The organism is Pantoea sp. EA-12, from assembly GCF_030053355.1.
Lineage (GTDB): Bacteria > Pseudomonadota > Gammaproteobacteria > Enterobacterales > Enterobacteriaceae > Pantoea > Pantoea vagans_C.
In genome coordinates this window covers 1-57,671 of record NZ_JASGBY010000020.1, presented here as the reverse complement: position 1 = coordinate 57,671, position 57,671 = coordinate 1, and the positions used below count along the sequence as shown (strand labels likewise).

The window sequence follows — 57,671 nt, the reverse complement described above, 5'->3', positions numbered from 1 at the left end:
TCATCGAACGCCAGCGACTTCTTCTGCATCTTGCGCCAGATGCTGTAGATGTGTTTCGGGCGGCCATAGACTTCGGCACGCACGCCCTCTTTCTGCATCTCTTTACGCAGATTATCGACGAAGTCATCGATGTAACTTTCGCGATCAATACGACGCTCGTGCAGCAGTTTGGCAATGCGCTTGTATTCATCAGGATGCAGGTAGCGGAAGCAGTAATCTTCCAGCTCCCATTTGAGCTGACCGATGCCCAGACGATTGGCCAGCGGCGCATAGATGTTGGTGCTCTCTTTCGCCGCGAGCACGCGCTCATCTTCTGGCGCATCTTTCATTTCGCGCAGATGGGCAATACGTTCGGCCAGTTTAATGACCACGCAGCGGAAGTCTTCCACCATGGCCAGCAGCATACGGCGGACGTTATCCACCTGCTCTGAGGCCATGGAATCATTATGGATCGCTTTCAGCTGGCGAATGGCATCCATGTCGCGCACGCCATGAACCAACGACACAATGCCTTTACCGAAGGACTTTTCCAGTTCTTCTTCGCTCACCACATCGGCATTTGCCAGCGGGAACAGCAGCGCGGCGCGTAAGCTGTCGTTGTCCATACTGAGCATGGTGAGGATTTCCACCATCTCAATACCGCGCCACAGCAGCAGAGCCTGATCTGGATGGTCGTGCGTTTCGGCTTCACAGTAGCGCCACGCATCCGCCAGTTTCTGGCAGGATTGCGGATTATTAATATTTAAACTGGCGATCCACTGGTCAAGGGCAAACTCCCCTTCCGTATTTAAATGCGCACTTCTAACCGCAACCATATCCTCTCCTGCCATAACGACGAAAACGCCGCTTATGTTTTGCTAAACAGCACCATGGATTCGAGATGGCTGGTATGTGGGAACATATCCAGCATCGCGACCCTTTCCAAATGGTAGCCCGCCGACAGTAATGCCTGACTGTCGCGCGCAAGTGTTGTGGGGTTACAGGAAACATAGACCACACGTTGCGGCGCAAGTTTAACCACATGCGACATCACACCGGCGGCGCCAGCGCGTGCTGGATCCAGTAACACCTTGTTGAAACCCTGCGCTGCCCAAGGCTGGTGGGCAACATCTTCCTCCAGGTTGTGCTGGAAAAAGCGGACATTTTTAAGATTATTCAGTTCAGCATTATACGCTGCCTGGCGGACTAATGCTGCAACACCCTCCACACCCACGGCATTTTGTACGAACTTTCCTACCGGCAATGTGAAGTTACCCATACCGCAAAACAGATCCAGCACCCGATCTTCTGGCTGCAGATCCAGCCATGCAATGGCTTTCGCCACCATCTGCTGATTCACGCCGTCATTAACCTGAATAAAATCTTGCGGGCTAAAAGTCAGTTTTAAATCATAAGATTGGTAGAAAGGTGCGTATTCGCCCAGCGGCTGCAAGCTGTCACTGCCGTCGGCCAGATAACACATCAACTTGTGCTCATGCGAAAAGCGTTCCAGTTTTGCACGATCGCCAGCGGACAATGTATCAAGATGACGCAGCACCATCAGCGGCCCATTATCGGCCAGTACCAGCTCCAGGTGGCCCAAACGCCTGACCGCATTTAAGCTGCTGAGGCAGTGGTGCAAGGGTTGCAGTAATGCCTCTAGCTCGGGCACCAAAACGGAGCACTGCGTCAATTCCACCAGATCGTTACTCGCCGCCTGGCGGAATCCCATCTGTAAACGTTGCTGTTTCGGCTGCCACTGCAACCCCAAACGCGCACGGCGGCGATAGCCCCAAGGGGCACCGCTGATGATTTCATCCACACGCACCGGCAACGGCGTATCCCGGCTGAGCATGCGGCTGAGCGCGCGCGCTTTACTTTCCTCTTGCAGTTCAACCGCCGCATGTTGCTGCTGGCAGCCGCCGCACACGCCGAAATGCACACAGCGCGGCTTCTCACGCTGCGCACTTGGGTTGGTGATCTTATTGGCTTTGGCTCGCGCGTACTGACGTTTGTCCTCCAGCACCGTGACCTCAGCCTGCTCACCCGGCAGCGCACCGCTGACAAACATCGCCTTACCTTTATGGCGCGCAACACCTTGTCCGAAGGGATCAAGGTCTTCAATGGTGACGGTAATACGCTGCTTAGTCGTCACGCGCTGTTTTGCGGAGTAAAATTGCGCCATAGTGTTGTGAATTCTCTATATTAATTGGGTGTGCCGCCGCTACCGGAACGAGCACAGGGATAAAAATGCCAGGAGTCGCCAGGCCACAATTATGACCAAATACAGCCTGCGGGCGCGAATGATGATTTTGATACTGGCGCCAACGCTGATGATTGGCCTGCTGCTCAGTACCTTCTTCGTGGTTCACCGCTATAACGAATTACAGCATCAGGTACGCGACGCGGGCTCGAACATCATCGAGCCGCTGGCGGTATCGAGCGAATATGGCATGACCTGGCACAATCGCGATGCAATCCGCGAGTTGGTCAGCCTGTTGCATCGTCGTCATTCCGATATTGTCCGTGCCATTACCATTTTCGACAACAACAATCACATCTACGTCACCTCAAACAACAATCAAAATCTCGCGCTGCTGCAAAAAGAGGATATCTCAACGTTAGAGGATGGCGTCTCCGTTGAGCGTCACGGCAGTGTGATGGTGCTGCGCACGCCAATTATCTCTGAACGCTACTCCGTTGATGAGCTGCCGGGCGAAGATGCCAAACCGGCGGGCAATCCACTCGGCTATGTCGCAATTGAACTGGATCTGCAATCCGTACGGCTGGAACAGTATAAAGAGGTGTTCGTCGCCACTCTGCTGCTGCTGTTCTGCTTGTGTATCGCCATGCTGTTTGCCTATCGCCTGATGCGCGATGTCACCGGGCCGATCCGCAATATGGTCTCCACGGTTGACCGTATCCGCCGTGGCCAGCTCGACAGCCGCGTGGATGGATATATGCTGGGCGAGCTGAGCATTCTGAAAAACGGCATCAACGCGATGGCGATGTCGCTGACCGCCTATCATGAAGAGATGCAGCAGAATATCGATCAGGCGACCTACGATTTACGTGAAACGCTGGAACAGCTGGAGATTCAAAACGTCGAGCTGGATCTGGCGAAAAAGCGCGCCCAGGAAGCGGCGCGTATCAAATCAGAATTCCTTGCCAACATGTCCCACGAGTTGCGTACGCCGCTAAATGGTGTGATTGGCTTTACGCGTCAGATGCTGAAAACTGGTCTCAGCACCAACCAGCGCGATTACATGAGCACCATCGAACGTTCAGCCAACAACCTGCTGAGCATTATTAATGACGTACTCGACTTCTCGAAGCTGGAAGCGGGCAAGCTGGTGCTGGAGTCGATCCCGTTCCCGCTGCGCGCCACGCTGGATGAAACCCTGGTGCTGTTGGCACCTTCGGCCCATGAAAAAGGTCTGGAGATCACCGTTTGTCTGGAGAAACAGGTACCAGACAATGTCATTGGAGATCCGTTACGTTTGCAGCAAATCCTGATCAATCTGCTGGGTAACGCAATCAAGTTCACCGAACGTGGCCACATCGATTTACGCGTTGAACTGCGCAGTATCAGCACCACACGCGTAGAGCTGGAGCTGCAGGTTCATGACACAGGCATTGGTATCTCTGAGCAGCAGCAGTCGCAGCTATTCCAGGCATTCCGTCAGGCGGACGCCAGTATCTCGCGTCGCCATGGCGGCACGGGATTAGGTCTGGTGATTACCCAGAAACTGGTCAGTGAGATGGGCGGCGAGATCGCCTTCCACAGCCGGCATAATCAGGGCTCGACTTTCTGGGTGCATATCCATCTCGATCTCAATCCTAATGCGCCACCGATTCCTCGTATGCTGGATGATTTGCGCCCCGTGCCGCTTGCTTACATTGAACCCCATGCCGCGGTCGCCAAGGCGGTGCAGGAGATGCTCAGCATTACGCCGTTGCAGGTGCAGCATTTCGCCACGCTGGAAGAGATGCCCGACGCAGACTTCCCGCTGCTGCTAATGGGATTACCGGTTAATGCACCCCATCCCACTACCCTTCCCGATGCATTGATTGAGCGCCTGCGATCACGCGCCGATTCGGTGCTGCTGGCGCTGCCGAGCGAAATGATGCTGTTTGCGGACGATCTTCGTGCGCGCGGCATTGCGGGATGCATTGCTAAACCCCTCTCTCTGACGCGCCTGCTGCCGATGCTGCTGGATTTGCACAGTCGAGACAGCAATGTGCCGGCGCGCAGCGCTCGCCAACCGCTGACGGTGATGGCGGTGGACGACAACCCTGCCAACCTGAAACTGATAGGGGCGCTGCTGGAGGAGCAGGTGCAGCACATCATATTGTGCGACAACGCGGAACAGGCGATCCGCCAGGCGAGATTGCACAAGCTGGATGTGATCCTGATGGATATTCAGATGCCCGATATCGATGGGATCCGTGCCAGTGAAATCATCCGTAGCCTGCCGCTGCACGCCAATACACCAATTGTGGCCGTCACCGCACATGCATTGGATGGTGAGCGCGAACAGCTGATTGGCGCAGGCATGAACGACTATCTGGCGAAGCCCATCGATGAAAACAAGCTGAACCAACTGCTGCAACGTTATGCACCGAATAGCGTCCCGGCTCAGCCAACACAGCCGAACGTCGCACCGTCTCTCGACTGGACGCTGGCCTTGCGCCAGGCAGCCAACAAGCCGGATTTGGCGCGCGACTTACTGCAAATGCTGCTGGATTTTCTGCCCGAAGTGGAAGCGCGCGTGGAGCAGGATATGGCGAGCAATGATGTGGCGGGGTTGCGCGAAATTATCCATAAGCTGCACGGCAGCGCCAGCTACAGCGGCGTGCCTCGCTTGAAGCAGCTGTGTCAGCAGTTAGAGAAGAGTTTGCATCAGGAGAGTGATATCGCGGCGCTGGAGCCTGAACTGCTGGAACTGAGTGACGAGATGGCGAACGTGGCAAGGGAAGCGCGGAAAGTGCTAGGGGCGAGATGATGTTTGGCTGTTGTTGCCCTCAGTGCCTCTCACCCTAACCCTCTCCCGCAAGGGGGAGAAGGGACAGTTAAGTGCGGTTATTTAGAATTTACACTGACATTCAATATCGCTGGATCTGCTCCCTCTCCCGCTGTGTGGGAGAGGGCTGGGGTGAGGGTCAACATTCATTACAATCCTTGCCCTGCCTTAATGGTCGCGGCGACATTGCGCGCCGTGAGCCGCACATTCTGTGCCGCATTGGCCAGCGCATCTTCCAGTGAGCCAATACTGAACAGCACGCTAAACACCGCATCCAGCCCGTGCTGATGCACCACACCGACGTCCGCCGTCAAGCTGCCCGCAATGCCAATCACCGGCTTATTGAATTGTTTGGCGACCTTTGCCACGCCAATCGGCACTTTGCCGTTAATCGTCTGGCTATCAATCCGTCCTTCGCCGGTGATCACCAAATCGGCATCTTTCACCTGCTCGGCTAACCCCAACGCTTCGGTGACAATTTCAATGCCTCGGCGCAACTCAGCCTGGCAAAATGCATGCAGCGCCGCACCCATGCCACCGGCGGCACCACCACCAGCAATGTGCAGCACATCAATATCCAGATCGCGATGAATAATGCCCGCGTAATGTTCCAGCGCCTGATCCAACTGCTTCACCAGTTCCGGCGTGGCGCCCTTTTGCGGGCCGAAAATCGCCGAAGCGCCATCTTCACCGGTTAAGGGGTTGGTCACATCGCAGGCGACTTCAATGCGACACTGCTGCAGGCGGGCATCCAGCTGATCAATCTCAATCCGCGCCAGCTGCGGTAATGCCCCACCGCCGAAAGCAATCTCATTGCCCTGCTTATCCAGCAAGCGCGCGCCGAGCGCCTGCATCATGCCGGATCCGCCATCGTTGGTGGCGCTGCCACCAATGCCGATGATGATATGGTCCACGCCACGGTCGAGTGCGTTTTTAATCAACTCGCCGGTACCGAAAGAGTTGGTCATCAGCGGATCGCGCTGTGCGGGCGGCACCAACTCCAATCCACTCGCGGCAGCCATTTCGATAAATGCCGTGCGCGCATCGCCGGATAAGCCATAAAAGGCCTCCACTGGCGCGCCCAACGGTCCAGTCACATTCAACCTGACAAGGCTACCTTGTGTGGCGGCCACCATCGCTTCTACCGTGCCTTCCCCCCCGTCGGCGACCGGTATTTTTACGTATTCGGCTTCGGGAAAGATTTCGCTAAATCCCGCTTCTATTGCCGAAGCCACTTCCAGGGCAGACAAACTCTCTTTATATGAATCCGGTGCGATGACAATTTTCATAGGCAATCCGAGCGCGGTGAATGACGGTTTTCCGTCCGGCTAATGCGGTAAGCGGTCCGGCATCCTCAGACACCGGACATGCAAACTACCGGGTGATCTCTACCTGAGCTAATTTTTCATAATAGCAAGCCAGCGCGCTATGGTCGGAAGTGCCTTTGCCATCCACCTTCAGCGCCTGCATCATCTCCATGACCGCAGCGGTCAATGGCAGATGAGCGCCAATGCCGTGAGAAGTATCCAGTGCATTGGCTAAGTCTTTGATATGCAGGTCGATGCGGAAACCTGGCTTGAAGTTACGATCCAGCACCATTGGCGCTTTGGCATCCAGCACCGTGCTGCCCGCCAGTCCACCGCGAATGGCCTGATAAACCAATTCAGGATTCACGCCCGCTTTGGTCGCCAGCGACAGGGCTTCTGACATGGCCGCGATATTCAGCGCCACAATCACCTGGTTTGCCAGCTTAGTAACGTTGCCTGCACCGATATCTCCGGTATGCACCACCGAACCCGCCATCGCTTTCATGATGTCGTAGCACTGGTCAAACACCGCTTTATCGCCACCGACCATCACTGACAAGGTGCCTTCAATCGCCTTTGGCTCGCCACCGCTCACCGGCGCATCAAGCATCTTGATGCCTTTTTCTGCCAACGCATCGTGCACTTCGCGGCTGGCTAATGGCGCGATGGAACTCATGTCGATGACAATCAGCCCCGGTTTGGCCCCTTCGATAATGCCATTGGTGCCTAAACAGACTTCTTTGACCTGAGGTGAATTGGGTACCATAGTGATCACCACATCCACCTGTTCAGCCACCTCTTTTGGCGTTTTCGCCACGGTTGCACCCAGCTCCACCAGTTCGGCTTCATTGCTGACATTGTGGTCACGTACTACCAGTGAATAACCGGCTTTCACCAGGTTTTTACTCATCGGTTTGCCCATAATACCGAGGCCGATAAATCCAATTTTCATTGCCTTTCCCCTATGTCAGTTATTTCTTAAATTTGTCGCACAACGCCTGCGTGGCGTTACGGAACACACCCAAATCGCTGCCCACCGCAACAAAAGTGGCACCCCACTCCAGATAACGGCGCGCGTCCGCTTCCACCGGGGCAAGAATGCCGCTCGGTTTGCTCGCGGCTTTGGCACGCTCAAAGATATGCTTAATCACTTTCAATACTTCAGGATGCGCAGGCTGGCCGAGATAGCCGAGCGCGGCAGACAAGTCGCCCGGACCGACAAAAATGCCATCCACGCCTTCAACTGCGGCAATCGCATCAATGTTATCCACTGCCTGCTGCGTTTCGATCTGCACCAGCACCGTGATGTTGTCATTGATGGTAGCGTTGTATTCCGGCAGCGTGCCGTACATATTGCTGCGATGCGAAACAGATACGCCGCGGATCCCCACCGGCGGATAGCGCGTGGATGCCACCGCGCGAATCGCCTCTTCCTCGGTTTCGACAAACGGCACCAGGAAGTTGTAGAAACCGATATCCAGCAAACGCTTAATAATGATCGGTTCATTGCATGGCGGACGCACCACCGGCGCACTGTGGCTGCCTTTCAACGCCATCAACTGCGGAATGAAAGTGGTAATGTCGTTTGGCGCATGTTCGCCATCCAGTACCAGCCAGTCAAAGCCCGCCAGTCCCAATACTTCAGTTGAAATCGGGCTGGCAAGTGCACACCAGCTACCAATCAGAGTTTCCCCTGCCAGTAAACGGCGACGAAAATGGTTCGGCCAGGCATTGCTCATTGTCGTTACTCCTGTCGGTTACAGCAGGCACCCGCACGGGGTGCCGGAATCGTTAGCGCACCAGGCACGGACGTTTGTTATCAAAGGTCCAGTTCGGTACGAGGAACTGCATAGCCTGCGCATCATCGCGCGCACCTAAACCGTGTTTCTGATACAGCGCGTTGGCTTGCATCACCTGATCCATATCCAGCTCCACGCCCAGCCCCGGTTTTTGTGGGACCTGCACCATGCCGCCTTTGATTTGGAACGGCTCTTTGGTCAGACGCTGATTGCCTTCCTGCCAGATCCAGTGGGTATCGATGGCGGTAATGGCGCCCGGTGCGGCAGCGGCAACATGGGTGAACATCGCCAGTGAAATGTCGAAGTGGTTGTTAGAGTGTGAACCCCAGGTCAGGCCAAAGTCGTGACACATCTGCGCCACACGCACCGAACCTTGCATGGTCCAGAAGTGAGGATCGGCCAGCGGGATGTCCACGGATTGCAGTGACAGCGTGTGGCCCATTTGACGCCAGTCGGTGGCGATCATGTTTGTCGCTGTCGGCAGGCCGGTAGCACGACGGAATTCCGCCATCACTTCACGACCGGAATAGCCCTGCTCTGCACCACAAGGATCTTCCGCATACGCCAGCACACCTTTCAGTTGCTTACCGAGCAGAATTGCCTCATTTAAAGACCATGCGCCGTTGGGATCGAGTGTCACTCGCGCCTGTGGGAAACGCTTCGCCAGCGCCGTGACCGCTTCCGCTTCTTCGCCACCACGCAGCACACCGCCTTTGAGTTTGAAGTCGTTGAAACCGTATTTCTCATACGCCGCTTCCGCCAGACGTACCACGGTTTCCGGCGTCAGTGCTTCTTCATGGCGCAGGCGATACCAGTCGCATTTATCATTTTCCTGGCTCTGATACGCCAGCGAGGTTTTCTTCCGATCGCCAACGTAGAACAGGTAACCGAGCATTTCGACGCGGTCACGCTGCTGACCATCTCCCAGCAGCGAGGCCACATTGACACCAAGATGCTGGCCGAGCAGATCCAGCAACGCCGCTTCGATGCCAGTGACCACATGAATGGTGGTGCGCAGGTCAAAGGTCTGGTTGCCGCGTCCGGCAGAGTCACGATCGGCAAAGGTACTGCGCACCAGATTGAGGATATTTTTATATTCGCCGACGGTTTTCTGCACCACCAGCGCCGCCGCGTCTTCCAGCGTCTGACGAATCTTCTCGCCGCCGGGAATTTCACCCACGCCAGTGTGGCCGGCGTTATCTTTGATGATGACGATGTTGCGAGTGAAGAATGGCGAATGGGCGCCACTCAGGTTGAGCAACATACTGTCGTGGCCGGCCACTGGAATGACCTGCAACGAGGTAATTTTCGGGGTCTGACTCATTTCCTGCTCCTTATGCATGACTGCGACCGAAGGCCGGGCGCTTGCGGTCGAATGACCAACCGGGAACCAGATACTGCATTGCCGTGGCGTCATTACGTGCGCCCGCCGGCAGTGATTTGTAGAGGGCATTGGCTTGGTGGATGCGGTCCCAATCCAGCTCGACGCCCAGGCCTGGCTTGTCCGGCACGGCGATTTTACCGTTGCGGATTTGCAGTGGATCTTTGGTCAGGCGCTGATCGCCCTCCTGCCAAATCCAGTGGGTATCAATCGCCGTGGGTTTACCCGGTGCAGCAGCGCCAACGTGGGTAAACATCGCCAGAGAAATGTCGAAGTGGTTGTTAGAGTGGCAACCCCAGGTCAGGCCCCAGTCGTCACACAGCTGCGCGACTCGTACCGCGCCACTTAGCGTCCAGAAATGAGGATCCGCCAGTGGGATATCCACTGAGTTGAGCATCACCGCATGATTCATCTCGCGCCAGTTGGTGGCGATCATATTGGTGGCGACCGGCAACCCGGTGGCGCGACGGAATTCGGCCATCACTTCACGCCCGGAATAGCCTTGTTCAGCGCCGCACGGATCTTCCGCGTAAGTCAGCACATCACCCATGCCTTTGCACAAGCGAATCGCTTCATCGAGTGTCCAGGCTCCGTTGGGATCGACTGTGATACGAGCATCCGGGAAGCGCTTCTTCAGCGCGGCCGCCGATTCAATTTCCTGCTCGCCCGGCAATACTCCACCCTTGAGTTTGAAATCTTTGAAGCCGTATTTGTCCTGTGCCGCTTCTGCCAGACGCACCACCGCCTCCGGCGTCAACGCTTCCTGATGGCGCAGGTGATACCAGTCGTGACTGGCGCCTTCGCCGGTCAGATACGGCAAATCGGTTTTGCGACGATCGCCAAGGTAAAACAGATAGCCCAGCACCGTGACTTCATCACGCTGTTGACCGGGGCCAAGCAATTCTGCCACCGGCACGCCCAGACACTGCCCCAACAGGTCGAGCAGCGCCGCTTCCAGCGCAGCCACGGCATTGACGCGCAGTTCAAACGTCCAGGCACCTTTGCCAAAGGTGTCGAAATCCGCCGACTGGTTGCCTTTGTGCACTTGCTGCACCAGGCGATTCATGCGAGCCACCTGCTGGCCTTTAACCTGTGGAATCGCTTCGACCAGCGTTTGATAGATGGTCTCACCACCTGGCGCTTCACCCACGCCGGTATGGCCAGCGCTATCGGTTAACACCACGATATTGCGGGTAAAACAGGCGCTGTGTGCGCCGCCAATGTTCAGCAGCATGCTGTCGTAACCGGCAACCGGGATCACCTGCATATCGGTGATCACCGGGGTACTTTGCGTGTTCATACTCAGTCCTTATGCCCGATGTTTGAGTTCGATGCGTTTGATATCGCCCGTAATAAACAGGAAGCTAAACGCAGCAACAAAGGCGTGAATGCCGACGTAAATCAGCGCACCCTCGAAAGAACCGGATGCCGCGATGATGTAGCCAATGGCAATTGGCGTGACGATGCCGGAGAAGTTGCCAAACATGTTGAACAAACCGCCGCTTAACCCGCTGATCTCTTTCGGTGCAGTATCCGCCATCACCGCCCAGCCCAGCGCACCAATGCCTTTACCGAAGAACGCCAGCGCCATAAACAGCACCACGACCCACTCTGTTTCGGTGTAGTTACACATCACCATGCTGATAGAGAGCAGCATGCCGACCACAATCGGGGTTTTACGCGCAATATTTAGTGAACCGGTTTTACGCATCAGGTAGTCGGAAATCACACCGCCCAACACCCCGCCCAGGAAGCCACAGATAGCCGGAATCGAGGCGATCATGCCTGCTTTCAGGATTGACATGCCGCGTGCCTGCACCAGATACACCGGGAACCAGGTGATAAAGAAGTAGGTCAGTGCGTTAACGCAATACTGGCCGAGATAGATGCCCCACATCATGCGAGTCGAGAGCAGCTGTTTGATTTGATACCATTTTTCATCCCAGCTCACTTTGCGCTCTGATTTTTTGGCATCCATATTGATCAGTGCGCCGCCTTGCTCCATGTACTCCAACTCGGCTTTGTTCACGCCAGGGTGGTTATTCGGATCATGCATAAACTTCAGCCAGACGAAGCTGAGGATGATGCCCAGTCCGCCCATGAACCAGAACACATGCGCCCAGCCCACTTCCGCCACCAGCCAGCCCATGATTGGGGCGAAAATCACCGTGGCGAAATACTGTGCCGAGTTGAAAATCGCTACGGCAGTGCCGCGCTCTTGTGCCGGGAACCAGGCTGCCACAATGCGGCTGTTGCCGGGGAACGAAGGTGCTTCCGCCAGACCAACCAGGAAGCGCAACAGGAACAGTGAAATGACGATGCCAAAGCCACTGAACAGGTCAACGAAACCTTGCAGCAAGGTAAACAGCGACCACAGGAAAATGCTCCAGAAGTAGACGCGTTTTGAACCAAAGCGGTCGAGCAGCCAGCCGCCAGGAATTTGCCCAATCACGTAAGCCCATGAGAAGGCGGAGAAGATATATCCGAGACCGACCGAGTCGAGGCCGATATCTTTAGACATGGCAGAACCGGCAATCGAAATGGTTGCGCGGTCACCGTAGTTAAACGACGTGACGATAAATAACATCACCACAATCCAGTAACGGGCATTGGTGCGTTTTTGCACGGCTTCCGCTGTCTGGCTGAAACTATTCATGCTGCACTCCTGAAATATAGCGAACGCTACATTCACTCTGACTGCATACACATCGCGTTGGGTATCAGAATGATGTCGGGTTAAACACGGCGATTGTTGTTGTGGCAAAACGATGATGCGTCGTGACAAATAACCAAACGTTTGAAGAACGAGAATCAGTATAGGAACAGCATGGAGGCGAAACACTGGAAGGACGCCCGACAATGCAGGTCAATTAGGAAAGATTTTATGGCATCTGCACATAACGCTGCGGCATGGCTCACGGAACCACATCACGCATGGTCAAATTGATTAAAAAGCAGACTATGGGTGCGCACTTTGTGAGTCTCTTCACTTGCGTTTGGCAAAACGTCCCAAACTCAGCCAATAAAAGTGCGTAATGCCAGTCAGTTGCACAATGCGCCGCCCAATACCCCTGCATATACTGAGGCTGGCAAAAAATGATGTCGTGATGGAAGCATTTACACCGCGCTGCCATGTACAGTGCGACAAACTGGAAGGTGAGCAATGAACCGACCGCTTACAGAAAAACCGCTTTATATAAAAGTACATGACGCCGATAACGTGGCGATCGTGGTTAATAATCAGGGTCTACCTACTGGCACACGCTTTGAGGATGGCCTGCAGCTCACAGAACATGTCCCACAAGGGCATAAAGTGGCGCTGATTGATATCCCTGAAAACGGTGCGATTCTGCGCTATGGCGAAGTGATTGGCACCGCCCTGCGCCCCATCGCTCAAGGCAGCTGGATTGAAGAATCTTTGGTGGCGTTACCCGAAGCGCCACCACTTAACAGTCTGCCATTGGCCAACAATGTGCCTCCGGCACTGCCCCCGCTGGAAGGCTACACTTTTGAAGGCTATCGCAACGCTGATGGCAGTGTCGGCACCCGCAATCTGTTAGGCATCACCACCAGCGTGCACTGCGTCGCTGGGGTTGTGGATTACGTTGTGCAGATGATTGAACGCGATTTACTGCCGCGCTATCCCAACGTTGATGGCGTTGTCGCCTTAAATCATCTCTATGGTTGTGGTGTGGCGATCAACGCCCCTGCGGCTGTGGTGCCGATCCGCACCATTCATAACCTTGCGCTCAATCCTAATTTCGGTGGCGAAGTGATGATCGTCAGCCTCGGTTGCGAGAAGCTGCAACCCGAGCGATTGCTCACCGGCACACCCGACGTGCAGGCGATTTCGCTGGATGACCGTGACATTGTGCGTTTGCAAGACGAACGGCACGTCGGCTTCGGCGCGATGGTGGATGAAATTCTGCAGGTGGCCGAGCGCCATTTGAAAAAGCTGAACCAGCGCCAGCGTGAAACCTGCCCGGCGTCAGCGTTAGTGATCGGCACGCAGTGCGGTGGCAGTGACGCCTTCTCGGGTGTGACTGCCAATCCCGCTGTGGGTTTCGCCTCGGATTTGCTGGTGCGCTGCGGGGCAACAGTGATGTTTTCCGAGGTTACCGAAGTGCGTGATGCCATTCATCTGCTGACACCCCGAGTAGTGGATGAAAGCGTGGGCAAACGCCTGCTGGAAGAGATGGCATGGTATGACGACTACCTCAGCCAGGGGCAGACCGATCGCAGCGCTAACCCTTCGCCGGGCAATAAAAAAGGTGGTCTGGCTAACGTGGTGGAAAAAGCGCTGGGTTCGATTGCCAAGTCAGGTCGCAGCCCGATTGTGGAAGTGCTGTCACCCGGTCAGCGTCCGACCCAACGTGGCTTGATCTATGCCGCCACGCCAGCCAGTGACTTTGTCTGCGGCACCCAACAGATGGCGTCCGGCATTACCTTGCAGGTGTTTACCACCGGTCGCGGCACACCCTATGGTTTAGCCGCTATTCCGGTGATCAAGATGGCCACGCGAAATGCGCTGGCTGAGCGTTGGCATGATTTGATGGATATTAATGCAGGCACCATAGCGACCGGTGAAGAGAGTATTGAGCAGGTCGGCTGGCGGTTGTTTGAGTTGATTCTGGAGATCGCCAGCGGCCGTAAGCAGACATGGTCCGATCGTTGGGGGATTCGTAATCAGCTGGCGGTGTTTAATCCGGCGCCGGTGACGTAACTTTTCCCCTCACCCTAACCCTCTCCCGCAAGCGGGAGAGGGAACCGATCGAGCATTCTGAAGCAAAATAGTCCCACCTTTACTGCCAGAGCCGCACAGAGTGCTCCCTCTCCCGCTTGCGGGAGAGGGAGCCGATCGAGCATTCTGAAGCAAAATAGTCCCACCTTTACTGTCAGAGCCGCACAGAGTGCTCCCTCTCCCGCTTGCGGGAGAGGGCTGGGGTGAGGGCAACATCTACTTTCACAATTACAACAACTTACCCCAGCTCTCCACCCACGGCGTGGTCACCGATTCTGGCTCTGGGTCCTCTGTTGCATCCACCAGCAGCACTTCGCCAATACGTTGCGCGCTCTGCTCTTGCAAGGTGGCATCGAAGGTTTTACCCGCGCCGCAGAAATTGTCATAGCTGCTGTCACCCAGCGCAATCACGCCATAGCGCAACTCTGGCTGATAGCCCAACTCATCGCGAACTTTCACATATAAACGCGCGATATTGTCGGGGAAATCCCCCTGACCGGTGGTTGAGGTCACGATGAGAATCACGTCTTTGCTGTAAGCCTGCCAGTCGGCCAGCGTTGCATCTTCAAACACCTTCACTTCATGGCCTTGCTCTTCCAGCACCGGCTGAGACTCCTCAGCCACCAGCAGCGCGTTGCCGTAAACCGTACCTGTAAAAATGCCAATCTTTGCCATCTTGCCGCTCCTTTATTCTGTTGGCTTATCCTGGACTGCCTCGTCGGCAAACTCAACCCTGGGAACTTCAGGGATCTGATCCTGCCAGCCAAAGTGTTGTAGCATCTGCTGCCAGACGCGATCCAGGCCGGCACGGATCACCAGTGGTTCACCGGTAACCGGATGATTAAGGCTGAGGCTGCTGGCGTGCAGCATCAAACGATTCATCCCAAAATGCTCTGCAGCACCGCGATTTTGACGCAGATCGCCGTGGGCACTGTCGCCAATAATAGGATGGCGCAGATGCACCATATGGCGACGCAGCTGATGTTTACGACCGGTATGCGGAGACATCTCTACCAGAGTGTAGCGGGCGCTGTTGTAGCGGCTAATGGCGACGGGCATCTCCACCTGCGCCAGTGAGCGATAATCCGTCACGGCATCCTGTGCAGTGCGCTCTTGGGTAGCAAACTTATCGGCTATCTTATCCAGCTCTTCCATCAGCGGATAATCGAGTGTCGCGCTGCCGTCGAGCCAGCCGCGCAGCACCGCGTGATAGGTTTTCTGCATTTGATGCTGCTCGAACTGCTGTGACAACAGATGGGCCACTTCGCTGGACAAGGCCATCAACAACACACCTGAGGTCGGGCGATCGAGACGATGAACGGTGAAAACGTGCTGACCAATTTGATCGCGTACCGTTTGCATCACCACCACTTTTTCGTCGCGATCCAGCCAACTGCGATGCACCAGCCAACCGGACGGTTTATTGACGGCAACCAGCCATTCATCTTGGTAGAGGATTTCCAGCATCAGGCAGTCGGGTCCTGAAACAGCGCGTCAAACTGGCCCAGTGCCAGTAGCAGCGCAGCGTGACCTGGCGTGCTGTCTGCCAGTGAAACTTCATAATAAGGCGTGACGGCGAAATTTTGTGGCAGCGGTGCACCCGCTTCAATCAAGGCGTGAAAACGAGGGATAAGCGCCCACTGCAGCCATTCCAGCGGCTCAAGTGTATCGAGACAAAAAGGCTCGCTGCTGGCGAAGGCTTCCGCTTCAGGGGGCTGGGTTTGCCAGTGGTCATGTTCGCGCATCACCGCTTCGACCTGCTGCAGCCGTTGAATAATCATTTGCGACGACATACGCCACCTCCAGAGAAAATTGGGCGGCAAGCATATCACTAGTCAGTCAATGCGCAAAAAAGCCATAAAAAAAGGGAGCACTGTGATTACAGTGCTCCCGGTTTCGTTTGCAGCATTCCCGCCACCGCTGTGCTCCCTGCTCATCCATGACAACTGTTCCTGCGCTTTCCATTGCCTGTCATCATGACATTTGTCCTTAGCATCCTGGCCCACCACATCCAACGTGGCTCTCATTCTCCATCCTGGAGGTGTCCTTAACTCAATCCTGAGTGTCCTGCTTCATCCTGAAGCCTTCCGTGTGTCGTAAGCTCCGTTACGTTCCTGCCGCCTGGCTGACATTCTCCTGAACGTCTCTTAATCCCCTAGCTTCCTGCCAGTGGTGACTATTCTGTCAGAAACCATCGCAATAACAAGCTAGTAAGAAGCGTTAATAGATTGAGTCAGATTATCTCTTTAGGAGAAACGCTATAAGCTCATGATTCACAATATTTTTACATCGAAGCCTTCCAGAAGGCTGCAAAATGATCTAGCGATCTCTCACACACGATGTGAGAGATCTCTTACAAAACAGATATCTTAACTCTGCCAATCAGGCAGTAAGCGGTTGTAAAGCATTAAGAAATATCTGAACATCTGCCGCCAGAACCTGACGATTTTTACTACCAGGCTGTTCCAGAATAACTTCGCCGGTTAAGTTGCAGACGGCAATCACATCCTGCTCTGATTCAGTTGTGGCAATAAACAATGTTGGACTCTGTTTCAGGCGGCGCTTCATCACCAAATGCCCAATCAGGTTTTCCTGCAAGCGGGTAAAGTCTGATTCACTCCACACCTGTAATAGCGTGATTGGCTGCTGCTCAAAGCTTGCCGTCATATCACCGGCAAATTGTGACGTGTAGAAGGCAGTGATCTCTGGACGCAGCTGAATGTCCAGCGCGCGCTCAACCGCTTCCAGCGTCGCGGGCAGCGTAAAGGGTTGTGGCTGCCATAACACGCGATCTTCCAGCGTGCTCACAATGCAGGGTGAAGGCACACCTAACAGATCGGCACTGGCAGGCAGATGCCCAGATTGTTGTTGCCAGAGCTGAACATAACGGGCGGTAAATTCACGCAGGGCGTCGGCGGTTTGCTGCATCATTCATCTTCTCGCTTATGATCGGTTACACTTAGCCACTTTGATGGAATCTAGTGGTAACCGATATGTCTTCTGAAAACCGCGATCAGGCATTAAGCGGCCTGACCTTAGGTAAGCCTACGGCTTATGTTGATCGCTACGATAACACGCTGTTGCAATCCGTGCCGCGCAGCCTGAATCGTGAACCGCTTGGGCTCTACCCGGATAATTTGCCGTTCCAGGGTGCCGATATCTGGACACTGTACGAACTCTCCTGGCTGAACAGCAAAGGCGTGCCGCAGGTAGCTGTAGGCGAAGTCGTACTCCGCGCCGATAGCGAAAACCTGATCGAGTCCAAGAGCTTCAAGCTTTATCTTAACAGTTTTAACCAGACGGTTTTCGCCGACTGGGGTGAAGTGCGCCAAACGCTGGAACGCGACTTACGCGCCTGCGCCAACGGTGAAGTCAGCGTCGCGCTTTTCCGTCTGAGTGAAGTCGAAGGCCAGCCGATTGGACATTTTAACGGCGAAGTGATTGACGAGCAGGATATCGAAATCCATGACTATGCGTTCAATGCCGACTATTTAGCGCGGGCAGTGGGAAGCGAAGTGGTTGAAGAAACGCTGGTGAGCCATTTGCTGAAATCGAACTGCCTGATTACACATCAGCCCGATTGGGGTTCAGTGATGATTCGCTACAAAGGCCCACGCATTGATCGTGAAGCTCTGCTGCGCTATTTGATCTCTTTCCGTCAACACAATGAATTCCATGAGCAGTGCGTTGAGCGCATTTTCAACGACATTCAACGCTTTTGCCAGCCAGAATGCCTCACTGTTTACGCACGTTACACGCGTCGTGGTGGGTTGGATATCAATCCCTGGCGTAGCAATGTGCCCTTCTCTCCCACTTTCTCCCGCTTGGTTCGCCAGTAACAGATTGCGAGGCACCTCGCAGGCCGCTGCACGGATGCGCGGATCCACTTGAGCATTCACCGCGGACAACGTTACTCTGTCAAAGGCGCGAGGAGTAAAGCCTGCGTTCCAAAGGATTTTCGTCACTGCGTTCAGTCAGTTAAGCGCAGCGTCATCAGTCACGCCTTTGCGTGTAAAGGAGTTCTCTTGATTACACATATTAGCCCTCTTGGCTCAATGGATCTGCTCTCCCAGTTGGAAGTCGACATGCTGAAGCAAACCGCCAGCAGCGACCTTTACCAACTGTTTCGTAACTGCTCGCTGGCGGTGCTGAATTCCGGCAGCCAGACCGACAGTAGTCAGGAACTGCTTTCCCGCTTTGAAAACTTTGATATCAATGTGTTACGCCGTGAGCGCGGGGTAAAACTTGAGCTGATTAATCCGCCGGAAGAGGCGTTTGTTGATGGGCGAATTATCCGCTCGCTGCAAGCCAACCTGTTTGCCGTACTGCGCGACATTCTGTTTGTGAATGGTCAACTCGAGCGCAGCGATCAACAAAATGCCGATGATTCCGCGCATATCACCAATCAGGTGTTCTCCATTCTGCGTAATGCCCGCGCGCTGCACATCGGCGAGTATCCCAATACCGTGGTGTGTTGGGGCGGCCACTCCATTAATGCGGTGGAGTATCAGTATTGCCGTAACGTAGGCACACAAATGGGTCTGCGTGAACTGAACATTTGCACCGGTTGCGGACCTGGCGTGATGGAAGCGCCAATGAAAGGCGCCGCCGTCGGCCATGCACAGCAGCGCTACCACGACAGCCGTTTTATCGGCCTGACAGAGCCATCCATCATTGCGGCAGAGCCACCGAACCCGCTGGTCAATGAACTGATCATCATGCCGGATATTGAAAAGCGCCTCGAAGCCTTTGTGCGCATTGCACATGGCATTGTGATTTTCCCAGGCGGGGTCGGTACTGCGGAAGAACTACTGTATCTGCTGGGCATTTTGATGAACCCGCATAACAGCGATCAAGTGCTGCCGTTAATCCTGACCGGGCCAAAAGAGAGCGCAGATTACTTCCGTGTGCTGGATGATTTCATCGTTAACACCCTGGGTGAAACCGCACGCAAACACTACAAAATCATCATTGATGACGCAGCAGAAGTGGCGCGTCTGATGAAAAAAGCCATGCCGCAGGTGAAAGAGTACCGTCGTGAAACCGGTGATGCCTACAGCTTCAACTGGTCGATTCGTATCGCCCCCGAGCTGCAGGTTCCCTTCGTGCCAACCCATGAAAACATGGCCAACCTTAAGCTGTTCCCGAACCAACCGGCAGAGAAACTGGCCGCAGATTTGCGTCGTGCTTTCTCTGGCATTGTCGCCGGAAACGTTAAAGAAGTGGGCATCTGTGAAATTCGCGAGAAAGGTCCGTACAAACTGCACGGGGATGCCGATTTGATGCATCGTATGGACGAACTGTTGCAGGGCTTCGTGGCCCAACAGCGTATGAAGTTGCCAGGCAGCGCCTACATCCCGTGCTACGAAATCATTAAATAACCCATCAGGAAGGCAGCCTGCGGGCTGCCGCTATCATTATGCCGTTTCATCTTCTTATTATTGATGCGCTCAACCTGATCCGCCGTTTGCATGCCGTGCAAGGCACACCCTGCCGCGATGCCTGCGTTGCGGCACTGCATCAGCTATTGGGCCACACACAGCCGACACATGTGGTGGCAGTATTTGATAGTCAGGATCGCCATCCCGGCTGGCGGCATCAGCTGTTGCCCGATTACAAAGCCGGTCGCCCACCGATGCCAGATGATTTGCAGCTGGAGATGCCCGCCATTCAGCAAGCGTTTGAGGCCGTGGGCGTCAGCTGTTGGGTGGCCGATCTGGATGAAGCAGACGATCTCGCCGCCACCCTGGCAGTGAAAATGGCCGATGCCGGACATCAGGCCACCATCGTGTCTACCGACAAAGGTTATTGTCAGTTGCTGGCGCCGAATATCCGTATCCGCGATTATTTCCAAAAACGCTGGTTAGATGTGCCTTTCATTGAGCAAGAATTTGGTGTTTCCCCCCTTCAATTGCCTGATTACTGGGGATTATGCGGCATCAGTAGCAGTAAAATTCCCGGCGTGACAGGCATCGGCCCCAAAAGCGCCCGTGAATTGCTGGTGCAATTCGGCACGCTGGAAGCCCTCTACCAGCAGCTCGATCAGGTGCCCGTGAAGTGGCAGAAGAAGCTGCGGGATCATCAAGACATGGCCGACATTTGCCGCCAGGTGTCAACGTTGAAACGCGATTTGGTGTTGCAGGGTAATTTGAATACGTTGCGGTATAAGGCGTAAGTACATAATTGTATGGGCGTTTATGGCCCACCACATTAAAAATTAGAACCGAATTTCCCTAAATAATTCGTGCTGAAGGAAGGCGGCAAGCCTGCTCGCCCCGGGAGCATACACTAGTATGTGACCGGGGCGAGCAAGCGCAGCCAACGCACCTGCAGCGCGAAGTATGAGGGGACATTTCCCTAAATAATTCGTGTTGCAGCAAGGCGGCAAGCCTGAGAGTCCCCGGGAGCATACACTAGTATGTGACCGGGGCGAGCAGGCGCAGCCAACGCACCTGCAGCGCGAAGTATGACGGGACATTTCCCTAAATAATTCGTGTTGCAGCAAGGCGGCAAGCCTGAGAGTCCCCGGGAGCATACACTAGTATGTGACCGGGGCGAGCAGGCGCAGCCAACGCACCTGCAGCGCGAAGTATGACGGGAAATTATCCTGCAAATAATTTGTGCTACAGCAAGGCGGCAAGCTTGGGAGTCCCCGGGAGCATACTCAAGTATGTGACCGGGGCGAGCAGGCGCAGCCAACGCCGCTGTAGTGCAAAGTATGCAGCAGGATTAGCGTTCGTCGCGACGGCCACCGACGGCAGCCCACAAGCGCCGTACATGAACGGTAATCTCTTCGCGGTCATGATAAAGCTGGCGCGCCTGAATTTGCGCATTCACGCCCTTCTCTTTCAGCGCGGCATCGATCATTGCCAGATTCTGCGTCACTTCCTCATAACGCTTTTTCATCGGCAGCTTGAGGTTGAAGATCGCCTCGCGGCACCAGCCGTTGACCAACCACTCGGTCATCAAACTCGCGACACGCACCGGTTTCTCTACCATGTCGCACACCAGCCAGCTGATGTTGTTGCGCGCTGGACGATATTTGAAGCCATCTTCACGGCAATGCGTAACCTGTCCGGTATCCATCAGGCTTGGCGCCATCGGACCGTTATCAACGGAGTAAACCCACATGCTGCGCTTCACTAACTGATAGGTCCAGCCACCTGGGCAGGCACCAAGATCCACCGCATACATACCGCTCGCTAGGCGTTCATCCCACTCATCAGCCGGGATAAACACATGAAACGCCTCTTCCAACTTCAGGGTTGATCGGCTTGGCGCATCAGATGGGAACTTGAGGCGCGGAATGCCCATATAGAACGGCGAGTTGTTGTCAGATAGCGAATAACCGACATAGCAGGTGCCCGGCGCAATAAAGAACACGTGCACTACCGGGCGTTTCGGCGATTCGTAATTAAGCAGAATTTTGCTCTCACGCAGGCTGGCGCGCAATGGCACGGTCAACTTGCGGCAGAACTTAGTGAGTTCTTTGGCTTCGTTGGTGTCCGGTACTTCAACACGCAGCTCGCCGCCCTTCTCCACCACACCGGTCAGCATGCCGACAATCGGCGTAATGCGATCTTCCGGTGGTAAGTCACGCAGCAGCTCACCGACCACTAGCATTTGACGCGCAAAAATCAGCTCGGCAAACGGCAAGTTTTTAATCAGCTTTTCCGCATCTTCTTGCTGGTAACATTCAAACAGCACATAGCCGGAGTCATCCTTTACGCGTGGGAAACCGTAGATTTCACGCTCTGCGGCTTTGGCACTGATTTCCGCCGCACACTCTTTTTCAAATCCTGGACGGCAATAGAGTAAAACTTTATTCATGGCGATCTGCCTTTCGTTTCAGACGCAGCGCGCCAATCAACATCAAGAACCATCCAATCAGGAAGCACAAGCCTCCGACTGGCGTGACAAAAACCCAAAACTTCATATGCGACAGCGCTAAACAGTAGAGACTGCCGCTGAATAACACGGTGCCGAGCGCCAGTAACGCGCTGCTCCAGTAGAACCAGATATTGGCGCGACGCAGCATCGCCGCCCCTAAACCAATCACCGCCAGCGTATGGTACGCCTGATATTCAAGACCGGTATGGATCCACGCCATTTCGGCTGGGCCAAGCGACTTGCTCAGCACATGTGCCCCAAAAGCACCAAATGCCACCAACAGAAACCCGCTGATGGCCGCAAACACAAACATGGCACGACTGGACATTCAGTAATCCTCAAAGGTGAAACCGCACATCACTGTGCAGCTATACCGTCATACTTCAAACCGCAGCTGCGTTGGCTGCGCGTGCTCACCCCAGTCACTTACTGATGTAAGCTCCTGGGGATTCACCCACTTGCCGCCTTACTGCAGCTCGAATTATTAAGGGTATATCAACGTATTAGTGATCGTAGCGAAAGCGGAATTTTTCTTGTTCATGGGCCGCTTTTTCCAGAATCCACTGACGAAAGGCGGCTATTTTACCCAGTTCTGCCTGACTGTCATGACAAACCAGATAAAAAGCGTTTTTACTCACTAACACGTCATTAAATGGGCAGACCAAACGCCCAGCCTCAATCTCACTCTGCGCCATCACGTTGTTGGCCAGCGCCACGCCCTGACCGTGGATCGCCGCCTGCAACACCATGGCGCTGTGGCTGAAAATCGGGCCCTGCTGCACATTGATGTGCTGCAAGCCTAGCTGGCGAATGTAGGATTGCCAGTCACGGCGTGAGGCATCATGCAGCAGCGTAAAATGCGCCAAATCTGCGGGAGTTTTAAGCGGATGTTCCCCCGTCAGCAGCATTGGGGAACAGACCGGCAACAAATATTCGGCATACAGTTTTTCTACCCGCAGTCCCGGCCAGTTGCCACGACCATAGAAAATAGCGACGTCGACATCGTCGGCCAGTTTCTCTTCATCCCGGTCCACAGCCTGAATACGTACATCAATGCCCGGATAAGCCATATTAAAGCTTGAAAGACGTGGAACCAGCCACTGAATTGCAAAACTGGGCAGCAGGCTGACGGTCAACGCCCCCTTCGCACTGCGCGCCTGAAGCTTGCGCGTGGCATCATTGATGGCAGAGAAAATCTCTTTGATATCCAGATAGTAGCTTTGCCCATCTTCAGTCAGTAAAAGCGAACGATTCCTCCGCCGAAATAGCTTTAGACCGAGGAAATCTTCCAGAGATTTAATCTGATGACTGACAGCTGCCTGGGTAACAAACAGCTCTTCAGCCGCTTTAGTGAAGCTCAGATGGCGGGCCGCTGCGTCGAAAACACGTAGGGCATTGAGCGGGGGAAGGCGTTTTGACATGGTTTTCCGTCTACGGATTTACAAGGTAATAGTCCAACTTATACAAAGTCGCTACGTATTAGTTTTTTTAATCCGAGACATTATAATTTGTCCGTTGAGGAAGCTCCAGCAAATACCTATAGTTCCCGCACTTCCTGAGCCGGAACGAAAAGATTTCTGGAAACGTGCGAGAGATCGCAGACTTTTGGAGAGCTTTTGGCTTGTGGTCGTGATGTTGTGTTTGCATTTTGATCTGACGATTGCAGATCAAGCTTTTAATTCCTGTAGATTTACCCTGTCTGTCCAAGTGATTTTAAGTAGCACCGCAAATTGCGGTGCTTTTTTTTATCTGAAGCTTACTGACCCATCTCAACCATTTCTTTCACATCCGTACGATTGATCTGCTGCTCATTGCCATTGGCATCTTTATAGCTAATCATACCGGTTTCATCGTCAACTTTCGGTTTCCCGTCCGCTACAATGGTGCGACCATCGTTGGTATGCATGACATAATTGCTGGAACAGGCAGCCAGGGTAAAGGCCAAAGTACACACGGCCAGCACTGCGGTAAGTTTTTTCATCTTCTATCTCCTTGCAGATTGATTGCATTAAACCACCCGCGCGCTGACCACAGGCGCCAAAGTGAAATCGACTGGTTAAGGTCAATTCTTTATGCGGGTTTCGGTTCAAACCTTGCAATAATTAGCATAACGCGCTTTTCCAGCTTTGCCAGGTAACAGGCCGGCTTTCAGCCTGGTCCTAACATTCAATACAGTGGGCTGAGTATGACCATTTTTTCTCCATCCGCCTTTCGCCAGCAGTTTCCCGCGCTGAGTGATGCCGGTGTCTATCTCGACAGCGCCGCGACCGCCCTGAAGCCACAAGCGGTGATTGACGCCACCTCGCAGTTCTATTCGCTCAGTGCAGGCACCGTACATCGTAGCCAGTTTAAAGCGGCTCGCCTGCTGACAGAACAGTATGAACACGCACGTGGCCTGGTGGCCCGCTGGATCCATGCCGCCGACGATCGCCAGATTGTCTGGACGCGTGGCACCACAGAAGCCATTAATCTGGTGGCCAACAGCTGGCTGGCTCCCCGCCTGCAACCGGGTGATGAAATAGTCGTGAGTGAAGCTGAGCATCACGCGAACCTGGTACCGTGGTTAATGCTGGCGCAAGCCAAAGGGGCAAGAGTGGTGAAGTGGCCGATTGGCGAAGATCGTCTCCCGGACATTACTCTGCTGCCCGAGCTACTTAACCCACGCACCAAACTCCTGGCCATTGGGCAGATGTCGAACGTGACCGGCGGCTGCCCAGATTTGTTGAAGGCCATTTCTTTGGCGCATGCCGTTGGCGCAAAAGTGATGGTGGATGGTGCACAGGGCGTGGTGCACACCCCGCCAGATGTACAAGCACTGGATATCGACTTCTACGCCTTTTCCGCACACAAGCTTTACGGCCCGATGGGTATTGGCGTGCTGTACGGCAAAGCTGAGCTGTTGGAAGAGATGGATGCCTGGCAAGGTGGCGGCAAGATGTTAACTCAGGTCGACTTCAATGGCTTCACCCCACAACCTGTCCCCTGGCGCTTTGAGGCAGGTACACCCAATGTTGCCGGCGTTGTCGGACTGAGTGCAGCGTTAGAGTGGCTTTCTCAGCATCACGCGGAGAAGGCCGAGATGTGGAGCCAGCAGCTTGCCAGTCTGGCTGAAGAGCAGTTGAGCGAGATCCCCGGTTTCCGCAGTTTCCGTTGTGGTCATGCCAGCCTGCTGTCGTTTGATATTGAGGGCATCCATCACAGCGATATTGTGACGCTGTTGGCGGAACAGGGCATCGCGCTGCGTGCAGGACAGCATTGTGCGCAACCCTTAATGACCGCGCTGGGTGTCAGCGGCACATTACGCGTCTCCTTTGCCCCCTATAATAATTTGCAGGACGTGGATGCGCTGGTGCGCGCTATGCTTCATACCGTGGAATTGCTGAGTGAATAACGCTATGACAACCCTGACTGGCTCACATCCTTTTGGCGACGTGATTACCGCAACCAGCCTGACCGAAAAATTTTCTCATTTTCACCAGTGGGAAGACCGCTACCGTCAGTTGATTCAACTCAGCCGCCAGCTGCCCGCGCTGCCGGAAGAGGTGAAAACCGCCGAGATTGAACTCAGTGGATGTGAAAACCGCGTGTGGCTCAGCAGCCAGCTGCTGCCCAACGGCACGCTGCACTTTTATGGTGACAGTGAAGGCCGTATCGTGCGCGGTTTGTTAGCCGTTCTGCTGACCGCAGTGGAGGGCAAAACGCCAGCGGACCTGTTAGCACAGGATCCGCTGGCGTTGTTTGATACTTTAGGCCTGCGCGCGCAGCTCAGTGCCTCACGCAGCAGCGGTTTACAAGCGCTGGCGGACGCCGTTCTGCGTGCCGCACGCGCGCATCAGGTTGCCTGACGCGCCGCCCGGGCGAGGAATTTTTTCAGCGCATGTGAAACGGCAATAAAACCAAAGGTCGCGGTTACCATCGTCGCCGCACCAAATCCCGCCGTACAATCCATGCGTTTTGGACCTTCCGCCGTGCTTTTCGAGGTACAGACGCTGCCATCCAGCTGCGGATACACCAATGCCTCGGTCGAGAAGACGCAATCTATCCCTAACTTGCCCTTGCTGTTCTTCACAATCTTGAAGTCGCTTTTTAGCCGCTCGCGCAGCTTCGCCGCTAAAGGATCCTGGATGGTTTTCGCCAGATCGCTGACCTGGATCTGAGTAGGATCGATTTGACCGCCCGCCCCACCCGTGGTGATGAACGGGATTTTATTGCGACGACACCACGCAATCAGCGCGGCTTTGGGACGAATGCTGTCGATGGCATCGATTACATAGTCGAAACCAGCCGACAACAGTTCAGCGGTATTATCAGGCGTGATGAAATCGTCAATGCAGATCACTTCGCATTCAGGATTGATCGCACGGATACGCTCGGCCATCACTTCGGTTTTTGCCTGCCCAACTTTACCCTGCAGCGCATGGATCTGACGATTAGTGTTGGTGATACAGACATCGTCCATATCGATCAGGGTGATTTTACCAATGCCCGTGCGTGCCAGCGCTTCAGCCGACCACGACCCGACGCCGCCAATGCCAATAACGCAGAAATGGGCATCGGCAAAACGCTGCAGTGCATCCTGCCCGTACAAACGTCCCGTGCCACCAAAACGCTGCCGCCAGGCGTCGCTGACTACTTTCATATCAAACCTTTAATTGCGGTGCGCAGGATTGCACAACCTACAAAACAATGACGGTACTGTGGTGCGCATAAATGCGCACCTTACAAAAAAATCATGGAACATGAAGGGTCGCGAGTTATGGCGACCAAAACATTTATGCTCCACTTTTCGGCAGATTCACCGAACGCAACAATATCAATTTGCACCGATAATCAGTGAACCATTATTGCCATTCTGCGGATTGCTAAACAGCGGCTGCCCTGCACCAGGCGCAGCTTTTAACACCCAGACACGGCCATAGTGGTTATAAAAACCGGCAAGGTGCGCGGCATCAGGCCCCACACCCTGATAGATATCGAAGTGCTGGCCTTTGATCGCCCCGCCCACATCCAGCGCCACCATCAGGCGCATTTCATATTTGCCATTGAACTTGCCTTTCTCGTTCAACTGCGGCACTTCCGCCAACAGTGCGGTACCTGCCGGGATCAGTGAACGATCCGATGCCACCGACGCTTTAGCAATCAGTGGTACCGCACTGGCTCCACGCACCGGCACGTAATCTTCTGGCTTGAAGAACACGAAGGATTGGTTGGTTTCCAGCACATTACGCACCTCCTCAGGAGAGTGCTCCTGCGCCCACTGGCGAATCGCCTGCATCGACATATCTTCACGCTTCACTTCACCGCGATCGATCAGCTCTTTACCCACGCTATGATACGCCCAGCCATTTTTGCCGCCGTAGCCAAAGAAACGCAGTGGACGACCGTCGCCGAAATCGACGTAGCCGCTGCCCTGCACATCCATCATGAAGTTATCGATCAGCGAGTTGCTCCAGGCAATCACATAGCGCTCATCAAGTGCTCCACTATATATAGAAGCGCGGCTTGGCAATTTCTGCCCACGCGGACGCGGCGGCATACGATAAATCGGATACTGGAATTCGCCCTGACGGGTATAACGCGCTTCTACCACCGGCGTGTAGTAACCGGTGAACTGCACGTTGCCATAATTATCGGTGCCTTCCATTTGATAGGCATTTAAACCGAACTGGCTGAGCTGACGGGTGTCGGCACCGGAAAGCAGCCAGTTTTGAATCGCGCTATAGGTTCCGGTATTGCGGCTGTAGAGACCTGATGATGCGCTCTGAATCTGCTGAATCTGCACGCCAAAGTCTCTGCCGTTGACCGGGCGCCCTTTGGCATTGGGTTCATTGACCAGCCCGAGCGGCTGCTCCAGCTTGCCATCTATATATTGCTGACCCCGATCGGTCGGTTTAGAACTACAACCTGCTAACAGCGCGAGAAACGCGCCAGTCAGTGCATACTTCGCCCAATGTCCTTTCATCACTTTCTCTTTTTATCGCTTGTTGGCCCCGCGACGATAGCAAACGGACGGAAAGAATGAAATCCGCCACAGGCTACCGCGCTCACATCTGTACAATTAATCGCCCAATGGCGTTTTTATTCATCAACTGGCTGTAAATTTAGGGCCTTATGGCAAAAAGAGGTTGCATCGCCGCGTGCCAGGAGTATAGTGCGCATCCACGGACGCGGGGTGGAGCAGCCTGGTAGCTCGTCGGGCTCATAACCCGAAGGTCGTCGGTTCGAATCCGGCCCCCGCAACCAATTCTTCTTAAGTGAAGAGACAATTTGAAAGTCGTGTAACGCGTCAGACGGACGCGGGGTGGAGCAGCCTGGTAGCTCGTCGGGCTCATAACCCGAAGGTCGTCGGTTCGAATCCGGCCCCCGCAACCAATTCTTCTTAAGTGAAGAGACAATTTGAAAGTCGTGTAACGCGGCAGACGGACGCGGGGTGGAGCAGCCTGGTAGCTCGTCGGGCTCATAACCCGAAGGTCGTCGGTTCGAATCCGGCCCCCGCAACCAATTACAGATAAGCACCTTAACGGGTGTTTTTTTGTTTTTGGCGTTTGGCCAAAATAAAGCGGCATTGCCACCGCCCTTTTATACCCAAAATAATTCGAGTTTCAGGAAGGCGGCAAGTGCATGAATCCTCAGGAGCTTACTGAAGTAAGTGACTGAGGTGAATGCACGTAGCCAACGCACCTGAAACTTGAAGTATGAAGGGTATATCAGCGACGTGCCAGCACCGCCCCTTTCTCGAAGTACGCCTTAATACCATGCAAAATCGCCTCAGCGACCTGATGCTGATAACGTGCTGTGCGCAATTTACGCTCCTCCTCCACGTTACTGATAAAGGCCGTTTCCACCAAAATTGAGGGGATGTCCGGCGCTTTCAGCACCGCAAAGCCAGCCTGATCAACCGTGCGTTTATGCAGGTGATTGATGTGCCCCATACGTGACAGCACTTCTTTGCCAAACTTCAGGCTGTCGCTGATGGTCTGCCGCTGCACCATATCGAACATGGTGTGGTCGAGATAGCGATCGCCGCTCATGCTTACACCGCCGATCAAGTCCGATTCGTTCTGGGTTTGTGCCAGGTAGCGCGCCGCCGTGGAGGTTGCCCCACTGGTGGAAAGAGCAAACACTGAGGAGCCTCGGGCCGCGCGGCTGGTGAAGGCATCTGCGTGTATCGACACAAACAAGTCGGCGCGCTGCTTACGCGCCTTCGCCACGCGTACCCGCAAGGGAATAAACACATCCTCGTTGCGTGTCATGTAGGCTTTCATATTGCGTTCTTTATCGATCAGCGCCTTAAGATATCGACCAATCTTCAACACGATATCTTTTTCCCGCGTCTTGTATTTACCATGCGCGCCGGGATCTTCCCCACCGTGTCCTGGGTCAATCATGATAATGATCGGACGGTCGCGCCCCGCTTTACCCGGTAACGGAGCCTGCGCTGGCTGGTCGCGATCGAGTTCACCCTGGTTGTAATCGTTCAGTAACGCCAGTAGCGGATCCTCTTCCGTCGACGACTGGCTGGGGTAGAGATCAACCACTAAGCGGTGCTTAATACCGGCCACCGGTGCCAGCGTGAAGATCTTCGGTGCGACGTTACGCTTGAGTTCCAGCACCACGCGCACCGTGTTGGCATCAAACTGACCGACACGGGCATTTTTGATATAGGGATCGTCAACGCGCACTTGCTTATCCACCCCTTTCAGGACCGGATTGATATGCAGGTTATCAATGTCAATCACCAGGCGATCGGGGTTGCTTAAAGTGAACTGTTTATACTTAAGCGGAACATTCGACTCCAGCGTCACGCGGGAGTAAGTCGAGGAAGGCCAAATACGCACCGCCACAATATGCTGGCTGGCCGCAAGGCCGGTACGCGTCACGCTTAAAAGAAATAGCGCGCCTGCGCCCTGTAATAATCGTCGTCGTGTGAAAGCTTCAGACATGCCGCTCCAACTGCTGTGTAGTGTCTAAAATATCGTCAATTGACGATGGGAAGGCGAAAACTTTGTTGGGCTATCCGTGTCATGTTTTGCCAGAAAAACCAGATAATGCAGGCTGTTAGCGAGGGTTGCATCAGGAAAATCGTAAAGTAACGTCAGGCCCGGCGCTTGCAATAGCAGGCAAAAGAGCATAAAAATACAGAAATTTCGAATAAACATTCACAGAGGGTTTGCCGTGAAGGAACGTAGTACTGAACTGGTTCAGGGTTTTCGCCATACCGTTCCCTATATAAATACCCATCGTGACAAGACCTTTGTCATTATGCTGGGTGGCGAGGCCATCGAGCATGAGAACTTTTCCAGTATCGTTAATGACATTGGCCTGTTGCATAGTCTCGGCATTCGCCTGGTGGTTGTCTATGGTGCCCGACCGCAGATTGATGCCAGCATGGCACAGCAGCAGCTGGAACCGATTTATCACAAACATACTCGTGTCACCGATGCGCAATCACTGGAGCTGGTGAAACAGGCTGCCGGGCGTTTACAGCTGGATATCACGGCTCGCCTGTCGATGAGCCTGAACAACACTCCGCTGCAGGGTGCTCATATCAACGTGGTCAGCGGCAACTTTATTATCGCGCAGCCGTTGGGCGTCGATGATGGTGTCGATTACTGCCACAGTGGTCGTATTCGTCGTATTGATGAAGAAGCAATCCACCGTCAGTTGGACAACGACGCCATTGTGTTGCTCGGTCCAGTCGCGGTCTCCGTTACCGGTGAGAGCTTTAACCTCACCTCGGAAGAAGTTGCAACCCAGTTAGCTATCAAACTCAAAGCCGAGAAAATGATAGGCTTTTGCTCCGAGCAGGGTGTCACCAACCGTGAAGGCACCATCATTTCCGAACTGTTCCCGAATGAAGCGCAAGCGCGTATCGATGAGATGGAAAGTGACGGTGATTTCCTGTCTGGCACCGTGCGTTTCCTGCGCGGCGCTGTCAAAGCCTGCCGCAGCGGCGTTCGTCGCAGCCACCTGATCAGCTATCAGGAAGACGGTGCTCTGCTGCAAGAGTTATTCTCACGTGACGGTATCGGTACGCAGATTGTAATGGAGTCCGCTGAGCAGATTCGACGTGCGACCATCAATGATATCGGCGGCATTCTGGAGTTGATTCGCCCACTGGAGCAGCAAGGCATTTTGGTGCGGCGTTCACGCGAGCAGTTGGAGATGGAGATCGACAAATTCACCATTATTCAGCGTGATAACCTGACTATCGCTTGTGCGGCTCTCTATCCGTTCCCGGATGAGCAGATTGGTGAAATGGCCTGTGTGGCGGTACATCCTGACTATCGCAGCTCTTCACGCGGCGAGCTGTTGCTTGAGCGCGTGGCACTGCAAGCGCGTCAGATGGGGCTGAAGAAGTTGTTCGTGCTCACCACACGCAGTATTCACTGGTTCCAGGAACGCGGCTTTACGCCGGTGGATATTGAGTCTCTGCCCGAGAGCAAGAAGCAGATGTATAACTATCAGCGCCGTTCAAAAGTGCTGATGGCGGATTTGGGTTAATCAACGCATCGCGTGAATGTTCAGTGCGCATCAATGCGCACTCTACAAAAATGAACCCGGGTATGTAAGGTCGGCATTTTTGCCGACCCCTCCCTATTCCCCACCTAACCTCTCCAGCAATCCACTGCGGCGCTGAGTACGCAACTGCACCGCCCGACGGAATACGCCGTCATCGCTGTATAACGTCAGATGCTTGCGGGCGCGGGTAATTGCGGTATAGATCAATTCGCACGTCAGCACCGGCAAGAACTGAGCGGGCATCACTAAGGCCGTGTGGTCAAACTCCGAACCCTGTGACTTATGCACTGTCATCGCCCACGCGGTGTCATGCGCAGGCAAGCGGCTCGGCTGAACGGCTTTGATACTGCCATCGGGCAAGGGGAAGAACACTTTGAGCAGCCCCTCGTCATCGAACAGCGTGATGCCGATATCGCCATTGAACAACCCAAGGGCATTGTCGTTGCGCGTCACCATCACCGGGCGCCCCTGATACCAGCGGCTGCCGCCGGTGGGTCGACGAATCAACTGCATCTGCAGCAACTTCTGTTCAATACGCTGATTCAACCCCTGCACACCAAACGGACCTTCGCGCAGGGCACACAGCAGTTGATAACGTCCGAATGCCGCCAGTATCTCGCTCGGTTGCGCGCGCTGACTGACCAACCGCAGAAACGGCCGATACCCCTCAGCGATTTCCGACAGCATCGCCTGATAGGCTTCACCGTCATTCAGCGGCTGGCGAGCAATATCGCTAAAGCCAGCCTGAAATGCCGCTTCAACGGCTTTAGGCTCACCGGCATTCACTGCGGCCGCCAGTTGACCTATTCCCGAATGCGCATCGAAACGGTAGCTTTTACGCAGCAAACAAATTGCGTCACGCACCGCTGGCGCGCGGCTGTCATCATTGCCGTCAACCTCACAGCCGGTTAAGGCATGCAGCTGAGCCGCACGCGCCGTGCTGTAACCCGCTTCCGCACAACGACAAATATCCCCCAGTACCGCACCCGCTTCTACCGAGGCAAGCTGGTCACGGTCGCCAAGGAAAATGACGCGCGCCTGCGGCGGTAATGCGGCAATCAGATTGGCCATCATGCCAAGATCGACCATTGAGGCCTCATCCACCACCAGCACATCCAGATGCAGCAGATTGCCCGCGTGATAGCGTAAGCGTTGTGTCTCAGGCTGCGCACCTAGCAAACGGTGTAAGGTCGTGGCTTCAGCGGGAAAGCGCTGGCGCTCAGCCTCACTGACCGGCAGCTTCTGCAGCGCTTTGCCGAGCGATTCGGTAAGCCGCGCTGCCGCTTTGCCTGTGGGGGCTGCAAGCTGAATACGCAACGCCCCGTCACTCAAGCGAATCAGCGCCGCCAGCAGTTTTGCCACGGTGGTGGTTTTCCCCGTGCCCGGTCCACCCGATATCACCGCGGTTTTCTGCGTGAGGGCCACTGCGGCGGCGATTTTTTGCCAGTCATCCGGCTGGGTACCAAACAGGCTATCCAGCACCTCACGCACCCTTTCGTTAGCGAATGGCTGCGGTGCTGACTGTGCCTGGAAGAAGCGGGCGACCTGCCCCTCGTTGTGCCAGAATCGATGCAGATAAAGACGATCATCACAAAGCACTATCGGCGCTGCCTGCTCGCTGCTGCTCAGTGCAGACCAGTTTGCCAGGGTCGATGGCCAATCCTGTGGCTCCCCCGCCGCCAGCCAAATAGCCTGAGCCAACTCCGCGTGGCGCCCCTTAAACACGCTCTCTTGGCTCAGCTGAGACAGCGGTAAACAGACATGCCCTTCCCCCGCTTCCGCGCTGAGGCAAGCGGCGGCCAACAGCCGTGCCGGTTGGCTGTCGTCGGCTAAAAGCAGTGCAAACTGGATATCCAGCGGGCGCAATAAGCGCAGCTCAGCCGCCTGCGCAAGCAGTGCTGTCATGCCGCTCATACTGTGGCTCCTGGCCCGCGAAACAGGCTATCTAACTGTGAAACAAATTCCTGAGTCGGGCGAGTGTGGAATACGCCATTGTCAGGCGAACTGCCATCCAGCCCACGCAAGAACAGGTAAAACACGCCGCCAAAGTGCTGATCATAATCGTAATCCGTCAGGCGATGTTTAAGATAGCGATGCAACGCCAGCGTATAGAGTTGGTACTGCAAGTCGTAGCGGTGGTCGATCATCGCCTGTTTCATCGCTTCCGGCGTGTAAGCTTCACGGCTGTCGCCCAGCCAGTTGGATTTGTAATCCAGCAGGTAATATTTGCCCTGCCAGCGGAACACCAGATCGATAAAGCCCTTCAGCATGCCCTGCACCTGGCGAAATTCGAGCGATGGCGCATTTGATGACAAGGTATCCTGACGAATCAAGCTATCCAGCGCTTCCGCCGTCAGCAGGCCATCAATCGGCAAATAGAAACCCATCTCCACTAAACAATCGCTGGCATGCACCTCGGCAAGTTTAATGCCCTGCACGTTAAGTGGCGTACTCACCACCCGCGCGATCCAGTCGCTGAGCATTGGCTGCCAGTGCAGCGGATAACCATTTTGCTGCAGATGTTGCTCCAGCTTTTCAGCGGTGGGGGGCTGCGGGAAATCCAGCGATTCAAACAATTCGTGCAGGAAGGTTCCCGGCGCCGCACCGCGTGGAAAATGATGCGGCGTCAGTGTGGTTTCGCTGTCATCTTCCTGAAGGTCTTCGCCAGCCGCCTCAATATCAAAGCTCGGCATGACATCAAGCAGCCGTTGGTTACCATGCTGCTGCAAACCGGAGTAGCTGGTCACACGCCAGGATTCAACCAATGGACGCGTGACTGAGCGTGCCGTTAGCTGGCCTTCCGCGGTGACGGCTTCCTGCCAGCGTTCGGCATCGTCATCTTGTACTGACACCACTTCAGTGCCCGCTGCGTTCATCTCACTCAGCAGCACAGCCAGTTGCTCGGCTGTCGCCGCCTCACCGCGTTGTAACAGGTATCCCAGTGCACTTTTGTGTAGATCGCTCGCGCCCTCTTTCTTGCGTGTACCGCGAAACAGTGGCGCAACGCCCACGCTGCAGTGATACACCGAGCGCGTCAGCGCCACATACAGCAAGCGCAAATCTTCCGCTAAGCGTTCCTGTTCGGCAAGCGCCAGGCTTTCATCATCAGCTTGCAGATCCAGCACCGCTGCGAAATTTTCACGATCGTGATAAAGCGCGGTATCGGCTTCGCGGAAACCGGCGGCAAAAGGCAGCCACACTAATGGATACTGCAGCCCTTTCGATTTATGAATGGTGACAATTTGCACCAGATGGCGATCGCTCTCCAGACGAAGTTGCTGGCTGGATGACTGGCTGTCCGGGCTGTCGATCTGCTGCGCCAGATAACGCACCAGCGCATGGGGGCTGTCGAGTTGCGCGGCAGCCTCCTGCAATAGCTCGCCCAGATGCAACAGGTCTGTCAGACGGCGCTCACCGTTTTCCGAGGCCAACAGGTTTTCCGCCAACTGGCGTTCCAGCATCAGCTGGCGCAGCATCGGCAACACGCCCCGCTGCTGCCACAACAGCTGCCAACGTGCGAAAGTCTCCACCAGCGTATCCCAGCCGCGCGCATCCTGATCCAACCTGTCCAGCTGTGCCGCATCAAACGCAAACAGCGAGGTAGCCAGCGCCGTACGCAGCATTCGCTCCTGTTCCGGTGCCAGCACCGCCTGGAGCAACCATAACAGCTCGCGCGCCTCTGGCGTGGTGTAAACACTGTCACGGTTTGAGAGGTATACCGAGGGAATCCCCAGCTGATTCAGTGCTTCACGAATCAGGTTGGCTTCGTTGCGACTGCGCACCAAAACCGTGATATCGGATGCCTGTACCGCACGCTGCGCCGGGGCCTTACCCAGCATGGCGCGCTGTTGCTGCCCTGCCTGCAACCAGCGGCTGATGTCGGCGGCGCATTGCCGCGCCATCGCTTGCTGGTAATCACCTACGCTGCATCCCTCACCCGGTTGCAGCCAGAGGCGCAAGGCTGCCTGCTCCTGTTGGTCGATACTGAGTGAAAGTGTTTGGTTCGGCGGCGCAAACTGCACCGGCAGAAACGGAATTGCCTCAAACAGGAAGGGAGAATCAAGTCGTGCAAACAGCTGATTGACGCTTTCCACCATCGTAGGGGAAGAGCGCCAGTTGGTATCGAGCGTGTAGTGGGCGCTGACTTCACTGCGCGCGCGAATATAGGTAAAAATATCCGCACCACGAAACGCGTAGATCGCCTGTTTAGGGTCGCCAATCAGCAATAACGCATGTTCCGGCTGCTGAATATAGAGTGTGCGGAAAATACGGTATTGCAGGGGATCGGTATCCTGAAATTCATCAATCAACGCCACCGGATAACGCTGGCGGATCGCTTGTGCCAGCTGCTCACCACCGGGCTGTTGTAGCGCATCATCCAGTCGGCTTAGCAGGTCATCAAAGCCGAGTAGCGCTTGTTGCCGCTTCTCTTTGCGCACTGCCGCGCGCACTTCGACTAGCGCCCGGGCAATCACCACATCGCGCAGTGAAACGGGCTGCGAGAGGAACGTCTCAATACTTGAGAACAGCGTATGCTGCGGTGGATTGCCCTTTTTGGTTTTCTCATCAAGCACCTGTTGTGCAAAGCGCGCCAGTTCAGCAGGCACCTGATAATCGCAGGTTTCACTCTGCGCCCAGAAGCTGACTTTATTTACCCAGACCGGCAGATTTTTACTGCTGTAGCTGCGCTTATCCACATCCGACTGGCCGACGATCGTCAGTACCTCATCGCCCACCGCGCACCACTGCGCTTTCATCGCTTCAATACGCGCCAGATTTTCCTGATGGCGAGAGGTGATGGTTTCCGCGTCACCCGGCGGTTGCCGCAGGCTGGGGGATTCGCCCTGCAACCACGGGCGTAACGTCGCCAGCAGTTGCTCTGGTCCATTCCATTCACTGACAATTACCCGGGCGATATCCAGCGTCAGCGGGTAGCAATGGCGACGCCAGAAATCGGCAGTAGCCTGCCGCAACAGTTGATGTTCATCTTCGATCAGTTGCTGTTCAAACAGCATGCCAGACTCAAAGGCATTGAGATTGAGCATGCGCTGGCAGAAGCCGTGGATAGTAAAGATGGCCGCCTCATCCATCTGGCGTTCGGCGGCCAACAGCAATGAGGCGGCATCCGCTGGCTGTGGAATTTCGTGCAACAACTGCATCAGCATGGGATTGCTGCTGGCACCGCGAATACAGGCCAGCCGCAATTCATGAATGTTGGCGCGTATACGTCCACGCAGTTCCGCAGTGGCAGCCTCAGTGAAAGTCACCACCAGAATCTCTTCCACTGATAGCGGTCGGGAATAAGCATTCGCCCCGCCCAGCCCCAGCAATAAACGCAGATAGAGCAGCCCGATGGTGAAGGTTTTTCCGGTGCCAGCAGAAGCCTCAATCAGCCGTTCACCGCGTAAAGGCAGCGTCAGCGGATTAAGCGATTCGGGTAGTTGCAGCTGACTCATTGCGCATCACTCTTAACCGGCAAGGATTGCTGTAATTTCTCAACCTGATCCCAGGTGGTGAAGCCGGGCAGTGGCGCATAATCATCTTTGGTTGCGCCATCGTGGCTGCCGCCGATTTGTGACACCATCGCCATACCTTGCTGGGCTATCACCGCCTTGTGGAAGAAATCAGCCAACCCTGCAGGCGTGAGTTTCTGAATTTGCTCAATGGCTTTCTCTCGCGTATCAAAGGCAAAATTCTGACGATTGAAATCGCGGTTATAGCGGTTGGCTTCTTCATCCAGCGTTTGTGGGCGCTGTTTCAAATCATTGATTAATGCCTGCTGATATTGAGCGAAATCTTCCGGTTTCATGTCACGCAAGCGTTGTTCTGCCTGCGGATAGAACGCCTCGAAACGCTGCATCAGATAAGCCGGTTGCTTACTGTTACTCTGCAGCAGGAAACCAATCCCCCACTGGCGGCCAATCGGCATTTGATAGGAGAATACCGCATAGCCCAGCTGTTCCTGGGTGCGTAACTGGTTGTAGAACCACGGCTGCACAATCTGGCTCAGCATGGTGCTGTTGGCCATGCTTTGGTACTCGTCATAGCCGAGCGGGACGTAGAGTGCTGCCAGCGCCGAATCGGTGCTGCTACCGGCGGTTTGCAGATTCGCCTTCATGGCTTTGTCGATCGCCACGTAATTGCTGTGCCAGTAACCCTTGCCATCACTGTGCAACTGCTGCTGCAAATCAGCGCCCAGTTGCTTAACCCGATCGGCTGACAGGTTCCCCACCACCATCATTTCTGGCGTAGCCTGGCGTAACAGAGCATCACGATAATCGGTGACATCTTTCAGCGTGAGGTCTTTCACCAGCTTACGGCGCGTCTCTCGCTGGGTGTACGGCAGTTGCGATAACATCTGCATCGGCTGTATCGCCTGCTCAAACGCTTTGCCCTTCTCTGCGGCTTCCAGTCGATCCAGATACCAGGATTTAGCCTGCTCCAACTGCTGTGCATCCGGTTGGAAAGTGGCATACCCCTCAACCAGTTTTTTCAGCAATTCCGGTAAGCGCTGGGTAAAGCCGCTGGCATTGAACACAATGCCGTCATCCTCGCCCGTCGAGAAGCTGATGCCGCTGACGGAAGCCTGCGAATTCAACTCGTCCAACGCCACGCTGGAGAGATAATCATTCAGACCAAACAGCACCTGCTGGCGCGCATCGCTGATAGCGGCCTTGTTACGCAGCGCCAGCGTAATCGCCGCTTTCGGTTCGCTGGCGTAGAACTGGCTTGGCATCCAGTAAATACGCATGCTATCAGCATCGGTAAGCGCTACCGGATGAGTGTAGGTTTTGCCATCTGAGGGAATCAGCGAAAAATCGGATGGAATGTAAGGATTGAGCGTCGGCATCGAGAGCTGAATCTGCGCCCCACGCTGCTGCCAGTCGCTGAACTGTGCCGCACTGATTTTATCCACCTGATAAGGTGCGTTGACGAAGTAGGCTTCTTTGTTATGCGGTTCACCAGGACTGATGTACCAGATGCGCGCATTTTGCGGCGTCATCTCATCAAGGCGAGATTTGATGGCCGCCGGGTCGAAATTGTCCGCCAGGTAAGGAGCATCCAGCGCATGATCGATCGGCACGCGCAGCATGGTGTCCACCAGCCATTCGATGTAATCCATGTCACGCGTAATGGAAGGGTAACGGAAGTCCAGCGCCAGCACATGTGACACTTCGTCAAAATAGCCTTTATCAATGCCCTTGTTACGCAGCATATCAAGGTAACTGAATACCGCAGCCACCACTTCATCGCGCTGCGCCAGACCTTTATCCGTTAGCGAAACCGTGATGGCAAACACGCCGCTGTTACGGTCGGTCATCGGGTCAGCACCCGCATTGACACCGTCAGCCAGACCCTGTTTTTGCAGCCAGTCGTTAAGGGTGTTTTTACTGCGGTTGCCAAGAATGTAGCTGATCAAGGTGTCGGTTTTACTGCGGAACTGATCGCTGTTGTTAGCAATGCGGAATTCAATTTTTAGCTGCTTGCGCGGCTGGGCAGGCACATAGTGAATGATGATGCCTTTCTGCGCATCGGTCACCACCGGCACTTCAATCTTCGGTACGATCGCCTGATGATTGCTGACGCGACCAAAGGTCTGGGCGGCAATATCCGCCATCTCCGGCAGTGATTTGTTGCTGTAAATCACCGCTTTCATCAGGTTGGCGGAATAATGGCTGTGATAGAAATCCGTCAGAGCCTGGTGCAAATTGCTGTCGGGTTTATCACGCAGCGTGTCGAGGTTACCGCCGGAATAGCGCGAGCCTGGGTGCGCCGGATTGAGGGTCTCAGCTCCCACTTGCGCCATACGCAAACCATCACGCGAGCGCGCCATGGTGAGTTCCGCATTGACCGCATGGCGTTCGCGATCGGCATTGACCGGATCAAGCAAGGGTTCAGCAATGGCATCGGCAAGACGATCCACAGCAGGCTGCAACGCATCGTTCTCCACCTCCAGATAGAATGCGGTGCGATAGGAAGCGGTGCTGGCGTTGTGGCTGCCGCCATGTTTTTTCAGAAACTCCGCCAGATTATCCGGCTGTGGGTAAAGCTTGGATCCCATCAACACCATATGTTCGGTGTAGTGCGCTAACCCCAATTGCTGATTAGGATCGTCAAGCGATCCAATCGGTAGGGTGATCGCCGCGAGAGATTTGGGCGCTGCGGCATCAGACACCAGCAGCACTGTCATGCCGTTGGTCAGCGTAATCGCCTGATAACTGCGTGGATCGTGATCGCTTTTGCGAATGGTTTCATTGATGGGCTGCCAGCCGCGATCGGTATCGGCAAAGGCACTCAGCGCCAGCATGCTCAGCAGCAGCGCTCCTATCCAGCGTGCGTTAATCCGCATTTAAACCCCTTTCGTTACCCTATACCGCTGGCTGTGTGCCCAGCGGAGAAAAAACAGACTTTTTTATGATTTTGAGAACAACAGCAAAGGCTGTCGTTACCCGATTGCTATTCATCATCTTGATGCGCGAGGCGCACCGGTAAATACCACTGACGAGCGGCGGTGACGATAGCCTGTACGGCTTCGTCATCCAGCGCACGACACAAACGCTGCAGATAAGGATCGCTGCCCTCTCCCTCGACCTGGAAGCCACCTTGCCAGGCTTGCAGCAGTTTGTTAAGTGCCTTTTTCTGGGTAGCTTCATCATCCAGAAGCTGACGTGATTTACCGTCGAAGCTGGCGTCCAGCCAGGCACCACCCGATTTATTGAGCAACATCAGTGGCTCCGTCATGCCCATTTGCCAGGCGCTGATGTAATCACTTAGCAGTGATTGGGCCTGATCGGCGCTGACCGCTTTGAAACGCCAGTGACTCTGTTTACGGCCATACATACGGCTTTCCCCAGTCCCACCCAGCGCGCAATAAACCAGATGCTCCAGCCACAGTAGCAGCCCATCATTCATGTTCAGCACGCCCGGTCGCCAGCGCAGCAGTCCATCAGCTTGCACCTGTGTCAGCCAGCCGGTCAACTGCACATCATTAAGTGCTAGATTGATCTCCCAGCTTTCGGCCATTTGACGCTGTCCACTGACTTCAGCAGCCACTTCCTGCATCTCTTCGGTCTGGCTCTGCCAAAAAAGTTCCCCAAAAGCGCCATAAGGGAGATTACCGGCCGCACGATGACGCGCATAAAGCTGCGCGGGATCGTCGCCATCAACCAGCGTATTCAGTAGCTGTGCATTGATTTGGTAACGCTCCAGACTGTCCGGCGCGAACGGCTCGCTATCGGGTAATTCACTCTCTTCCATCCAAAATGCGACGCCCAAACGCTGCTGGAACCAGGCGCGCACCGGATGGCGCCAGAAGCGCAGCAGTTGTTCCAGAGACAGTGTCTCCAGCGTCATGGGCTCCAGCGGCTGTACGAAGTCAGGTTGCGCCACGCCGGTGCCAGTGGCGGCAGGCAGCCATTCTGCGGCAAAGCTTTGGCCATAGGCCCCCGGCTGGAAATTTTCCGCGGCAAACGGCATACGGCTGTGCAGTATTTGCAAATGGTCACGCACCCGTTGCTCGCTGACATCTGGCTCACAGGATTCATCACCCGGCAAACAGAAACTCTGCCCGAGGTAATCCACCAACTCGGTAACCAGTACCGAGGGATAGCGCTCGGTGTTGTCTTGAATCGCGCGCCCGATATAACTGATATAGAGCTGTTGCTGAGCGGAAATCAGCGCTTCGAGGAACAAATAACGGTCATCATCCCGACGGCTACGGTCGCCTTTGCGCGCCCGCTGTTGCATCAAATCAAAGCCTAAAGGAGCCAGTGTGCGGGGATAAACGCCATCGTTCATGCCCAACAAGCAGACCACTTTGAACGGGATAGAACGCATCGGCATCAGGGTACAGAAGTTGATGGGACCTGCCAGGAAACGCTGGCTGATGCGTTGTTGATCCAGCCGCGAGTGAAGCTCATCACGTAATAACGTCACTGGAATCGGCTGCTGATACGCCGCCTGCATGCCTTGCTCAATTATCTGCTTCCACTGCGTCTCAACCAGCAAAAGCGCCGCCTCACTCTCGGCATCGCCAGCAAAGAAGCTGTCGATCAGTTCACGACACAGAGTCTGCCACGCTGATAGTGTGCGCTCTTCTGCCAGGCGCTTACGCCATGCGTCGAGCAGCGACAATAATTCAGCCAGATGTCCGGCGAGTTCGGCAATTAAACCGCTGGATTCGTCGTACGGCAGTATCCCCTGCCAGTCTCCGTTACGGCTCTCCAGCGCGTAGCCCAACAGCATACGTTGCAGGCCAAAGCGCCAGGTATGTTGCCCGGTGACCGGTAGAGCCAGTGCTTCGACGCTGGCATCATCCAGTCCCCAGCGAATACCGGATTCCATCACCCAGCGACGCAGCAAACGCAGACCGCTCTCATCCACCGAGAAACGCTGCGCCAGCGCGGGCACTTCCAACAGTGCCAATACTTCTTCAGAAGCAAAGCGACTTTCCGGCAGTGACAACAAGCTGAGCAACGCCAGAATCGCGGGGTGTGCCTGGCTGGCACGGCGATCGGAGATGGCAAAAGGCAGATAGCGATCGGATGGTGCGCTGGCGAAGGCCGCTTGGATAAAGGGCGCATAGCTGTCGATATCCGCCACCATCACGATGATGTCGCGTGGTTTCAGGTCGGGATCAGCCTCCATCAGCGCCAGCAAGTGATCCTGCAAGACTTCCACTTCGCGCTGCGGGCTATGGCACACCTGTAGGGTGACAGAACGGTCCTCAGGATCGAGCAGACGTTTTTTGCTGCTGTTTCCCAACTCATCGGCATTGACGCCGATCACCGCCCGGTCATCAAGGTTGAGCAGATCGGCCTGCAAACTGTGCAGCAGGTTGTCTTGTGGCATCTCGACAAAAGCATCAATATCGTTGGCAGCAGACTCCATCTGGCTGAGCAAAAACAGGTTATCGCGCCCTAATTTTCCCCAGGACGCTAACAGCGGGTTAGTCAGTTGCTGTTCGCCTGCCTCGTTAAACAGCGAGGGAGCCACCTCTGGATCACGGAACAGCGGTTGCCGCTCTTCAGACTGCACCCGACGACGCTGGCGGCTCTGTAGCTTCGCCAGGAACGCATAATCCTGGATATCGCCCCAATAGTGCCGACAGGGATTGGTGAACAGCAGATGGATATCAATATGACGTCCGAGTGCTTCCAGCGCCTGAAGGTAAACCGGGGGTAACGCAGAGATGCCACAGATAAAGACACGTTGCGGTAAGCCTGCTGGCGGCGTCTCTGCCTGCTCCAGTGCCTGGATAAAACGTGCGTAGAGGTTGGCACGGTGCCACATCGGCTGGCCGAGCTGCTGTGTGAACTCGACCAGGTCGCGCCACAGCGGTGCCTGCCACTGTTGCGCATCACTTAAATCTTCAATCAGTTCGCCGCGTTCCCAACCGTTAAGCCAGTCAGAGCGATACACCAGATACTGGTCAAAAAGGTCGGCGACGCGTGCGCTGAGCTGATACAGCTTACGTTTGTCATCATCATCACTAAGATAGTGGCGCAGTGGCTGAAAAGCCTCCTGCTCCAGTAGCGTCGGTAGGCGGTGCATCAGCTTCCAACTCATGCTGGCTTTGGTGAAGGCGCTCTCTTCAGGAATACCGGGCAGCACCTTGACGAACATGTTCCAGATAAACGTGGCGGGCAGCGGAAAATCGATGTTAGCAGCAATACCAAAGCTGTTTGCCAACTCCATCTGAAGCCATTGTGCCATGCCGGGACTTTGCACCAGCACCTGCTCAGCCGCGAGCACATCCGTCAGCGGTTGATTTTCAATCAAGATACCGGCCAAATTCTTCAACAGATCGAGCTGATTGGAGTGGTAAACCCGGAACATAAGTCTCCTTGTGAGAGGTAAAACAGCGCAGCCTGGTCACTCTACCCTGTATCGCCGGGGATGCCTATCGCCGAGGTCACCTCAGCGACAATTGAGCCGCGCCAGGCTGGCACTTCGTTGTTGTGGACCCACTACGGTGACGCTTTCCAACACACAGCCCAGCGCGATAGTTTGCTGCTGGCGCCGAATCTGCCAGCCTTCAACGTCACGGCCCAGCAGGGCTTGGCCGGCAACCCGCCATGCCTGGCGCTGTTGCCATTGCTGACTGAAACCCAGCGCCAGGGCGCGGTGGTATTGCAATAAGGTGCTGATGGTCATTGCCAGCAATAGCATCGCCACTAAGGTTTCCGCCAGGCTAAAACCCTGCTGCTTACGGCTGGCATTGCTCTGGCTTTGGAAGCGGGCAGTAGTCGATTCTCCCTTGCGCCTGCGGCTGCAGTGAGTGACTTTGCCGCGCGACCCATTGCCAGAGCCGAAGTTCACGGCCTTCTTCTTGTCCTGATAACAGTGCATTCCCCTCCTCCATGGTGAGTAAACAGCTTTGCCACCGATGCGATGGCAATGTCTGACATTGCCAGCCCGAGACCGGAGGCCAACTCTGCGCCAGCCCCCATTCCAGTGCAGCTTGTGCTTGCCAGAAATCTTTATGATGCTGCTGCTCGTCGGCCACCAGAACCACGTCCTTTTCAAGCTGGGTACGTGTAGCGTGCAAAGTCACCCCGCCCAGCAGTAACAGCATCAGCACCATGCCCAATGTGCTGTTACCGCGCTGATTCATAGATTCCAGCCTTCAATCCAACTTTCCTGTTGCACACGCTGACTACCTGCGCGCCCTGCCAGTTGCAGTATCAGTCGTGTCCCTTGGCGCTCCAGCCGGAATTTGTCGATGGAAAGAAACTCAGGATCGGTCATGCGCTCCCAACCGCTGCCGTTGCAGTGTTCTACGCCGCGCTGCATTTCCAACTGCCCATTGCGCAGGCGGTAGCCGTAGTAGTCACTCTCACTGCTGCCGACCCCTTCCCAGCGCCCATTACTGTTTTCGTCCCAGCGCAATAAAACACAGTTGCTGGCAATGGAGAGTGCCGGCCCGCTGCACTGACCGCGACAATAACCCGCACGCTGGAGTGCTTTCTGCAGCGTGTGAGCGATCTGCTGTAGTTCCTGTTGCAGTTGAACACGCTGCTGCAATTGCAGATTTTCCGCTAACAGCAGAGGTAAAAAACGGCCAACGCTGACCATCAAAATGGCGCCTACCGCCATGGCGATCAGCATCTCCAGTAGACTGAAGCCTTCCTGATTCATTCGCACCCTTTGTCTCCCATTTGGCAGGCGCGAATGCGAGCGCGGGCGGAAATAATCAGCCGCCACTGTCCGGCTTCACTTTCCATATTGATGCTGCCCGGCCGCGCTACATCGCGGCGTCCGTAAAAGCCCGGTTCCCCCACCAGCCCGGTGATGCGCACCCCGCTATGCGGCGGAGTGAACCACCAACGCGAAGGTAACGCACAACCCTGTGAGGGTTGAGTACCGACACCAATGCAGCCGTTGCCGCCAGGGATAAACCACAGCGTGAAATCACTGTTATGCCAGTTAGCGTGCGCACGCAGCCGGGTCAGGAACCCTTGTAACTGCTGCACGCAGTCACGTAACTGTTGATGCTGCTGCCAGCGCTGCCAGCTGTGCATTGCTCCAAGGCTAAGTATGCCGGCGATGACCATAACGATGAGCAGCTCAGGCAAGGTAAAACCGGCGTTCGGGTATTTGTTCATAGCGCTCACTCTGTGTTGAAGTCAGAGCGGCAACAAGCATCAAAGTGGCAGGATGGAATGCGTCGTACAGGAGAGTTTTGCGCGGTGCAGGCAGAGAAAAATTTATGCGAGACAGATTCAGAATACGCATAAAAAAAACCCTGCACGATGGCAGGGTTTCAGGTTGATGCAGGAGCGTTACACCGCCACTGGCGCTTTAATCGCTGGATGCGGGTCGTAGCCTTCGATCTCGAAATCTTCGAAGTTGTAATCGAAGATTGAGGCAGGTTTACGCTTGATCACCAACTTCGGTAACGGGCGTGGTTCGCGCGTTAGCTGCAGCTGCGCCTGCTCCAGATGGTTGCTGTACAGGTGCGTGTCGCCGCCGGTCCAGACAAAATCACCCACTTCCAGATCGCACTGCTGAGCCACCATATGCACCAGCAGCGCATAGCTGGCGATATTGAACGGCAGGCCGAGGAAGATATCGCACGAGCGCTGATACAGCTGACAAGAGAGCTTGCCGTTCGCCACGTAGAACTGGAAGAACGCATGGCAAGGTGCCAATGCCATTTGGTCCAGTTCACCCACGTTCCATGCCGACACAATAATGCGGCGTGAATCAGGATCACGTTTTAACTGCTCAATCACTTTGCTGATCTGGTCAATCTCTTCACCTGAAGCACTGCCCCAGCTGCGCCACTGCTTACCGTAAACCGGCCCCAGATCGCCATTCTCATCGGCCCACTCATCCCAAATCGTCACCTTGTTATCTTTCAGGTAAGCAATATTGGTTTCGCCTTTGAGGAACCACAACAGTTCATGAATGATTGAACGCAGGTGCACCTTCTTGGTGGTGACCAGCGGAAAACCTTCCTGCAAATTGAAACGCATCTGGTGGCCGAAAATAGACAGCGTGCCGGTACCGGTTCGGTCGGCTTTCTCTGCGCCTTCATTCAGCACATGTTGCATTAAGTCCAGATACTGTTTCATTTTACCTCACGAGTTTGTTGCTGCGGACGACGACGGTACGCCCAAATCATCATAACCACACCGGCCACAATCATTGGGATAGAGAGAATCTGCCCCATGCTGATGCCGCCTTCGAACAGGCCCAACTGCGCATCCGGCTGGCGGAAGAACTCAACAATAATGCGGAATGCGCCGTAGCCAATCAGGAACAGGCCGGAGACGCTGCCCATCGGGCGCGGTTTGCGAATAAACAGGTTGAGAATGATGAACAGGACAATGCCTTCCAGGAACAACTCATACAGCTGCGAAGGATGACGCGGCAGCACACCGTAGGTGCTCAGCAGTTGCTGATATTGTGGGTTGTTGGCCGCCAGCGCGATGTCTTCGCTACGCGAGCCAGGGAACAGCATGGCAAATTTGAAGTTCGGATCGACACGGCCCCACAGCTCACCGTTGATGAAGTTACCGAGACGACCGGCACCCAAACCAAAGGGAATCAGCGGTGCAATGAAGTCTGACACCTGGAAGAAAGTACGCTTGGTGCGGTGCGCAAACACCAGCATCACCACGATAACTCCAATCAGACCGCCATGGAACGACATACCGCCATCCCAGACTTTGAACAGGTAAAGTGGATTGTCGAGGAACAACGGCAAGTTATAAAACAGCACGTAACCGATACGGCCACCGAGGAACACGCCGAGGAAGCCCGCATACAGCAGGTTTTCCACTTCCTCTTTTTTCCAGCCGCTGCCAGGTTTATTGGCCCGGCGCACCGCCAGCCACATAGCAAATACAAAACCCACCAGATACATCAAGCCGTACCAGTGAAGCGAAATCGGTCCGATAGAGAAAATTACCGGATCGAATTGGGGAAACGAAATGTAGCCGTTAGTCATCTTTCACCATCGATTTTTCTGCCCTGAAAACGGGTCTGGCTAAGGGGTCATACAATAAAAGGCTGCGCATGATAGCACAGCCGCTTTTCACAAATGGCGTGGAAATGTAAACGCCGTTAACGGCCGCCGCGAATCAAACCACCTAAACCACGGCGTTCCATAAAGGCGGAAACCAGATGCCGCACTTCTGACGCGGTGTGCGCCGCCACGCCCTGCTCGCTCAGCTTCTGCGTTTCTTCATGGTCGAGATGGCGCAGAAGGTATTTCACGCGCGGTATGTTTTTCCCGTTCATGCTGAGGTGGTGATAACCCAACCCCACCAACAGAGCGACACACATCGGATCGCCAGCCATTTCACCACACAGGCAGAGTTCCAGCTTGGCCTGATGAGCTTCGTGAGCAATGGTTTGCAATGCGCGCAGCATCGCTGGATGCAGCGGATCGTAGAGATTCGCCACGCGGGTATTGTTGCGATCCACTGCGAGCAAATATTGAGTGAGATCGTTTGTTCCCACAGACACAAAGTCCACGCGATCGGCCAGATGCGGGATCAGGAACAGCATCGATGGCACTTCGATCATCACGCCAATACGCGGTTTAGGGATCACATAACCCAGCATCTCTTCCACTTCACGACCGGCACGATCGATCAGGCGACGCGCATCATCGATCTCATCGATGTGGCTGATCATCGGTAGCAAAATGCTGAGGTTGCCTGACGCCACGTTGGCGCGCAGCATCGCACGCACCTGCACCAGGAAGATTTCCGGCTGGTCAAGCGTCAGACGGATACCCCGCCAGCCCAGACACGGATTCTCTTCACTGATCGGCATATACGGCAGCTGTTTATCCGCGCCGATATCCAGCGTACGCAGCGTCACCGGCTTGTCGTAGAACAGCTGCAACATGCCCTGATACTGCGCCACCTGCTCCTCTTCAGAGGGGAAGCCGTTTTGCAGCATAAACGGAATTTCGGTGCGGTAGAGGCCGATGCCATCCACCCAGCTATCCAGCGCCTGTTCATGCTCTGGGCTCAGGCCCGCATTAAGCATCACCTGCACGCGTTCGCCGCTTTTCAGCTCACCGGGCTGTTCCACCACGCCTTCGGCCATCTTACTCAGCGCGTTCTCTTCGCTGATTAAGCGTTGATACTCCTGCACCAGCACCGGTTCAGGATCGATCAGCACTTCACCGCGATAGCCATCAACGATTAACAGGCGTTTATTGAGATGCGCAGGGATGATATCCGCGCCCATCACGGTGGGAATACCCATGGCGCGCGTCAATATTGCCGCGTGAGAGTTAGCCGCACCATCGCGCACCACCACCCCCGCTAAACGCTCTTGTGGCAGCTCAGCCAGAGTGGTTGCGGTGAGTTCGTCGGCGACCAGCACAAAGCGTTCCGGCCACGCGTTGGTACCGACCAGCGTATCATCGAGATGGAACAGCAAGCGCTGGCCGAGCACGCGCAGATCGCCCGCACGTTCGCGCAGGTATTGATCCTGCAGATTGGCAAACTGTTCAGCGAATTTCTCGATCACCGTTTTAACCGCCCACTCGGCGACCGATCCGCGATCAATCTCAGCAAAGAGATCCTTTTTCAGACGCGCATCGGTTAACAGGTGTGAGTAGAGATCGAAGATCGCGGCACTCTCTTTCTGTACGCTGGCAGCAAAGCGCTTACTGAAGCGGCGAAACTCATTGCTGGCTTCACTCATCGCGACGCTTAATCTTTCACGTTCGCGCTGGACATCCAGCGTGGAGGCTGCAGAGACCTGATCGAGCAGCGGCTGGGTTTCATCAACCCAACCCGGCGCCACGGCCACGCCTGGCGCCGCTGCAATCGCTTTGACGCGCGTCTGACGGAACTGACCAAATAGCTGGCCCAGCTGGGATTGCGACAGCAGTCCGGCCATTTGCGTCGCCAGCGTGACCAGGAAAGACTCTTCGCTTTCATCAAACTGGCGATGTTCACGCTGTTGCACCACCAGCACGCCGAGCAACTGGCGTCGGCTGATGATCGGCACACCGAGGAAGGAGCGATAACGCTCTTCTTTTACTGAGGGAATGTATTTGAAGCTGGGATGGCTCTGCGCATCGGCAAGGTTAATCGGTTCGGCTAAACGTCCAACCAGCCCGACAATACCTTCATCAAACGCCAGCGTGATGGTGCGACCGCGCGGCTTTTTAAGCCCGCGCGTCGCCATCAGGTAATAGCAACGCCTGTCGTGATCGGCGAGATACACCGAGCAAACCTCGGTTTCCATCGCAAGGCAGATTTCATTTACCAGAATGTCGAGTGCTTCATTCAGACGCGGAGCACTCGCCACTTTTTCTACAATTTCTCGCAACTGAGTGAGCATAAAGGGCGTGGCCTATCCTCTTTTACGTCGATGGGCGGCGTTGTTGTGACTACGCTGCCCCGCACTCTCCTGCATAGACATCACTACGCCCGCAAATTCTTTCATAACCCGACGATAAACATCGCGTTTGAAAGAGACCACCTGGCGCACCGGATACCAGAAGCTGACCCAGCGCCAGCCGTCGAATTCCGGCGTGCTGCTGTGCTGCACATTGATCTCCGCGTCACTACACATCAACTGCAGAAGAAACCACTTTTGTTTCTGGCCGATACACACCGGCTTTGTGTCCCAACGCACCAAACGTTTTGGCAACTTGTAACGTAACCAGTTACGGGTTGAAGCAAGTATTCGAACATCTTTGCGGTGTAAACCCACTTCTTCGAACAGTTCGCGATACATCGCCTGTTCAGCAGTTTCACCCGGATTGATGCCTCCCTGAGGAAATTGCCAGGAGTGCTGTCCAAAGCGCCTGGCCCATAACACTTGTCCTTGCCTGTTACAGATTACGATACCAACATTCGGGCGGTAGCCATCATCATCGATCACTGGACTACCTCAAAGCTAAATTTGAATAGCCTGATTGTTTCACACTCCTTACAGGCGGTAAACCACTGGATATCCGGGGAGATAGCAGAATAAAAACAGGATAACTCACAGAGTTTAGCCAAGTTATGAACAGCCAGGCACTTTTAAGGGCGATCTTATGCACCTTTTCTGTGGATAGCTTTGTGCAGAACACGGGAATGAGTTGAATAACCGCTTCAGAAAAATCTCATTAAGGCAGCCATGGATAGCACTAAAAACGCTATTAATCATATTGATAGGAAAAAATCGCGACTCGATATTGATAAGGATCCAGAGTAAATAACAGAGAGGTTTTATCATCTGCTCAAAGATCCACCAGCGACGCATTTATCCACAGAGAATGCCCTAAACCTGGTCAAATAAAGGAAAAAAAGCGTTCAAATCGCTAAAGTCAAGGCTGTAAATCGAAACAGGGGTTGTTCTGAAGGGGCTTATCCCACTTTTCTGTGGATAACTAGGTTTAAGATCCTGTTCATTGTCGATAACAAACTGGGATAACCTTGTCATAGCACTCAAGACTGCGGGACAATCGCCATAAAAAAGCATGCTGAATCATGCTATTATCACGGTTATTCAATCTGTAGACATGTGGAAAACCCACAGTCACGCAAGCTGTTCATCCTTTAACCAATATGAGTTTTGCCATGAATTCCCCTGCTTTATTGCCGACACCGCCTCAAGATGAAGTGGAATTACTGCAACGCGCACAGCATCTGGCAGGCCAAACCTTTGCGGCTCTGGCCGCACAGCTGGGTTTACCCGTGCCCGCGAACTTGAAACGCGACAAAGGCTGGGTCGGCATGCTTATCGAGTTACATCTCGGTGCCAGTGCCGGGAGTAAAGCAGAACAGGATTTCGCGCATCTGGGTATCGAACTCAAGACCATTCCTGTGGACGCGCAGGGCAAGCCGTTGGAAACGACCTTTGTCTGTGTCGCCCCCCTAACCGGCAACAGCGGGGTCACCTGGGAAACCTGTCATGTGCGCCATAAACTTTCTCGCGTCCTGTGGATCCCAATTGAGGGCGATCGCGCCCTGCCGTTAGCGGAACGCCGCGTCGGTTCACCGCTGCTGTGGCATCCGAGTGAAGAAGAAGACCAACAGTTGCGCGAGGACTGGGAAGAGTTGATGGATATGATCGTACTCGGTCAGGTCGAGCGTATTACCGCACGCCACGGCGCCTGGCTGCAAATCCGCCCGAAGGCGGCCAATAGTAAAGCGCTGACGGAAGCTATCGGTGAGCACGGAGAGCCTATAATGACGCTACCACGCGGTTTTTATCTCAAGAAAAGCTTCACCGGCCCGCTGCTGGCGCGCCATTTTTTACTGTGATTGTCTGAAACAGAGACACGACGGGTTCTTTCTGTAGCACAAGAGTGCCTTACGGCGCTTTTGAACAGCGCTTGCGCTGGCCCGCAGGGTGAGGCCGAAGGCCGAATCACGCAACAAGCGCGAGCATCCCCAGCAGCATACATGAGTAAGTGACTGGGATGACCGCGAGCAGCCAACGCAGGTGCAGGCTGAACCAGGACGTGTATAATCGCCGTTTAATATTCGTTTAGATTAGGATTAAAGGTCACATGTTTGACTGGATTGCTGATCCCAATGCCTGGCTGGCACTGGGAACATTAACCATTCTGGAAGTGGTTCTGGGTATCGACAACATTATCTTCCTCTCTCTGGTAGTGGCGAAACTCCCCAAACATCAACAAAACAAAGCGCGTCGTCTCGGCTTAATGGGTGCCATGCTGATGCGCCTTGGCTTACTGGCCTCCATCGCTTGGGTTGTACGTCTGACTAACCCGCTGTTTTCCCTGATGGATCATGCTTTTTCCGCGCGCGATTTGATTCTGCTGTTTGGTGGTCTGTTCCTGCTGTGGAAATCCAGCATGGAGATCCATGAGACCATCGAAGGCGGCGAAGGGGAGCACAAAACCAACGTCCACTCCTTTTTGGGTGCCATCGTGCAGATCATGCTGCTGGATATCATCTTCAGTCTCGATTCGGTGATAACCGCCGTGGGCTTATCCGATCATCTCTTCATCATGATGGCGGCAGTGGTGATTGCCGTATTGATGATGATGTTCGCGGCGCGCACTATCGGCGAGTTTGTGGAACGTCACCCATCGGTCAAAATGTTGGCGTTAGCCTTCCTGATCCTGGTCGGCTTTACCCTGATTCTGGAGAGTTTTGGCATTCATGTACCAAAAGGTTACATTTATTTTGCCATGTTCTTCTCAATGGCGGTGGAGTGCCTGAACCTCATGCGCAGCAAGAAGAGCGCGGCTTAGCGTTGTCAAGGGCGAGCGCATCTCGCCCTTTAATTTTAGGAATGATGCGATTACGTCAGCCAGCAAAAGCATTTATTACTACACTTTTGCAGTTGAAGTAGGTTGAGGGAGATAAGAATGAAAGGGTTGGTAAGTGCAGTCGGATTGATGCTGGTCGCGCTGACGTTAAGCGGTTGCAGCAGTAATTACGTGATGGCGACCAAAGATGGCCGCATGATTCAGACCGATGGTAAGCCGTCCATCGATAAAGAGACTGGTCTGGTGCAGTATACCGATGAGCAAGGCCATGAAATGCAGATCAATGGTGACGAGGTTTCCACCATCATTGAGCGTTAAGTGCCAAATTCCATTGCCTGCACAACTTTTCCCCCTGTGCAGGCGATTTCCCGAACTTTCCCCCCTTCCTTCCGCGCTGCTTCACAGGCTATAGTCCCAGAGGACACAACATTCCATTTCATAATGAAAAAAGGAAGCCGGCAATGCATTATCACCGCATCCCCCACAGTACGCTGGAAGTCAGCCAACTGGGATTAGGAACCATGACGTTTGGTGAGCAAAACAGCGAAGCCGACGCCCACGCGCAACTGGATTATGCGATTAGCAGTGGCATCAACCTGATTGATACTGCTGAAATGTATCCGGTGCCGCCGCGCCCGGAAACCCAGGGATTAACGGAACAGTACATCGGCAGCTGGCTCAAAAAGCGCGGCAGCCGCGATAAAATCATTCTGGCGAGCAAAGTGGCTGGGCCGGTGCGCGGCGCAGATGCGTCGATCCGCCCACATCAGGCACTGGATCGCAAAAACATCCGCGAAGCCTTGGATGCCAGCCTGAAACGTCTCAATACCGATTACCTCGATCTCTATCAGCTGCACTGGCCGCAACGCCAGACCAACTTCTTTGGCAAGCTGGGTTATCAGTACACTGAGAATTCGGTGCCTGTCACTCTGCTGGAGACGCTGGAAGCGCTGACCGAGCAAGTGCGCGCCGGTAAGATCCGCTACATTGGCGTCTCAAATGAAACCGCCTGGGGCGTGATGCGCTATCTGCAACTGGCGGAAAAGCATGAGCTACCGCGTATCGTCACCATCCAGAACCCATACAGCTTGTTGAACCGCAGCTTTGAGGTTGGCCTGGCTGAGATCAGCCAGCATGAAGGTGTTGAGCTGCTGGCCTACTCCAGCCTGGCGTTTGGTACCTTAAGCGGCAAGTATCTCAATGGTGCAAAACCTGCAGGCGCGCGTAACACCCTGTTCAGCCGCTTTACCCGCTACAGCGGTGAGCAGTCGAACCAGGCGATTGCTGCTTACGTGGAATTAGCCAAAAAGCACAATCTGGATCCTTCGCAGATGGCACTGGCTTATGTGCGTCAACAGCCGTTTGTCGCCAGCACCCTGCTGGGCGCGACGACGATGGAACAGCTGAAGATTAACGTGGAGAGTTTCAACCTGACGCTGAGCGCCGAGGTGTTAGAGGAACTGGAAGCGATTCATCGCCAATATACGTACCCTGCACCTTAATTTCTATTTGCATATTGGTTGCGTTTTTTGACCAGGTGCGCATAAATGCGCACCCTACAACTGACTGGCGTTTCCTGTTACCCATGTGCCCGGTTTGCGCATAAACGCTATCAATACTGTAGGGTCGCCATTAATGGCGACCTGGTTGAATTCCGCACCGGTTAACGCCGCGATTTCCACCACAGCAGCGCAATTGCCACCGCAAAAATTGCGCCGAAACCGATACCGGTTGCCACGGCTGGTGCGCCCAGCTTAATCGCAATGGTATACAGTCCCAGCATCACCAACATCGCGATGTTTTCACCGAAATTCTGCACCGCAATGGCATTACCCGCGCCGACAGAATCTTTGCCGCGCTCCTGCAGCAACGCATTGAGCGGCACCACGAAGAAACCGCCCAGCGCACCAATCACCATCAGCACCAGGTAGGCATTGAGCAGGCTGGTCTGCAGTGAGAACACCACCACCATCACGCCGATTAATATCCCAGCGGGCATACAGCGGCGCACGGTCTGCAGCGTGACCAGTTTTGCCGCTGCGGCCGCACCGATCACGATACCAATCGCCACCATGGCATTGAGGGTTGTCGGCGTTTTATTGTCGGTGATGCCGAGCGCCACCGGCACCCACAGCACCAGCAGAAAACGCAGCGTCACCCCTGCCCCCCAGAACATGCTGGTGCCGAGCAGGGAAAAACGTGTTTCTCCGTTGCGCCACAGCAGCAAACCCGAATCCGCGAAGCTGCGCAGCATCGCAGCGAAGTGCCAGCTTTGCCCGGGTCGCGCCGCCAGCAGCTTAGGAATAAAGATATTCGCCACAACCGCCAGCGCGTAAGTGAGTGCACACACAATCAGTGCCGCCAGCAGATTCCAGTCAGCGAGAATCCCCCCCGCCACTGATCCGAGCAGGATGGCCGCAATGGTCGATGACTCCATCAGCCCATTGGCCTTGACCAGTCGCTCACCGCTGGTGATCTCGGTGAGGATGCCGTATTTGGCTGGCGAATAGGACGCCGCGCCGATGCCCACCAGTGTGTAGCCGAGGAACGGGTTAAAACCAAAACAGATAATCAGTGCCCCCAGCAGCTTTAAGCTGTTGGCGAACATCATCACGCGCCCTTTGGCAAAGCTGTCTGCCATCTGGCCGACAAAAGGCGCGAGCACGATGTAAGTGGCCACAAACATCATCTGTAAGATCGGCTGGCTCCAGTCGGGATAGAGCTGGCTTTTCAGCACCGCCAGGGTGGCAAACAGCAGCGCATTGTCGCCAAAGGCAGAGAAAAACTGCGCCACTATCACCGCCATCATGTTACGTGACAGCAAAGGTGAATCCGGGTTAACTGCCTGGCTCATGCCTGTTCCTCTTCAGCCAGCTGTTTCAGGCTGACGTAGTCCGGTTTGCCACTGCCGAGCAACGGCAGCTGTTTCATAAAGCGGATGTCACGCGGCACCGCCAGTTCTGGCGCGCCGATGTCACGTGCGGCTTTGAGCAGCCGATCGCGGTTCAGTTCGATGTCGGTAGTAAACAGCACCAAAGCTTCACCACGATGACCATCCGGACGCAGCGAAGCAGCATGCTGTTTTTCGCCGGAGGCTTTCAGGGCAATTTGCTCGACGCTCTCCAGCGAAACCATCTCACCGGCAATTTTGGCAAAGCGTTTCGCGCGCCCCTGAATCTGGCAGAAACCGCCCTCATCGAAACTGACGATATCGCCGGTATCGTACCAACCCGGCTCCATCTCACCTTCGCCGTTATCCGCCACCGGCTTCTCCAGTACGCCCGGATTCTCGACGCGCAGATAGCCGTTCATCACGTTTGGCCCACGCAGTTGCAGACGACCGCCCTGCTCAATGCCCGGCACCGAAATCAGGCGCGAATCCATACCCGGCAGGATACGCCCCACGGTGTGAGTTTTCGCCGCCATCGGTACGTTGATTGCCACCACCGGTGCGCACTCGGTGACGCCATAACCTTCAAGGATGCGAATGCCGTACTTCTCCATATAGATCTGGCGCGTGCCTTCCTGCAGCTTTTCAGCGCCCGCCACCACGTAGCGCAGTCGCGCAAAATCATACGGGTTGGCAAAGCGCGCATAGTTGCCGAGGAAGGTCGAGGTGCCAAACAGCACGGTGCAGTTACGGTCATACACCAGCTCCGGCACGATGCGGTAATGCAGCGGACTCGGATAGAGAAACACCTGTGCGCCGGTCAGCAGTGGCGTGAACAGGCCAACTGTCAGGCCAAAGGCATGAAACAGCGGCAGCGCCGACATAAAGCGGTCACGCGGGGTGAAGTCCGCTACGGTACGGATCTGTTCAACGTTGGCCAGCAGGCTTTTATGCGAGTGCACCACGCCTTTGGGATTGCCTTCCGATCCCGAGGTGAACAGCACCATCGCGGCGTCTTCCGGCTGCTGCGGGACCTGCGCACGGCGTGGCATCAGCAGGTGCGCCACAATCCACAGCTTGTCTTTGAGGGTGACGGTGTCTTTCAGATCTTCCAGGTAGATCCACTGCACTTCTGTGAGGCCCTGCGGCAGATGCCACAGGTTGCCCTTTTCGAGGAACTGACGCGAGGTGAAGACGGTTTTCACTTGTGATGCGGTCAGCGCTGCACGCATGCCGTTCACGCCTGCGGTGTAGTTGAGCATTGCCGGAATGCGCCCGCGCAGCGAGGCCCCCAGAATCGCCGCCGCCGTCACGGTGGCATTCGGTAGCAGCAAGCCAACGTATTCGCCCTGCTGGCTGTAACGCTCAAGGATACGCCCCACACCCAGCGACTTTTTTAGCAATCCGGTATAGCTGTCGGGTTTGAAGTTGATGTCTTCGATGCACGGCTTGGTCAGGCCGTAGCGCTGACGTGCATTAAGAAACGCCTCAAACAGTGTTTCACGAGGACGCACCGCCATGCGCGCTTCCATCATCACATGATGTAAATGCTCACCCGCCAGTTGGCGACGGTCGCGCGCTCGTTTGGCTTCTGGCATCGGAATAATGGTAGCGGGCAACACGCTTAAGGTGATGCGCGGGAACAGGCGACGCTTAAACACGCCCGCCAGGCGACCAAACGGCGTGTATTCCGCGCCCTCAATGCGCATCGGCACCACGGTGGCGCCGGATTTCGCCGCCACAAAGCCCGCACCGCTGTAGATTTTCATCAGTGAGCCGGTCACGGTGATACGCCCTTCCGGGAAGATCACCACCGGACGGCCTTCGTTGATCATGCGCACCAGATGTTTGATCGACATCGGTTTGGTGGGATCGAGGGGCACAAAATCGATGATCGGCTTGAGGAGGCGCATAAACCACTGATCGCTGATCGACGAATAGACGGCGAACACCGGTTTGATCGGCAGGAACAGGGCCACCAGCACGCCATCAAGGAATGACATGTGGTTGGGGGTGATCAGCACTTTTTCTTTGTGCAGAGCGGTGAGATCGCCGCGCAGTTCTACCCGCCATAACAGGCGACAGAGGAAACGCAGAACAGTAAACAGCATGCCAACTCCTTAGCAGCGGTAAAAAATGGCTCTTACCTTGCAGGATCTGGCGATTTTCGACAAGTAGCGCGATGATTTATCGTGATGAATTCAGGTACGCATTCATGCGCTCCCGAGGGCTTTGTAGAGCTGTCATTTATGGCGTCATGCTCGTCAGTTAAGCACTAGTGGCCTGTTTTTTTAGTGCGGGCTCTGCCGCCTCTGCTGCCCCCTCTGGGCCGTCCTCGCGCCGCTAAAGCGGTACCTTCGACTTCCACGTCGTGCCGGACGGACCGTTCGCGGATGACCATCCATGGTCGGCCGCGAACTGCCCC

Annotated in this window: 45 protein-coding genes and 3 tRNA genes (1 of these 48 running past the window's edge); 15 read left to right on the top strand and 33 right to left on the bottom strand. The window is 54.9% G+C overall.

Features of this window, described 5'->3' with window-relative positions:
- Positions 1 to 815, bottom strand: the 5' end (the start) of a protein-coding gene (relA, locus tag QMZ30_RS22810) for a GTP diphosphokinase (protein ID WP_039330725.1). Its footprint begins 1,417 nt before the window's first position; only the first 815 of its 2,232 coding nucleotides appear in the window; its start codon is at positions 813 to 815; its stop codon lies off the left edge, out of view.
- A gap of 32 nt (positions 816 to 847) precedes the next feature.
- A complete protein-coding gene (gene rlmD / locus QMZ30_RS22805) occupies positions 848 to 2,164 on the bottom strand; it encodes a 23S rRNA (uracil(1939)-C(5))-methyltransferase RlmD (RefSeq protein ID WP_283229011.1) in 1,317 nt (438 codons plus the stop codon).
- Between the two features lie 91 nt (positions 2,165 to 2,255).
- On the opposite strand from rlmD, the gene barA reads away from it, so the two are divergent.
- A complete protein-coding gene (gene barA / locus QMZ30_RS22800; protein WP_283229010.1) occupies positions 2,256 to 4,985 on the top strand; it encodes a two-component sensor histidine kinase BarA in 2,730 nt (909 codons plus the stop codon).
- Positions 4,986 to 5,152: 167 nt separating this feature from the next.
- On the opposite strand, the gene QMZ30_RS22795 is transcribed toward barA, so the two are convergent.
- The 6 genes from QMZ30_RS22795 to QMZ30_RS22770 all read right to left on the bottom strand — a co-directional run bounded on the left by QMZ30_RS22795 (position 5,153) and on the right by QMZ30_RS22770 (position 12,146).
- A complete protein-coding gene (locus QMZ30_RS22795) occupies positions 5,153 to 6,292 on the bottom strand; it encodes a glycerate kinase (RefSeq protein WP_039330720.1) in 1,140 nt (379 codons plus the stop codon).
- An 85-nt stretch (positions 6,293 to 6,377) separates the two neighbouring features.
- On the bottom strand, positions 6,378 to 7,262 hold the full coding sequence (gene garR / locus QMZ30_RS22790; protein ID WP_039330718.1) for a 2-hydroxy-3-oxopropionate reductase: 885 nt from the start codon (positions 7,260 to 7,262) through the stop codon (positions 6,378 to 6,380).
- Positions 7,263 to 7,281: 19 nt separating this feature from the next.
- A complete protein-coding gene (gene garL / locus QMZ30_RS22785; protein ID WP_283229009.1) occupies positions 7,282 to 8,049 on the bottom strand; it encodes a 2-dehydro-3-deoxyglucarate aldolase in 768 nt (255 codons plus the stop codon).
- Positions 8,050 to 8,101: 52 nt separating this feature from the next.
- The gene (gudD, locus tag QMZ30_RS22780; protein WP_039330715.1) at positions 8,102 to 9,433 is read right to left on the bottom strand and encodes a glucarate dehydratase; all 1,332 of its coding nucleotides are present in this window, start codon (positions 9,431 to 9,433) and stop codon (positions 8,102 to 8,104) included.
- A 10-nt stretch (positions 9,434 to 9,443) separates the two neighbouring features.
- Positions 9,444 to 10,790 (bottom strand): enolase C-terminal domain-like protein, encoded by a 1,347-nt coding sequence (locus QMZ30_RS22775; protein WP_283229008.1) that lies wholly within the window; start codon positions 10,788 to 10,790, stop codon positions 9,444 to 9,446.
- Positions 10,791 to 10,799: 9 nt separating this feature from the next.
- A complete protein-coding gene (locus tag QMZ30_RS22770; RefSeq protein WP_039330711.1) occupies positions 10,800 to 12,146 on the bottom strand; it encodes an MFS transporter in 1,347 nt (448 codons plus the stop codon).
- A 507-nt stretch (positions 12,147 to 12,653) separates the two neighbouring features.
- Between QMZ30_RS22770 and garD the strand changes: the two genes are divergently transcribed.
- Positions 12,654 to 14,213: a galactarate dehydratase gene (gene garD / locus QMZ30_RS22765; RefSeq protein WP_283229007.1), complete on the top strand. Its 1,560-nt coding sequence runs from the start codon at positions 12,654 to 12,656 to the stop codon at positions 14,211 to 14,213.
- 246 nt (positions 14,214 to 14,459) lie between these two features.
- Here the strand turns inward: garD and QMZ30_RS22760 are convergent, their stop codons facing one another.
- The 4 genes from QMZ30_RS22760 to syd form a co-directional block, all read right to left on the bottom strand.
- Positions 14,460 to 14,906: a flavodoxin gene (locus QMZ30_RS22760; protein WP_039330706.1), complete on the bottom strand. Its 447-nt coding sequence runs from the start codon at positions 14,904 to 14,906 to the stop codon at positions 14,460 to 14,462.
- A gap of 12 nt (positions 14,907 to 14,918) precedes the next feature.
- Positions 14,919 to 15,698 carry a tRNA pseudouridine(65) synthase TruC gene (gene truC, locus QMZ30_RS22755; RefSeq protein WP_283229006.1) on the bottom strand — a complete coding sequence of 260 codons (780 nt, stop codon included), beginning with the start codon at positions 15,696 to 15,698 and terminating at the stop codon, positions 14,919 to 14,921.
- Positions 15,698 to 16,024, bottom strand: a complete 327-nt coding sequence (locus tag QMZ30_RS22750; protein WP_283229005.1) for a YqcC family protein — start codon at positions 16,022 to 16,024, stop codon at positions 15,698 to 15,700. The genes truC and QMZ30_RS22750 overlap by 1 nt, the downstream gene beginning before the upstream one ends.
- Positions 16,025 to 16,613: 589 nt before the next feature.
- Positions 16,614 to 17,162, bottom strand: coding sequence for a SecY-interacting protein (gene syd / locus QMZ30_RS22745; RefSeq protein WP_283229004.1), 549 nt, complete (start codon positions 17,160 to 17,162; stop codon positions 16,614 to 16,616).
- A gap of 62 nt (positions 17,163 to 17,224) precedes the next feature.
- Between syd and queF the strand changes: the two genes are divergently transcribed.
- The 3 genes from queF to xni all read left to right on the top strand — a co-directional run bounded on the left by queF (position 17,225) and on the right by xni (position 20,406).
- Positions 17,225 to 18,070, top strand: coding sequence for an NADPH-dependent 7-cyano-7-deazaguanine reductase QueF (gene queF, locus QMZ30_RS22740; RefSeq protein WP_283229003.1), 846 nt, complete (start codon positions 17,225 to 17,227; stop codon positions 18,068 to 18,070).
- A gap of 186 nt (positions 18,071 to 18,256) precedes the next feature.
- The gene (ppnN, locus tag QMZ30_RS22735; protein ID WP_283229002.1) at positions 18,257 to 19,612 is read left to right on the top strand and encodes a nucleotide 5'-monophosphate nucleosidase PpnN; all 1,356 of its coding nucleotides are present in this window, start codon (positions 18,257 to 18,259) and stop codon (positions 19,610 to 19,612) included.
- A 38-nt stretch (positions 19,613 to 19,650) separates the two neighbouring features.
- Complete coding sequence (xni, locus tag QMZ30_RS22730; protein WP_283229001.1) at positions 19,651 to 20,406, top strand: flap endonuclease Xni; 756 nt, start codon at positions 19,651 to 19,653, stop codon at positions 20,404 to 20,406.
- 554 nt (positions 20,407 to 20,960) lie between these two features.
- Here xni and rlmM read toward each other — a convergent pair.
- The 4 genes from rlmM to QMZ30_RS22710 all read right to left on the bottom strand — a co-directional run bounded on the left by rlmM (position 20,961) and on the right by QMZ30_RS22710 (position 24,102).
- On the bottom strand, positions 20,961 to 22,061 hold the full coding sequence (gene rlmM, locus QMZ30_RS22725; protein ID WP_283229000.1) for a 23S rRNA (cytidine(2498)-2'-O)-methyltransferase RlmM: 1,101 nt from the start codon (positions 22,059 to 22,061) through the stop codon (positions 20,961 to 20,963).
- Complete coding sequence (locus QMZ30_RS22720) at positions 22,054 to 22,449, bottom strand: DUF423 domain-containing protein (protein ID WP_039330690.1); 396 nt, start codon at positions 22,447 to 22,449, stop codon at positions 22,054 to 22,056. Before QMZ30_RS22720 ends, rlmM begins: the two co-directional genes overlap by 8 nt.
- 175 nt (positions 22,450 to 22,624) lie before the next feature.
- Positions 22,625 to 23,542, bottom strand: coding sequence for a transcriptional regulator GcvA (locus tag QMZ30_RS22715; protein WP_058969873.1), 918 nt, complete (start codon positions 23,540 to 23,542; stop codon positions 22,625 to 22,627).
- A 335-nt stretch (positions 23,543 to 23,877) separates the two neighbouring features.
- Complete coding sequence (locus tag QMZ30_RS22710) at positions 23,878 to 24,102, bottom strand: YgdI/YgdR family lipoprotein (RefSeq protein ID WP_058969875.1); 225 nt, start codon at positions 24,100 to 24,102, stop codon at positions 23,878 to 23,880.
- Positions 24,103 to 24,306: 204 nt separating this feature from the next.
- Between QMZ30_RS22710 and csdA the strand changes: the two genes are divergently transcribed.
- Both csdA and csdE read left to right on the top strand, forming a co-directional pair.
- The gene (gene csdA / locus QMZ30_RS22705; protein ID WP_283228999.1) at positions 24,307 to 25,512 is read left to right on the top strand and encodes a cysteine desulfurase CsdA; all 1,206 of its coding nucleotides are present in this window, start codon (positions 24,307 to 24,309) and stop codon (positions 25,510 to 25,512) included.
- 4 nt (positions 25,513 to 25,516) lie between these two features.
- On the top strand, positions 25,517 to 25,966 hold the full coding sequence (csdE, locus tag QMZ30_RS22700) for a cysteine desulfurase sulfur acceptor subunit CsdE (protein WP_283228998.1): 450 nt from the start codon (positions 25,517 to 25,519) through the stop codon (positions 25,964 to 25,966).
- Here csdE and tcdA read toward each other — a convergent pair.
- Together tcdA and mltA are read right to left on the bottom strand one after the other, a co-directional pair.
- Positions 25,954 to 26,760, bottom strand: a complete 807-nt coding sequence (gene tcdA / locus QMZ30_RS22695; RefSeq protein ID WP_283228997.1) for a tRNA cyclic N6-threonylcarbamoyladenosine(37) synthase TcdA — start codon at positions 26,758 to 26,760, stop codon at positions 25,954 to 25,956. The two genes, csdE and tcdA, sit on opposite strands and share 13 nt — an antisense overlap.
- A gap of 174 nt (positions 26,761 to 26,934) precedes the next feature.
- Positions 26,935 to 28,083: a murein transglycosylase A gene (gene mltA / locus QMZ30_RS22690; protein ID WP_058969879.1), complete on the bottom strand. Its 1,149-nt coding sequence runs from the start codon at positions 28,081 to 28,083 to the stop codon at positions 26,935 to 26,937.
- A 204-nt stretch (positions 28,084 to 28,287) separates the two neighbouring features.
- On the opposite strand from mltA, the gene QMZ30_RS22685 reads away from it, so the two are divergent.
- The 3 genes from QMZ30_RS22685 to QMZ30_RS22675 all read left to right on the top strand — a co-directional run bounded on the left by QMZ30_RS22685 (position 28,288) and on the right by QMZ30_RS22675 (position 28,622).
- Positions 28,288 to 28,364: transfer RNA gene (locus QMZ30_RS22685), tRNA-Met, on the top strand.
- Positions 28,365 to 28,416: 52 nt separating this feature from the next.
- Positions 28,417 to 28,493: transfer RNA gene (locus QMZ30_RS22680), tRNA-Met, on the top strand.
- A gap of 52 nt (positions 28,494 to 28,545) precedes the next feature.
- A tRNA-Met gene (locus QMZ30_RS22675) sits at positions 28,546 to 28,622 on the top strand.
- Between the two features lie 206 nt (positions 28,623 to 28,828).
- Here QMZ30_RS22675 and amiC read toward each other — a convergent pair.
- Positions 28,829 to 30,064 carry an N-acetylmuramoyl-L-alanine amidase AmiC gene (gene amiC, locus QMZ30_RS22670; RefSeq protein WP_283228996.1) on the bottom strand — a complete coding sequence of 412 codons (1,236 nt, stop codon included), beginning with the start codon at positions 30,062 to 30,064 and terminating at the stop codon, positions 28,829 to 28,831.
- A gap of 232 nt (positions 30,065 to 30,296) precedes the next feature.
- Between amiC and argA the strand changes: the two genes are divergently transcribed.
- Complete coding sequence (gene argA, locus QMZ30_RS22665; RefSeq protein WP_039333254.1) at positions 30,297 to 31,625, top strand: amino-acid N-acetyltransferase; 1,329 nt, start codon at positions 30,297 to 30,299, stop codon at positions 31,623 to 31,625.
- Between the two features lie 93 nt (positions 31,626 to 31,718).
- On the opposite strand, the gene recD is transcribed toward argA, so the two are convergent.
- The 12 genes from recD to rppH form a co-directional block, all read right to left on the bottom strand.
- Positions 31,719 to 33,557 carry an exodeoxyribonuclease V subunit alpha gene (gene recD, locus QMZ30_RS22660; RefSeq protein ID WP_283228995.1) on the bottom strand — a complete coding sequence of 613 codons (1,839 nt, stop codon included), beginning with the start codon at positions 33,555 to 33,557 and terminating at the stop codon, positions 31,719 to 31,721.
- On the bottom strand, positions 33,554 to 37,099 hold the full coding sequence (gene recB, locus QMZ30_RS22655) for an exodeoxyribonuclease V subunit beta (protein WP_283228994.1): 3,546 nt from the start codon (positions 37,097 to 37,099) through the stop codon (positions 33,554 to 33,556). The genes recD and recB overlap by 4 nt, the downstream gene beginning before the upstream one ends.
- Positions 37,096 to 39,993 carry a pitrilysin gene (gene ptrA, locus QMZ30_RS22650; RefSeq protein WP_283228993.1) on the bottom strand — a complete coding sequence of 966 codons (2,898 nt, stop codon included), beginning with the start codon at positions 39,991 to 39,993 and terminating at the stop codon, positions 37,096 to 37,098. The genes recB and ptrA overlap by 4 nt, the downstream gene beginning before the upstream one ends.
- Positions 39,994 to 40,100: 107 nt before the next feature.
- Positions 40,101 to 43,481, bottom strand: coding sequence for an exodeoxyribonuclease V subunit gamma (gene recC, locus QMZ30_RS22645; RefSeq protein ID WP_283228992.1), 3,381 nt, complete (start codon positions 43,479 to 43,481; stop codon positions 40,101 to 40,103).
- Positions 43,482 to 43,562: 81 nt separating this feature from the next.
- Positions 43,563 to 43,835: a prepilin-type N-terminal cleavage/methylation domain-containing protein gene (locus tag QMZ30_RS22640; protein ID WP_283229035.1), complete on the bottom strand. Its 273-nt coding sequence runs from the start codon at positions 43,833 to 43,835 to the stop codon at positions 43,563 to 43,565.
- Between the two features lie 16 nt (positions 43,836 to 43,851).
- Complete coding sequence (locus QMZ30_RS22635; protein ID WP_283228991.1) at positions 43,852 to 44,259, bottom strand: DUF2509 family protein; 408 nt, start codon at positions 44,257 to 44,259, stop codon at positions 43,852 to 43,854.
- The gene (locus tag QMZ30_RS22630; RefSeq protein WP_283228990.1) at positions 44,256 to 44,783 is read right to left on the bottom strand and encodes a prepilin peptidase-dependent protein; all 528 of its coding nucleotides are present in this window, start codon (positions 44,781 to 44,783) and stop codon (positions 44,256 to 44,258) included. Before QMZ30_RS22630 ends, QMZ30_RS22635 begins: the two co-directional genes overlap by 4 nt.
- Entirely contained in the window at positions 44,780 to 45,250 is a 471-nt protein-coding gene (locus QMZ30_RS22625) for a prepilin-type N-terminal cleavage/methylation domain-containing protein (RefSeq protein ID WP_283228989.1), read from the bottom strand. Before QMZ30_RS22625 ends, QMZ30_RS22630 begins: the two co-directional genes overlap by 4 nt.
- A gap of 177 nt (positions 45,251 to 45,427) precedes the next feature.
- Complete coding sequence (thyA, locus tag QMZ30_RS22620) at positions 45,428 to 46,222, bottom strand: thymidylate synthase (protein ID WP_058969888.1); 795 nt, start codon at positions 46,220 to 46,222, stop codon at positions 45,428 to 45,430.
- A complete protein-coding gene (lgt, locus tag QMZ30_RS22615; protein WP_283228988.1) occupies positions 46,219 to 47,100 on the bottom strand; it encodes a prolipoprotein diacylglyceryl transferase in 882 nt (293 codons plus the stop codon). The genes thyA and lgt overlap by 4 nt, the downstream gene beginning before the upstream one ends.
- Before the next feature lie 116 nt (positions 47,101 to 47,216).
- Positions 47,217 to 49,463, bottom strand: coding sequence for a phosphoenolpyruvate--protein phosphotransferase (gene ptsP / locus QMZ30_RS22610; RefSeq protein ID WP_039333231.1), 2,247 nt, complete (start codon positions 49,461 to 49,463; stop codon positions 47,217 to 47,219).
- Positions 49,464 to 49,475: 12 nt separating this feature from the next.
- Positions 49,476 to 50,009, bottom strand: a complete 534-nt coding sequence (gene rppH, locus QMZ30_RS22605; RefSeq protein ID WP_283228987.1) for an RNA pyrophosphohydrolase — start codon at positions 50,007 to 50,009, stop codon at positions 49,476 to 49,478.
- 683 nt (positions 50,010 to 50,692) lie between these two features.
- On the opposite strand from rppH, the gene mutH reads away from it, so the two are divergent.
- The 4 genes from mutH (at position 50,693) to QMZ30_RS22585 (ending at position 53,858) form a co-directional block, all read left to right on the top strand.
- Positions 50,693 to 51,379: a DNA mismatch repair endonuclease MutH gene (gene mutH, locus QMZ30_RS22600; protein WP_283228986.1), complete on the top strand. Its 687-nt coding sequence runs from the start codon at positions 50,693 to 50,695 to the stop codon at positions 51,377 to 51,379.
- Between the two features lie 248 nt (positions 51,380 to 51,627).
- Positions 51,628 to 52,338, top strand: coding sequence for a TerC family protein (locus tag QMZ30_RS22595; RefSeq protein WP_039333225.1), 711 nt, complete (start codon positions 51,628 to 51,630; stop codon positions 52,336 to 52,338).
- A 117-nt stretch (positions 52,339 to 52,455) separates the two neighbouring features.
- Complete coding sequence (locus tag QMZ30_RS22590) at positions 52,456 to 52,674, top strand: YgdI/YgdR family lipoprotein (RefSeq protein WP_039333223.1); 219 nt, start codon at positions 52,456 to 52,458, stop codon at positions 52,672 to 52,674.
- A gap of 143 nt (positions 52,675 to 52,817) precedes the next feature.
- Positions 52,818 to 53,858, top strand: coding sequence for an NADP(H)-dependent aldo-keto reductase (locus QMZ30_RS22585; RefSeq protein WP_058969890.1), 1,041 nt, complete (start codon positions 52,818 to 52,820; stop codon positions 53,856 to 53,858).
- 161 nt (positions 53,859 to 54,019) lie between these two features.
- On the opposite strand, the gene lplT is transcribed toward QMZ30_RS22585, so the two are convergent.
- Both lplT and aas read right to left on the bottom strand, forming a co-directional pair.
- A complete protein-coding gene (lplT, locus tag QMZ30_RS22580) occupies positions 54,020 to 55,210 on the bottom strand; it encodes a lysophospholipid transporter LplT (protein WP_283228985.1) in 1,191 nt (396 codons plus the stop codon).
- Positions 55,207 to 57,357, bottom strand: coding sequence for a bifunctional acyl-ACP--phospholipid O-acyltransferase/long-chain-fatty-acid--ACP ligase (gene aas, locus QMZ30_RS22575; protein ID WP_283228984.1), 2,151 nt, complete (start codon positions 57,355 to 57,357; stop codon positions 55,207 to 55,209). The genes lplT and aas overlap by 4 nt, the downstream gene beginning before the upstream one ends.
- Positions 57,358 to 57,671: the final 314 nt, after the last annotated feature.

Coding starts and splice junctions, on each gene's coding strand:
- rlmD (WP_283229011.1), bottom strand. CDS start 2,164: ATGGCGCAATTTTACTCCGCAAAACAGCGCGTGACGACTAAGCAGCGT.
- barA (WP_283229010.1), top strand. CDS start 2,256: ATGACCAAATACAGCCTGCGGGCGCGAATGATGATTTTGATACTGGCG.
- QMZ30_RS22795 (WP_039330720.1), bottom strand. CDS start 6,292: ATGAAAATTGTCATCGCACCGGATTCATATAAAGAGAGTTTGTCTGCC.
- garR (WP_039330718.1), bottom strand. CDS start 7,262: ATGAAAATTGGATTTATCGGCCTCGGTATTATGGGCAAACCGATGAGT.
- garL (WP_283229009.1), bottom strand. CDS start 8,049: ATGAGCAATGCCTGGCCGAACCATTTTCGTCGCCGTTTACTGGCAGGG.
- gudD (WP_039330715.1), bottom strand. CDS start 9,433: ATGAGTCAGACCCCGAAAATTACCTCGTTGCAGGTCATTCCAGTGGCC.
- QMZ30_RS22775 (WP_283229008.1), bottom strand. CDS start 10,790: ATGAACACGCAAAGTACCCCGGTGATCACCGATATGCAGGTGATCCCG.
- QMZ30_RS22770 (WP_039330711.1), bottom strand. CDS start 12,146: ATGAATAGTTTCAGCCAGACAGCGGAAGCCGTGCAAAAACGCACCAAT.
- garD (WP_283229007.1), top strand. CDS start 12,654: ATGAACCGACCGCTTACAGAAAAACCGCTTTATATAAAAGTACATGAC.
- QMZ30_RS22760 (WP_039330706.1), bottom strand. CDS start 14,906: ATGGCAAAGATTGGCATTTTTACAGGTACGGTTTACGGCAACGCGCTG.
- truC (WP_283229006.1), bottom strand. CDS start 15,698: ATGCTGGAAATCCTCTACCAAGATGAATGGCTGGTTGCCGTCAATAAA.
- QMZ30_RS22750 (WP_283229005.1), bottom strand. CDS start 16,024: ATGTCGTCGCAAATGATTATTCAACGGCTGCAGCAGGTCGAAGCGGTG.
- syd (WP_283229004.1), bottom strand. CDS start 17,162: ATGATGCAGCAAACCGCCGACGCCCTGCGTGAATTTACCGCCCGTTAT.
- queF (WP_283229003.1), top strand. CDS start 17,225: ATGTCTTCTGAAAACCGCGATCAGGCATTAAGCGGCCTGACCTTAGGT.
- xni (WP_283229001.1), top strand. CDS start 19,651: ATGCCGTTTCATCTTCTTATTATTGATGCGCTCAACCTGATCCGCCGT.
- rlmM (WP_283229000.1), bottom strand. CDS start 22,061: ATGAATAAAGTTTTACTCTATTGCCGTCCAGGATTTGAAAAAGAGTGT.
- QMZ30_RS22720 (WP_039330690.1), bottom strand. CDS start 22,449: ATGTCCAGTCGTGCCATGTTTGTGTTTGCGGCCATCAGCGGGTTTCTG.
- QMZ30_RS22715 (WP_058969873.1), bottom strand. CDS start 23,542: ATGTCAAAACGCCTTCCCCCGCTCAATGCCCTACGTGTTTTCGACGCA.
- QMZ30_RS22710 (WP_058969875.1), bottom strand. CDS start 24,102: ATGAAAAAACTTACCGCAGTGCTGGCCGTGTGTACTTTGGCCTTTACC.
- csdA (WP_283228999.1), top strand. CDS start 24,307: ATGACCATTTTTTCTCCATCCGCCTTTCGCCAGCAGTTTCCCGCGCTG.
- csdE (WP_283228998.1), top strand. CDS start 25,517: ATGACAACCCTGACTGGCTCACATCCTTTTGGCGACGTGATTACCGCA.
- tcdA (WP_283228997.1), bottom strand. CDS start 26,760: ATGAAAGTAGTCAGCGACGCCTGGCGGCAGCGTTTTGGTGGCACGGGA.
- mltA (WP_058969879.1), bottom strand. CDS start 28,083: ATGAAAGGACATTGGGCGAAGTATGCACTGACTGGCGCGTTTCTCGCG.
- amiC (WP_283228996.1), bottom strand. CDS start 30,064: ATGTCTGAAGCTTTCACACGACGACGATTATTACAGGGCGCAGGCGCG.
- recD (WP_283228995.1), bottom strand. CDS start 33,557: ATGAGCGGCATGACAGCACTGCTTGCGCAGGCGGCTGAGCTGCGCTTA.
- recB (WP_283228994.1), bottom strand. CDS start 37,099: ATGAGTCAGCTGCAACTACCCGAATCGCTTAATCCGCTGACGCTGCCT.
- ptrA (WP_283228993.1), bottom strand. CDS start 39,993: ATGCGGATTAACGCACGCTGGATAGGAGCGCTGCTGCTGAGCATGCTG.
- recC (WP_283228992.1), bottom strand. CDS start 43,481: ATGTTCCGGGTTTACCACTCCAATCAGCTCGATCTGTTGAAGAATTTG.
- QMZ30_RS22635 (WP_283228991.1), bottom strand. CDS start 44,259: ATGAATCAGCGCGGTAACAGCACATTGGGCATGGTGCTGATGCTGTTA.
- QMZ30_RS22630 (WP_283228990.1), bottom strand. CDS start 44,783: ATGAATCAGGAAGGCTTCAGTCTACTGGAGATGCTGATCGCCATGGCG.
- QMZ30_RS22625 (WP_283228989.1), bottom strand. CDS start 45,250: ATGAACAAATACCCGAACGCCGGTTTTACCTTGCCTGAGCTGCTCATC.
- thyA (WP_058969888.1), bottom strand. CDS start 46,222: ATGAAACAGTATCTGGACTTAATGCAACATGTGCTGAATGAAGGCGCA.
- lgt (WP_283228988.1), bottom strand. CDS start 47,100: ATGACTAACGGCTACATTTCGTTTCCCCAATTCGATCCGGTAATTTTC.
- ptsP (WP_039333231.1), bottom strand. CDS start 49,463: ATGCTCACTCAGTTGCGAGAAATTGTAGAAAAAGTGGCGAGTGCTCCG.
- mutH (WP_283228986.1), top strand. CDS start 50,693: ATGAATTCCCCTGCTTTATTGCCGACACCGCCTCAAGATGAAGTGGAA.
- QMZ30_RS22595 (WP_039333225.1), top strand. CDS start 51,628: ATGTTTGACTGGATTGCTGATCCCAATGCCTGGCTGGCACTGGGAACA.
- QMZ30_RS22590 (WP_039333223.1), top strand. CDS start 52,456: ATGAAAGGGTTGGTAAGTGCAGTCGGATTGATGCTGGTCGCGCTGACG.
- QMZ30_RS22585 (WP_058969890.1), top strand. CDS start 52,818: ATGCATTATCACCGCATCCCCCACAGTACGCTGGAAGTCAGCCAACTG.
- lplT (WP_283228985.1), bottom strand. CDS start 55,210: ATGAGCCAGGCAGTTAACCCGGATTCACCTTTGCTGTCACGTAACATG.
- aas (WP_283228984.1), bottom strand. CDS start 57,357: ATGCTGTTTACTGTTCTGCGTTTCCTCTGTCGCCTGTTATGGCGGGTA.